Annotated in this window: 39 protein-coding genes, 1 tRNA gene and 1 pseudogene (2 of these 41 cut by a window edge); 28 read left to right on the top strand and 13 right to left on the bottom strand. The window is 39.1% G+C overall.

Annotated elements, in window-relative coordinates; genetic code table 11:
• The 4 genes from HMPREF9096_RS0108765 to infB all read left to right on the top strand — a co-directional run.
• Window positions 1–33: transfer RNA gene (locus HMPREF9096_RS0108765), tRNA-OTHER, on the top strand; it begins 42 nt to the left of the window's first position.
• 186 nt (window positions 34–219) lie between these two features.
• Window positions 220–675: a ribosome maturation factor RimP gene (rimP, locus tag HMPREF9096_RS04030; RefSeq protein ID WP_005628605.1), complete on the top strand. Its 456-nt coding sequence runs from the start codon at window positions 220–222 to the stop codon at window positions 673–675.
• 16 nt (window positions 676–691) lie between these two features.
• Window positions 692–2,179, top strand: coding sequence for a transcription termination factor NusA (gene nusA, locus HMPREF9096_RS04035; RefSeq protein ID WP_005645077.1), 1,488 nt, complete (start codon window positions 692–694; stop codon window positions 2,177–2,179).
• Window positions 2,180–2,190: 11 nt separating this feature from the next.
• Window positions 2,191–4,725, top strand: coding sequence for a translation initiation factor IF-2 (gene infB / locus HMPREF9096_RS04040; RefSeq protein ID WP_009500546.1), 2,535 nt, complete (start codon window positions 2,191–2,193; stop codon window positions 4,723–4,725).
• Between the two features lie 78 nt (window positions 4,726–4,803).
• Here infB and HMPREF9096_RS04045 read toward each other — a convergent pair whose 3' ends face one another.
• The 4 genes from HMPREF9096_RS04045 to HMPREF9096_RS04060 form a co-directional block, all read right to left on the bottom strand.
• Complete coding sequence (locus tag HMPREF9096_RS04045) at window positions 4,804–7,968, bottom strand: type I restriction endonuclease subunit R (protein WP_009500545.1); 3,165 nt, start codon at window positions 7,966–7,968, stop codon at window positions 4,804–4,806.
• A 193-nt stretch (window positions 7,969–8,161) separates the two neighbouring features.
• Window positions 8,162–8,728 (bottom strand): hypothetical protein, encoded by a 567-nt coding sequence (locus tag HMPREF9096_RS04050; RefSeq protein WP_156791781.1) that lies wholly within the window; start codon window positions 8,726–8,728, stop codon window positions 8,162–8,164.
• A gap of 76 nt (window positions 8,729–8,804) precedes the next feature.
• The gene (locus tag HMPREF9096_RS04055; RefSeq protein ID WP_009500543.1) at window positions 8,805–10,121 is read right to left on the bottom strand and encodes a restriction endonuclease subunit S; all 1,317 of its coding nucleotides are present in this window, start codon (window positions 10,119–10,121) and stop codon (window positions 8,805–8,807) included.
• Window positions 10,114–11,859 (bottom strand): type I restriction-modification system subunit M, encoded by a 1,746-nt coding sequence (locus HMPREF9096_RS04060; protein WP_009500542.1) that lies wholly within the window; start codon window positions 11,857–11,859, stop codon window positions 10,114–10,116. The genes HMPREF9096_RS04055 and HMPREF9096_RS04060 overlap by 8 nt, the downstream gene beginning before the upstream one ends.
• A 115-nt stretch (window positions 11,860–11,974) precedes the next feature.
• On the opposite strand from HMPREF9096_RS04060, the gene rbfA reads away from it, so the two are divergent.
• The 3 genes from rbfA to tyrA all read left to right on the top strand — a co-directional run bounded on the left by rbfA (window position 11,975) and on the right by tyrA (window position 14,495).
• Window positions 11,975–12,361 carry a 30S ribosome-binding factor RbfA gene (gene rbfA, locus HMPREF9096_RS04065; RefSeq protein WP_005628626.1) on the top strand — a complete coding sequence of 129 codons (387 nt, stop codon included), beginning with the start codon at window positions 11,975–11,977 and terminating at the stop codon, window positions 12,359–12,361.
• The gene (truB, locus tag HMPREF9096_RS04070; protein WP_009500540.1) at window positions 12,361–13,281 is read left to right on the top strand and encodes a tRNA pseudouridine(55) synthase TruB; all 921 of its coding nucleotides are present in this window, start codon (window positions 12,361–12,363) and stop codon (window positions 13,279–13,281) included. The genes rbfA and truB overlap by 1 nt, the downstream gene beginning before the upstream one ends.
• A gap of 89 nt (window positions 13,282–13,370) precedes the next feature.
• On the top strand, window positions 13,371–14,495 hold the full coding sequence (tyrA, locus tag HMPREF9096_RS04075; RefSeq protein WP_009500539.1) for a bifunctional chorismate mutase/prephenate dehydrogenase: 1,125 nt from the start codon (window positions 13,371–13,373) through the stop codon (window positions 14,493–14,495).
• Between the two features lie 35 nt (window positions 14,496–14,530).
• On the opposite strand, the gene queF is transcribed toward tyrA, so the two are convergent.
• Genes queF through HMPREF9096_RS04100 form a run of 5 tightly spaced genes read right to left on the bottom strand, consistent with a single transcriptional unit; the run spans window position 14,531 to window position 18,264 of the window.
• Complete coding sequence (gene queF / locus HMPREF9096_RS04080) at window positions 14,531–15,370, bottom strand: NADPH-dependent 7-cyano-7-deazaguanine reductase QueF (protein ID WP_032803427.1); 840 nt, start codon at window positions 15,368–15,370, stop codon at window positions 14,531–14,533.
• A 54-nt stretch (window positions 15,371–15,424) separates the two neighbouring features.
• Window positions 15,425–16,210: a Zn-ribbon-containing protein gene (locus tag HMPREF9096_RS04085; RefSeq protein ID WP_009500537.1), complete on the bottom strand. Its 786-nt coding sequence runs from the start codon at window positions 16,208–16,210 to the stop codon at window positions 15,425–15,427.
• Window positions 16,201–16,581 (bottom strand): SufE family protein, encoded by a 381-nt coding sequence (locus tag HMPREF9096_RS04090; protein WP_032803482.1) that lies wholly within the window; start codon window positions 16,579–16,581, stop codon window positions 16,201–16,203. The genes HMPREF9096_RS04085 and HMPREF9096_RS04090 overlap by 10 nt, the downstream gene beginning before the upstream one ends.
• On the bottom strand, window positions 16,581–17,780 hold the full coding sequence (locus HMPREF9096_RS04095) for a cysteine desulfurase (RefSeq protein ID WP_009500535.1): 1,200 nt from the start codon (window positions 17,778–17,780) through the stop codon (window positions 16,581–16,583). The genes HMPREF9096_RS04090 and HMPREF9096_RS04095 overlap by 1 nt, the downstream gene beginning before the upstream one ends.
• Complete coding sequence (locus HMPREF9096_RS04100) at window positions 17,770–18,264, bottom strand: thermonuclease family protein (RefSeq protein ID WP_009500534.1); 495 nt, start codon at window positions 18,262–18,264, stop codon at window positions 17,770–17,772. The genes HMPREF9096_RS04095 and HMPREF9096_RS04100 overlap by 11 nt, the downstream gene beginning before the upstream one ends.
• 118 nt (window positions 18,265–18,382) lie before the next feature.
• Here HMPREF9096_RS04100 and HMPREF9096_RS04105 point away from each other — a divergent pair, with 118 nt between their 5' ends.
• The 4 genes from HMPREF9096_RS04105 (at window position 18,383) to HMPREF9096_RS04120 (ending at window position 23,028) form a co-directional block, all read left to right on the top strand.
• On the top strand, window positions 18,383–18,814 hold the full coding sequence (locus HMPREF9096_RS04105; protein ID WP_005628643.1) for a CidA/LrgA family protein: 432 nt from the start codon (window positions 18,383–18,385) through the stop codon (window positions 18,812–18,814).
• A 19-nt stretch (window positions 18,815–18,833) separates the two neighbouring features.
• Window positions 18,834–19,529 carry a CidB/LrgB family autolysis modulator gene (locus tag HMPREF9096_RS04110; protein ID WP_005631777.1) on the top strand — a complete coding sequence of 232 codons (696 nt, stop codon included), beginning with the start codon at window positions 18,834–18,836 and terminating at the stop codon, window positions 19,527–19,529.
• A gap of 106 nt (window positions 19,530–19,635) precedes the next feature.
• Window positions 19,636–20,991 carry an anti-phage deoxyguanosine triphosphatase gene (locus HMPREF9096_RS04115; protein WP_009500531.1) on the top strand — a complete coding sequence of 452 codons (1,356 nt, stop codon included), beginning with the start codon at window positions 19,636–19,638 and terminating at the stop codon, window positions 20,989–20,991.
• 93 nt (window positions 20,992–21,084) lie between these two features.
• Window positions 21,085–23,028: an ABC transporter ATP-binding protein gene (locus HMPREF9096_RS04120; protein ID WP_009500530.1), complete on the top strand. Its 1,944-nt coding sequence runs from the start codon at window positions 21,085–21,087 to the stop codon at window positions 23,026–23,028.
• 27 nt (window positions 23,029–23,055) lie between these two features.
• On the opposite strand, the gene can is transcribed toward HMPREF9096_RS04120, so the two are convergent.
• Together can and asnS are read right to left on the bottom strand one after the other, a co-directional pair.
• Window positions 23,056–23,745: a carbonate dehydratase gene (gene can, locus HMPREF9096_RS04125; RefSeq protein ID WP_032803425.1), complete on the bottom strand. Its 690-nt coding sequence runs from the start codon at window positions 23,743–23,745 to the stop codon at window positions 23,056–23,058.
• Window positions 23,746–23,820: 75 nt separating this feature from the next.
• Window positions 23,821–25,224, bottom strand: a complete 1,404-nt coding sequence (gene asnS, locus HMPREF9096_RS04130) for an asparagine--tRNA ligase (RefSeq protein ID WP_009500528.1) — start codon at window positions 25,222–25,224, stop codon at window positions 23,821–23,823.
• Window positions 25,225–25,450: 226 nt separating this feature from the next.
• On the opposite strand from asnS, the gene ribE reads away from it, so the two are divergent.
• From ribE to dapB, 6 genes are all read left to right on the top strand, one after another.
• The gene (ribE, locus tag HMPREF9096_RS04135; RefSeq protein ID WP_005628657.1) at window positions 25,451–25,924 is read left to right on the top strand and encodes a 6,7-dimethyl-8-ribityllumazine synthase; all 474 of its coding nucleotides are present in this window, start codon (window positions 25,451–25,453) and stop codon (window positions 25,922–25,924) included.
• A gap of 3 nt (window positions 25,925–25,927) precedes the next feature.
• Window positions 25,928–26,362, top strand: coding sequence for a transcription antitermination factor NusB (gene nusB, locus HMPREF9096_RS04140; RefSeq protein WP_005628659.1), 435 nt, complete (start codon window positions 25,928–25,930; stop codon window positions 26,360–26,362).
• A 66-nt stretch (window positions 26,363–26,428) separates the two neighbouring features.
• Window positions 26,429–27,415, top strand: a complete 987-nt coding sequence (thiL, locus tag HMPREF9096_RS04145) for a thiamine-phosphate kinase (protein WP_009500527.1) — start codon at window positions 26,429–26,431, stop codon at window positions 27,413–27,415.
• Window positions 27,412–27,903, top strand: coding sequence for a phosphatidylglycerophosphatase A (locus HMPREF9096_RS04150; protein ID WP_009500526.1), 492 nt, complete (start codon window positions 27,412–27,414; stop codon window positions 27,901–27,903). Before thiL ends, HMPREF9096_RS04150 begins: the two co-directional genes overlap by 4 nt.
• Window positions 27,903–28,532: a LysE family transporter gene (locus HMPREF9096_RS04155; RefSeq protein ID WP_009500525.1), complete on the top strand. Its 630-nt coding sequence runs from the start codon at window positions 27,903–27,905 to the stop codon at window positions 28,530–28,532. The genes HMPREF9096_RS04150 and HMPREF9096_RS04155 overlap by 1 nt, the downstream gene beginning before the upstream one ends.
• A 16-nt stretch (window positions 28,533–28,548) precedes the next feature.
• Window positions 28,549–29,361: a 4-hydroxy-tetrahydrodipicolinate reductase gene (gene dapB, locus HMPREF9096_RS04160; protein ID WP_009500524.1), complete on the top strand. Its 813-nt coding sequence runs from the start codon at window positions 28,549–28,551 to the stop codon at window positions 29,359–29,361.
• Here dapB and yfaE read toward each other — a convergent pair.
• Window positions 29,356–29,604, bottom strand: coding sequence for a class I ribonucleotide reductase maintenance protein YfaE (gene yfaE / locus HMPREF9096_RS04165; RefSeq protein ID WP_032803479.1), 249 nt, complete (start codon window positions 29,602–29,604; stop codon window positions 29,356–29,358). The two genes, dapB and yfaE, sit on opposite strands and share 6 nt — an antisense overlap.
• A 48-nt stretch (window positions 29,605–29,652) precedes the next feature.
• Here yfaE and HMPREF9096_RS04170 point away from each other — a divergent pair, with 48 nt between their 5' ends.
• From HMPREF9096_RS04170 to HMPREF9096_RS04205, 8 genes are all read left to right on the top strand, one after another.
• A complete protein-coding gene (locus HMPREF9096_RS04170; protein ID WP_009500522.1) occupies window positions 29,653–30,330 on the top strand; it encodes a hypothetical protein in 678 nt (225 codons plus the stop codon).
• A 148-nt stretch (window positions 30,331–30,478) separates the two neighbouring features.
• Entirely contained in the window at window positions 30,479–31,468 is a 990-nt protein-coding gene (gene pheS / locus HMPREF9096_RS04175) for a phenylalanine--tRNA ligase subunit alpha (protein WP_009500521.1), read from the top strand.
• Window positions 31,469–31,501: 33 nt separating this feature from the next.
• On the top strand, window positions 31,502–33,889 hold the full coding sequence (pheT, locus tag HMPREF9096_RS04180) for a phenylalanine--tRNA ligase subunit beta (RefSeq protein ID WP_009500520.1): 2,388 nt from the start codon (window positions 31,502–31,504) through the stop codon (window positions 33,887–33,889).
• 1 nt (window position 33,890) lies between these two features.
• Window positions 33,891–34,181, top strand: a complete 291-nt coding sequence (locus HMPREF9096_RS04185; RefSeq protein ID WP_005628676.1) for an integration host factor subunit alpha — start codon at window positions 33,891–33,893, stop codon at window positions 34,179–34,181.
• A 52-nt stretch (window positions 34,182–34,233) separates the two neighbouring features.
• The gene (locus HMPREF9096_RS04190; RefSeq protein WP_009500519.1) at window positions 34,234–34,719 is read left to right on the top strand and encodes a C40 family peptidase; all 486 of its coding nucleotides are present in this window, start codon (window positions 34,234–34,236) and stop codon (window positions 34,717–34,719) included.
• A gap of 64 nt (window positions 34,720–34,783) precedes the next feature.
• Window positions 34,784–35,737, top strand: a complete 954-nt coding sequence (locus tag HMPREF9096_RS04195; RefSeq protein WP_009500518.1) for a YafY family protein — start codon at window positions 34,784–34,786, stop codon at window positions 35,735–35,737.
• A 58-nt stretch (window positions 35,738–35,795) separates the two neighbouring features.
• Complete coding sequence (locus HMPREF9096_RS04200) at window positions 35,796–36,686, top strand: hypothetical protein (protein WP_009500517.1); 891 nt, start codon at window positions 35,796–35,798, stop codon at window positions 36,684–36,686.
• Between the two features lie 3 nt (window positions 36,687–36,689).
• Window positions 36,690–37,400 (top strand): NAD-dependent deacylase, encoded by a 711-nt coding sequence (locus HMPREF9096_RS04205; protein ID WP_009500516.1) that lies wholly within the window; start codon window positions 36,690–36,692, stop codon window positions 37,398–37,400.
• Between the two features lie 48 nt (window positions 37,401–37,448).
• Here HMPREF9096_RS04205 and rhuM read toward each other — a convergent pair whose 3' ends face one another.
• Complete coding sequence (rhuM, locus tag HMPREF9096_RS04210) at window positions 37,449–38,447, bottom strand: RhuM family protein (RefSeq protein WP_032803422.1); 999 nt, start codon at window positions 38,445–38,447, stop codon at window positions 37,449–37,451.
• 220 nt (window positions 38,448–38,667) lie between these two features.
• On the opposite strand from rhuM, the gene HMPREF9096_RS04215 reads away from it, so the two are divergent.
• From HMPREF9096_RS04215 to HMPREF9096_RS08940, 3 genes and pseudogenes are all read left to right on the top strand, one after another.
• A complete protein-coding gene (locus HMPREF9096_RS04215) occupies window positions 38,668–38,868 on the top strand; it encodes a DNA translocase FtsK (RefSeq protein ID WP_009500514.1) in 201 nt (66 codons plus the stop codon).
• On the top strand, window positions 38,865–39,710 hold the full coding sequence (locus HMPREF9096_RS04220) for a Sir2 family NAD-dependent protein deacetylase (protein WP_009500513.1): 846 nt from the start codon (window positions 38,865–38,867) through the stop codon (window positions 39,708–39,710). Before HMPREF9096_RS04215 ends, HMPREF9096_RS04220 begins: the two co-directional genes overlap by 4 nt.
• Window positions 39,710–40,421, top strand: a pseudogene (locus HMPREF9096_RS08940) (PP2C family serine/threonine-protein phosphatase); it runs 28 nt beyond the window's last position. The gene HMPREF9096_RS04220 and the pseudogene HMPREF9096_RS08940 overlap by 1 nt, the downstream one beginning before the upstream one ends.

Genomic DNA, 40,421 nt, shown 5'->3' with positions numbered 1-40,421 from the left:
AGGCCGTCGGTTCAAATCCGGCCCCCGCAACCAATAATAAGTTCAGTAAAAGAACCCCAGTTTTGGGGTTTTTTTCTATAAGAAATTTAATAAAAACTGGGCTTAGGTTCCTGTGAACCTAACCCTTTTTTTATGCCTAAAATTTTTTGTAGAAGTTTTTAGATTAATCAAAAGAAGTTATTTTGACTAAAAACTGACACTACAGTATAGGAGTAGAAATTGGCTACATTAGAACAAAATTTACAAGAAATGCTACAAGGCGCAGTAGAGGATTTAGGCTGTGAACTTTGGGGTATTGAATGTCAACGCGCAGGCCGTTTTATGACTGTGCGTTTGTTTATTGATAAAGAAGGTGGCGTAACTGTTGATGATTGTGCTGATGTAAGTCGTCAAGTGAGCGCAATTTTAGACGTAGAAGATCCAATTGCGGATAAATACAATCTAGAAGTGTCGTCACCAGGTTTAGATCGTCCGCTATTTACCTTGCCACAATTTGAACGCTATATTGGGCAAGATATTGCTGTGCATTTGCGAATTCCAGTGATGGAACGCCGTAAATGGCAAGGTAAGTTAGAACGTATTGAAAACGATATGGTTACTTTAATCGTTGATGGACAGGAACAAGTTTTAGTCTTTGGTAACATTCAAAAAGCGAATGTTGTTGCAAAATTTTAAAAGGAGCAAAAGAAAAATGAGTAAAGAGATTTTACTGGCGGCAGAAGCCGTATCTAATGAGAAGTTATTACCACGTGAAAAAATTTTTGAAGCGTTAGAAAGTGCTATTGCGCTCTCTACTAAGAAAAAATACGAATACGAAACAGATATTCGTGTATCAATCAACCCAAAAACAGGTGATTTTGATACTTTCCGTCGTTGGTTAATTGTTGATGAAGTCAAAGTGCCAACGAAAGAAATCACTCTAGAAGCAGCACAATTTGAAGATCCAAATCTTCAACTAGGCGATTATGTAGAAGATCAAATCGAATCTATCGCATTTGACCGTATTGCAATGCAAACTGTACGCCAAGTAATTAGCACTAAAATCCGTGAGGCTGAGCGTGCAAAAGTCGTAGAACAGTTCCGTGCTGAAGAAGGTAAAATTGTCACCGGTACTGTGAAAAAAGTAAGTCGTGACAGTATCATTTTAGATCTTGGCAACAAAGCAGAAGCGATGATTGCTCGTGAAGACATGTTGCCACGTGAAAATTTCCGTCCAGGTGACCGTGTTCGTGGTGTACTTTATAAAGTAAATCCTGAAGGCAAAACTGCACAATTATTTGTGACACGTTCTAAGCCAGAAATGTTGATTGAATTATTCCGTATTGAAGTGCCTGAAATTGGTGAGGAAATGATTGAAATTCGTGGTGCGGCTCGTGATCCTGGTTCTCGCGCTAAAATTGCGGTGAAATCAAACGATAAACGTATTGACCCTGTTGGCGCTTGTGTGGGTATGCGTGGTGCGCGTGTTCAAGCCATTACCAATGAACTTGGCGGTGAGCGCGTAGATATCGTGCTTTGGGATGATAATCCAGCTCAATTTGTGATTAATGCAATGGCACCAGCTGATGTGTCTTCTATCATTGTTGATGAAGATAATCATTCTATGGATATTGCAGTTGAAGCAGCTAATCTTGCGCAAGCAATTGGTCGTAATGGTCAAAACGTGCGTTTAGCAACACAATTAACAGGTTGGACACTAAACGTAATGACGACTGATGATTTAAATGCAAAACATCAAGCAGAAGATAACAAAGTTTTAAACTTATTTATGAACGCATTAGAACTTGATGAAGAATTTGCACAAATCCTTGTAGAAGAAGGCTTCACAAGTTTAGAAGAAATTGCTTATGTGCCAATGAATGAATTGACAGCAATTGATGGTTTAGAAGATGAAGATCTTGTCGAAGAGCTTCAAACTCGAGCTAAAAATGCGATTACAGCTGCAGCAGTTGCTGAAGAAGAAGCATTGAAAAAAGCGAATATTGAAGATCGCTTATTGAATTTAGATGGTATGAATCGCCATGTGGCATTCAAATTAGCTGAAAAACAAATTACTACTCTCGAAGAACTCGCCGAACAGGGTGTAGATGATTTAGCAGATATTGAAGAATTAACAGCAGAACAGGCAGCAGATTTAATTATGGCTGCTCGTAATATCTGTTGGTTTGGCGAAGAATAAGGAGAGTAGTAATGACTGAAGATGTTAAGGCTGATGCGCCAAAAAAATTAAGCATTCAACGCAGAACAAAAACAACAGTGAGCAGCACCACAACTGGTGGAAAAAGCAAAGAAGTACAAGTAGAAGTACGTAAAAAACGCACAGTAAAAACTGATATTGCTCAACAAGAAGAAGCAAAATTAAAAGCACAGCAAGAAGCGGAAGCGAAAAAAATTGCTGAACAAAAAGCGGCAGAAGAAAAAGTTCGTTTAGAAGCTGAAAAAGCAGCAGCTAAGAAAGAAGCTGATGAAAAAGCAAAAGCTGAAAAAGCGAAAGCAGAAACAGCTAAGCCAGCAAAAAGTGCGGTAGATTCTAAAGCTAAATCTATTGATCCTGAAAAAGAGAAACGTAAAGCAGAAGAAGCAGAACTTCGTCGTAAAGCTGAAGAATTAGCTCGTCAAAAAGCAGAAGAACAAGCTCGCCGTGCAGCAGAAGAAGCGAAACGTTATGCTGAAGCAGATGATTCAGACAATGAATCTTCTTCTGAAGACTATTCTGATTACAACTTAAGTTCAAGATATGCACTTGAAGCAGAAGATGAAGAAGATCGTCGTAACGAAAACCGTGGCCGTGGCAAAAATAAAGTAGCGAAAGCGAAAAAAGGTGGTCGCGACGATGAAAATAGCAAAAACTCGAAAAACGAGCGCGAATCTAATCGTAAAAATCAAAAAGATGCTAAGTTTGGTAAAGGTAAAAACGGCAAAAAAGGTGCCGCACTTCAACAAGCCTTTACTAAACCAGTTCAAGCTGTAAAAGCGGATGTTGTCATTGGTGAAACCATCACCGTTGCTGAATTAGCGAACAAGATGGCTGTAAAAGCGACTGAAATCATCAAAACGATGATGAAGATGGGCGAAATGGTTACTATTAACCAAGTTATCGATCAAGAAACCGCTCAATTAGTAGCGGAAGAACTTGGTCATAAAGTGATTCTTCGCAATGAAAATGAGCTTGAAGAAGCGGTATTAGGCGATCGCGATGTAAACGCAGAAAAAGTAACGCGTGCACCAGTTGTAACCATCATGGGTCACGTTGACCATGGTAAAACCTCTTTACTTGACTATATTCGTAAAGCGAAAGTGGCTGCAGGTGAAGCGGGTGGTATTACCCAACATATCGGTGCGTATCACGTAGAAATGGATGATGGCAAAATGATCACCTTCTTGGATACTCCGGGGCACGCCGCGTTTACTTCTATGCGTGCACGCGGTGCAAAAGCAACAGATATCGTTGTTCTTGTTGTGGCTGCCGATGATGGTGTGATGCCTCAAACTATCGAAGCAATTCAACACGCAAAAGCAGCGGGTGCACCTTTAGTGGTTGCAGTAAATAAAATCGATAAACCAGAAGCAAACCCAGACCGTGTTGAGCAAGAATTATTACAACATGATGTAATTTCTGAAAAATTCGGTGGTGATGTGCAATTCGTTCCAGTATCAGCGAAGAAAGGTACAGGGGTTGATGAGTTATTAGATGCAATCTTACTTCAATCTGAAGTACTTGAATTGACCGCTGTAAAAGACGGCATGGCAAGTGGTGTAGTCATTGAATCTTACTTGGATAAAGGTCGTGGCCCTGTGGCAACTATCTTGGTTCAATCAGGTACATTACATAAAGGTGACATCGTACTTTGTGGTTTTGAATACGGCCGTGTGCGCGCAATGCGTGATGAAAACGGAAAAGAAGTGGATGAAGCAGGTCCTTCAATTCCAGTTGAATTATTAGGTCTTTCAGGTGTACCAGCAGCGGGTGATGAAGCAACCGTTGTACGTGATGAGAAAAAAGCACGTGAAGTGGCGTTATATCGTCAAGGTAAATTCCGTGAAGTGAAATTAGCTCGTCAGCAAAAAGCGAAACTTGAAAATATGTTTAGCAATATGTCTGAAGGCGATGTGGCTGAATTGAACGTCATTGTGAAAGCGGACGTACAAGGCTCTGTAGAAGCGATTGTTCAAGCGTTAAATGAGCTTTCTACCAATGAAGTAAAAGTTAAAGTTGTTGGTTCTGGTGTAGGTGGTATTACTGAAACTGATGCAACTTTAGCTGCAGCATCTAATGCCATTATTGTTGGCTTTAACGTTCGTGCTGATGCGTCTGCGCGTCGTGTCATTGAAGCGGAAAACATTGATTTACGTTACTACTCAATCATCTATGAATTGTTGAATGAAATTAAAGCAGCAATGAGCGGTATGTTAGAGCCTGAATTTAAACAAGAAATTATTGGCTTAGCTGAAGTTCGTGATGTATTCCGTCATCCGAAATTTGGTGCAATTGCAGGTTGTATGGTGACCGAAGGTGTAGTGAAACGTAACAACCCAATCCGTGTATTACGTGACAACGTCGTTATCTTTGAAGGGGAATTAGAATCTCTTCGCCGTTTCAAAGACGATGTATCTGAAGTTCGTAACGGTATGGAATGTGGTATCGGCGTGAAAAACTACAACGATGTAAAAGTCGGCGATCAAATCGAGGTGTTTGAAGTGGTTGAAGTTAAACGTTCAATCTAACTTTTAACAAAATAAAGGGCGGTTAAAAATCATCTGGTTTTTAACCGCCCTTTTGTTATTAAATAAACCGCATCAAAATTATAAACCAGTTAAATCCTCTGCAATTTCTTCAGCTTGTTTAATCACATAAGTTACCGCTTCTTCCTGTTTATCGGGTGGATATTTGTAGCGTTGTAGGGCGCGTTTAACGAGAATACGCATTTTTGCTCGTACCGCCTCTTTGTATTGCCAGTCGATTGTGACCGATTTTCTAAGTGTTTCCGTGATTTCTTTCGCCAGTTTAGAAAGCACTTCATCACCCATCAAATCTTTTGCACTTTGATTTTGAGATAGAGCTTCATAGAAGGCTAGTTCTTCCTTGGTTAATCCTAGTTTTTTCCCTAATGCTAAACGTTCTTGGAAATCTTGGCTCATTTTAAAGAGTTCGTCCAAAATCTCTACCACAGTCAAATTGTGATTGTGGTATTGATTCAATGCTTCCTTCAAACGCTGTTCAAAATCTTTTTGCAATGTTAAGTTTGTGCCTGATTTAACTTTAATTTCACTTGCTAAATAACGTTCCATTGCCGTAACCCATAAATTTTTAGTTGGGCTATTTTTAACAGTTTGTAAAAATTCCTCGGAAAGCAAGCTAATTTGTGGTTGTGGTTTTTCTAGCAGATCAAATAAATCAATCACGCCTTCAGAATACACAGTTTGATTAACCAGTTTTTTTAATAAAATCTGTCTTTCATTTGTGCCTGTGCCTTTTTGTTCACGTTTAGTTAAAATTGCCCGTACGGCATCATAAAAGGCTATTTCTTGGTTATATGGCTCAACTTCAGCCAATGCGCCACATAGCATATAGCCTTTTTTTACCAAGCCTGCCGCTTTCAAAAAGGCTTTTTTGCGTGGTTCGCTTTCTTTTTTATTAAACCAATGTTGCTCGTGTGCTTTGCCATCAAACGGTAATTGATCAAGGCTTAAAATATGGTTGGCGGCAAACCGAATAGCCATCAAAAGATCATTCGGATTATCTTTTTCTAAGGCAATCTGAACATCAAAAGTTTTTCCTTCAACTGGCGTTGCAAACAGGCTGCGGATAACTTCTAAATGCTCTTTCATTTTAAAGAATACATCAATTACGCTATCAGCCAGTTTGCCCTTGCCTTGTGAATTCGTGTATTGCTGGGTGGCTTCTTTGAGCTTGTCAGCAATGCCTACATAATCCACAATCAAGCCACCATTTTCTCGGCTTTTATTGCGGAATACACGGTTAACCCGCGCAATCGCCTGCATCAGGTTGTGCCCTTGCATCGGCTTGTCGATATACATCGTATTACAGCAAGGCGCATCAAAACCCGTCAGCCACATATCGCGCACAATCACGACTTTCAGCGGATCGTTCGGGTCTTTAAAGCGGCGTTCTAGCGTTTGTTTTTCCTGTTTACTGTAAACGTGTTTCTGCATTTCCGGCGCATCGGAAGCAGAACCCGTCATCACAATTTTAATTGCCCCTTCGTTAATATTGTCCGAATGCCATTCAGGGCGCAGTTTGATGATTTCATTGTATAAGTCCACGCAAATTTGACGGCTGGAAACCACCATCATCGCTTTGCTGTCGACGACTTCATTGCGTTTGGCGAAATGCTGCACAAAATCCGCGGCTAAATCAGCCAGGCGGGCTTGCGACCCTAGCAATTTTTCCTGCAACCGCAGGGCAGGGGATCGCTCCTCTTCCAGAAGCTCATCAATTTCTTTGAATAGCTCATCGTGTTCTTTTTCGTTTAAGCGGATTTGGCGTGCTTCATACACAATCGGCACGGTTGCACCATCTTCCACCGCATCTTGCAAGTCATAAATCGACACATACCGCCCGAACACATCTTGCGTGTCCTTATCTTCTAGGCTAATCGGCGTACCGGTAAAACCGATAAACGAAGCATTGGGCAGCGCATCGCGCAAATGGCGAGCATAACCTGCTTGGAATTTGCCGTTATGCAATTTTTGCGTAAAGCCATATTGGCTGCGGTGTGCCTCATCGCTGATTACAATAATATTGCTGCGCTCATTTAAAACAGGGAAGCGGCTTTCTTCCTCATTTAAGGCGAATTTCTGAATCGTAGTAAAAAACACGCCGCCGACTTCATTTTGTGCGAGCAGTTGGCGCAGTTGATCGCGGTCTTCCATTTGTTGCGGTGTTTGTTTGATTAAATCTTTGCCTGAAGAAAAGGTTTGGAAAAGCTGACCGTCCAAATCGTTGCGGTCGGTAACCACCACAATGGTGGGATTTTTCAATTCAGGCTGCGTAAGCAGTTTGCCGGCATAAAACAACATGGAAATCGATTTCCCCGAACCCTGCGTATGCCACATCACGCCAATGCGACGGTCGCCTTTTTCAGAAGTCGCAAAAATCGTGGATTCTACTGCTTCATTCACGCCGTAATACTGATGATATGCCGCAATTTTCTTGATTAACGCTCCGTTAGAACCGCGTTCAAACAGCACAAAATAACGCACATAATCGAGCAATTTTTGCGGCGTAAGCAAGCCATTGAGCAGGCTTTGCAACTCATCGTCAAAATATAACCGCGCGCTTTTATTTTTTTCATCGACCACTTTCCACGGCGTAAAGCGTTGGAAATCTGCCGAAAGCGAGCCCAAACGTGCAGCAATGCCGTCTGAAATAATCAGGGTTTGGTTGTAAACAAACAGAGCGGCAATTTCATCTTTATAGGTTTCAAACTGATTAAACGCCTGCAACAAATCCGCCGATTCACGCAGCGGATTTTTCAGTTCAAATACCACCAAGGGCAGGCCATTTACAAAGCCGATAATATCAGGAATCCGCTTTCTCCCTTTACGGCTGCGGATTTCCAGCTGATTGACGGCAACAAAGCGGTTGTTCTTCACATGCTCAAAATCCACCAAGCGCGCCATCTCGATTTTCTGCTCACCGTCAGCTTGATATTCCACCCGAAAGCCATCGCGCAACAGTTTATAAAACGCCTGATTACGCACCACCAAGTCACCAATATCGCTTTTCGTTGTTGATTTCACCACAGAATCCACCGCACTTTCAGGCAGCTGCGGATTAAGCTTACGCACCGCCTCACGCAGTTGCTCAACAAAGACTACGCCGCTCAAATCGCCACGGGCAAACTCGCCTTCATGAACAGGCAAGTCTTTACCGTAGCGATATTCCCAACCGAGGGATTGCAGACGTTGAAGGGTAAGTTGTTCGATGTCATTTTCGTTGAGCATGATGCGCTCCTTAGTGTATTGGGTTTAAATATCCCCTTTAGGAAAGAGGAAAATAGTATCGGGCTTAATTTGAATTTATATGTTTTTCATTGGTAAATTTTTCTGCAAATCCGACCGCTTATAATCAACAAATCTCCAAAATAGTCCCCCTCTTTAGCAAAGAGGGGATAGGGGAGATTTGGCAGAGGTGAAATCAGCCTTTTAATTCATACTTCAAATTAAGAGAATCATAGAAATCTAAGAATTCTTGATTTAGATTTGAGTATTCATCTTTGAATACAGGGGCATTATTTCCTTGGGTATCATCAGAAATAACATTACCTAATATTTCTGATAAATTCTTTTTAAGAATAAATTGATCAACGATTTCTCCCCAAGAGGGATTTTGATGAATTAATTCATAATTATTTAGATCACCAATTAAATCCGATTCTTCGAATTTTTGTCTTTTTATTTCCCGTTTCTTAGGTATTAAAATATAAGAACAAGCTTGAGAAAATTTCGCTTTTTCAGAAGGTGGATTAAATTTGCTTGTAGAAAAATCATCAGCTACTCCATTAGATTCAATATAAATGCAAGATGTAGAGTAATTAGGTGATTTTTGAACAAAGAATTTACAGTTATCAATATCATGTGTTGATAGGATTCTTTCTACATCAGAATAAAAATCTTCTAAAAAATCCTTTAAATCTGCAATGTATTCAGGATTTTCGATATAGCATTTCCCATTAGAAGCATGAGAATTTCTGATTTCTTCCATTCGTTGAAGAAATGCAGTTTTAGTTGGGTATGTAATGTTGCGTCTTTTTAAGTAGCAAGGTTTGCCTCTAGGCATTTTAAATTTCTCCATTTAATAATTTAGGTAATAACAAATCTCTTGTTTTTACTAGATTTTTGTTTTCCATAGTTAAGTTTTTAATTTGTGCAAATATATTACTAATTTTCATCTGAAAAGCTTTTATCAATTCTTCATTTGGTATAAGTATTTCAATTCCTTTAATTGTTTTTGAGTTAACAGCTGTTGCAATTGATGATGTACTTCCAAGGCTATTGAAATCAAATTGTTGAAAGAATAGATATAAATATTCGGTTGTTAAGAATGATTTATCAGTTATTTTAAAATGAGCTATGGCTTCATTCGTTGTAGTCTCACTCGTTGTGATTGATACACGTCCAATTGTTAATTTAAAACTGAGTAAAACAGTATTCTCTGGAATTTTACGAATATTAAATTTATCCACGGCTTGATTTGTTAAGAATTCACTACTCTCAGTAATAAATACTCCGGAATTTCCCATATCCTTAATAGAAATCCATTGCATATCATCGGGATTTGTAGAAAACCATTCAGTTTCTTTTCTTGGTGGTGTTTTACCTATGCCAATATCAAATAATTCATCAGCTGGCTTAACCTCCCATCCCTTCGGCACTTCAACCCCATCAACCTCCACCATCTCACACGGAAACGCTTTGGCGGTTTCGGTTAATTCGGCGTAGCGGTCAGGCTGTGTTTGTGAAAGTGCGGTAAGTTCTTCGGCTGTTTTTCCACTGATTGCCTGCATGACTGCCAGCTCCGCTTGTTCAAGGCTAAGGCCGTCTGAAAGGGCTTGGACTTTGGCACGCACGGGATCAAAATCGACAAACCAGCTTTTAAACAGGGCTTGGGCGATTTGTTCCAAGGTTTTGTTGATTTGGGTGTTGAGTTGAATTTTTTTATCTAATCCATCCAAAACGGTTACAATATTTTTTTGTTTTATAATATTAGGAATAATTTGTATAGGAAATTTTTCTAGACTATTAATTGTTATTTGTGGCTGTGCACTACCTGTTCTTAATGAATAAGTATCTGAATTCTTGAGGACCCAATAAATATATTTCTTATCAAATTTAGTTTCATCAATATCAATAATTATTGCAAGATTTGTAATTGAACATTGATGTGGAGACATTTTTATATCTCCAGTACCACCAGCTCCACGACAAACTATAATTAATTGCTCTTGCTCAAATTCATAAGAATTTAAATAACCAACAATTTGATAACCACTAAACACGGGATGCTTTCCATGTTCAAGAATTTCGCTTTTTTTGAGAATTTTTCCATATTTAAATTTTGCAATATCTCCTAAAAATATTCTATTCAAATCATTCATACCCCAATCCTCCTAAATTCTTTTTAATCTCTGCTTCCAACTCCGCACTTTTTGCAAATTGTTCCTTTAAAAGAGCGGTCAGATTTTGCATTTTTTCTGCAAATGGCACGCCGTCGTCTTCTTGTTCTGCGGTGCCGACGTAGCGTCCCGGTGTGAGGACGAAATCGTTACCCGCAATGTCTTCTAAAGTCGCGGATTTGCAGAAAGCGGCTTGGTCTTCATAGCCGTCTGATGTTTGCCAAGCGTGGAGGGTGTTGGCAATTTTGGCGATATCGTCAGCGGTGAAATCGCGCAAGACGCGGTCTTTCATATAGCCGATTTGGCGGGCATCGATAAACAATACTTCGCCTTTGCGCTTTTTGTTGCGGTTTAAGAACCAAATACAGGCGGGGATTTGGGTGTTGGTGAAGAGCTGACCGGGCAGGGCAACCATACATTCAACCAAGTCGGCATTGATGATGGCTTTGCGGATTTCGCCTTCGTTGTTGGTTTGGCTGCTCATGGAGCCGTTGGCCAGTAATAATGCCATTTTGCCGTTGGGCGAGAGGTGGTAAATCATGTGTTGCAGCCAAGCAAAGTTGGCGTTGCCTTTCGGCGGTGTGCCGTATGCCCAGCGTGGATCATCGGCAAGGGATTCGCTCCACCAATCGCTAATGTTGAATGGCGGGTTTGCCATGATGAAATCCATCTTTTTGTCGATGTGTTGCGGCTGCGTGAAGCTGTCGGCGTTGTGTTTGCCGAAGTCGTAATCAATGCCGCGAATCGCCATATTCATGGCGGCAAGTTTCCAAGTGGTCGGGTTGAATTCTTGCCCATAGATGGAAACGTTGTTGATGTTGCCTTGATGGGCGGTAATAAAGCGTTCGGTTTGCACGAAAAAGCCGCCGCTGCCCATGGCCGGGTCATATACGCGGCCTGAGTAGGGCTCGAGCATTTCGACAATCAGGGAAACAATGGATTTGGGCGTGAAATATTGTCCGCCGCGTTTGCCTTCGGCTTGGGCAAAGCGACCAAGGAAGTATTCGTAAACGTGGCCGAGTATGTCTTTTGCGCCTAAATGTACGGGCTCGCCGTTGTAAGTCGGACGGGTAAAGTGGGTATCGGAGAAGAGGATAATCAGTCCGCGCAGGGTGTCTTCGTTTACCGCATAGCCGCTGATGCGTTGGAGTACGCCTTTGAGTTTTTCGTTATTTTTTTCAATAGCATCGAAGGCATCGTCAATGAGCTTTGACACGCCGGAAAATTTTCCACCCCAAGGCAATTCTGCCCCAGTGTTGAGAATAGAGACTTCTTGTAAGGCTTGCCAACGCGCAGAGACTGGCACCCAAAATACGTTATCTGCGGTGTAATAATCACGGTTTTCCAGTTCAGCGGTTAAGGCTTCTTGATACTCTTCTTCAGTATCAAAAAAAGTGCGGTCAAGATAGAGGGGATTTTCAGGTGTGGAGAGTTCTGCCTGAATTTTTTCCTGTTGATGGGTGAAACTATCAGAAATGTATTTTAAGAAGATAAGACCAAGAACGATATGTTTATAGTTAGCGGCATCAAGTTGTTGGCGGAGTTTATCAGCAGATATCCAAAATTTTTCATCTAATTCATTTAAAAATGCTTGTTGTAATGTGTGATTTTCATCGACAATCTTGGTCGTCTCGTCTCGTCTCGTCTCGTCTCGTCTCGTCTCGCTTGCATAAATTATGCCCTCTGTAAAGTGATTTTTATCGGAAGTTTGAAAATTCAAACAAATTATCAGGTGCCATTTTATCGAAAAACAGTATCGGGTTGAAAGGGATTTTTGCGTGCTAAATTCAATGATTTCCAGTAGAATGAGGCGCTTTTATAAATAAGGAATAACTATGGCAAGAGAATTTAAACGTAGCGATCGCGTCGCTCAAGAAATACAAAAAGAAATAGCAGTCATTTTACAACGCGAAGTGAAAGATCCCCGTATTGGGATGGTGACGGTTTCTGATGTGGAAGTGTCGAGCGATTTATCTTACGCAAAAATCTTCGTGACTTTTTTATTCGATCACGATGAAACGGCAATTGAGCAAGGCATGAAAGGCTTAGAAAAAGCATCGCCTTATATTCGTTCATTACTAGGCAAAGCGATGCGTTTACGTATCGTGCCAGAGATTCGCTTTATTTACGATCAATCCTTAGTGGAAGGGATGCGTATGTCAAATCTTGTGACCAATGTTGTGCGTGAAGATGAGAAAAAACACGTTGAGGAAAGCAACTAATGTCTAGACCTCGTAAACGCTGGCGTGATGTTGATGGTGTATTTTTGTTGGATAAACCACAAGGTATGTCATCAAATGACATCATGCAAAAGGTGAAGCGTTTATTTCAAGCAAACAAAGCCGGGCATACTGGCGCGCTCGATCCGTTGGCAACGGGGATGTTGCCGATTTGCTTGGGTGAAGCAACTAAGTTTTCACAATTTTTGCTTGATGCAGATAAGCGTTATCTTGTTACGGCAAAATTAGGCGAACGTACCGATACTTCCGATTCGGAAGGGCAAGTCGTGGAAACTCGAGAGGTTCATATTGAAACTCAGCAAATTTTGACCGCACTTGAACAATTTCGTGGCGATATTTTGCAAGTGCCAACCATGTTTTCTGCACTAAAACATAACGGTAAACCGCTTTATGAATATGCGCGACAAGGTATTACGGTTGAGCGTGAGGCTCGCCCAATTACGATTTTTGAACTCAATTTTATTGAATATCATGCACCTTATTTAACCTTAGAAGTGCATTGTTCAAAAGGTACTTATATTCGCACCTTAGTCGATGATTTGGGTGAAGTGCTAGGTTGTGGCGCGCATGTGACAATGTTACGCCGTACAGCCGTAGCGGATTACCCCGTAGCAGAAATGATGCCAATTGATGAGTTACAACTGCTCGCTGAAAGTTTTCCATTAAGTGAATTGGATCGACTATTACTTCCAACCGATACCGCAGTAAGTAAATTGCCCGCTTTTCATTTGAATGCAGAGCAGAGTAAAGCCATTGGTTTTGGTCAACGAGTGAAATTTGCTAACGACCAGCAATTAAGCGGTCAAGTGCGGTTATTTTCAGCGGAGAATTTATTTTTAGGCGTAGCCTTAATCGATGGAAATATTATTCGCCCACAACGCTTAATCACGCAATCCGCATAACTTAATTGCCTTTCCTATAAAATTCTAGTAATCTCATCTGTAATTAATTTTTTACAATATGTGTAAACTAAATTTTGCAGGTGAGTTTTATGGAAGCCCTTAAGGATTTACGTTCTGAAATTGATTCGCTTGATCGCGAACTTATCCAACTTTTTGCTAAACGTCTTGAGTTGGTTTCTCAAGTCGGTAAAGTTAAACATCAACATGGATTACCTATTTATGCGCCTGAGCGTGAAATAGCAATGCTCCAAGCGCGTCGTTTAGAGGCTGAAAAAGCAGGCATTTCAGCAGATCTGATTGAAGATGTTCTACGCCGTTTTATGCGCGAATCCTATGCCAATGAAAACCAATTTGGCTTTAAAACCATCAATCCTGATATTCACAAAATTGTTATCGTGGGCGGTTATGGTAAATTGGGTGGCTTATTTGCCCGTTACTTACGTGCATCTGGTTATCCAATTTCTATCTTAGATCGCGAAGATTGGGCGGTGGCTGAAAGTATTTTAACAAATGCGGATGTCGTGATCGTTTCCGTCCCCATTAATATTACTTTGGAAACAATTGAACGCTTAAAACCTTATTTAACGGAAAACATGCTACTTGCAGATTTAACCTCTGTTAAGCGTGAACCGCTGGCGAAAATGCTTGAAATCCATTCTGGTGCTGTTTTAGGTTTACATCCAATGTTTGGGCCAGATATTGCAAGTATGGCAAAACAAGTGGTTGTGCGTTGTGATGGACGTTTTCCTGAACGTTACGAATGGTTACTTGAGCAAGTTCAAATTTGGGGTGCAAAAATTTATCAAACCGATGCGACAGAACACGATCACAATATGACTTATATACAAGCCTTGCGCCATTTTTCAACTTTCGCGAATGGTTTACATCTTTCTAAACAGCCTGTTCATCTTGCTAATTTATTGGCGCTTTCTTCTCCTATTTATCGCTTAGAACTTGCGATGATCGGTCGTTTATTTGCGCAAGATGCAGAGCTTTATGCAGATATTATTATGGATAAACCAGAAAATTTAGCGGTAATCGAAACACTAAAACAAACTTACGAAGAAGCTTTAACTTTCTTTGAAAATAATGATCGTCAAGGTTTTATTGATGCTTTCCATAAGGTGCGTGACTGGTTTGGCGACTATTCCGAACAATTCTTAAAAGAAAGCCGTCAGCTATTGCAGCAGGCAAATGATTTGAAACAAGGGTAGGGAAAAGTGCGGTGAAATTTCACCGCATTTTTCTTTTACTGTCTCGCTAATCTTAAATTTTCAGGTAAATTCTCAAAATTAGAGCGGAATGGATTAATGTCTAATCCGCCACGTCGAGTATAGCGTGCGTAAACGGTGAGTTTTTCTGGTTTTGCGTAGTGCATTAAATCGCAAAAAATACGTTCGACACATTGTTCGTGGAATTCATTATGCTGACGGAACGATACAACGTAACGCAATAATTTTTCGTGATTGATTTTTTTACCAACATAATGAATATGCAAGGTGCCCCAGTCTGGTTGATTGGTAATCAGGCAGTTAGATTTCAATAAATGACTGACTAATTTTTCTTCGACAATTTCATCAGATACACAATCTTTCAGCCAATCAGCGTTAAATTGGTAGCTGGTAATTTCAATATCTTGTTCATCAATGCAATCGCCTTGTAAATGATCAATTTTTTGAAAATCATAAACTGCCACTGGATTTAATCGCACTTTTACATCGCCTTGCGCACATTCGCTTAAATCGCGTTGCATAGTTTGTTGAACGGCGTTGAAGTCGGCAAATTTGCTTTGGTTGAAGCTATTTAAATAAAGTTTAAAACTTTTTGACTCAATCAAATTTTGGCTTTGATAATCCAGATAAATATCTGCGATAGCCACTTGTGGCAAGCCTTTTTCGTTGAGCCACGAGATTTCATAAGCCGTCCAAATATCGGCGCCGATAGTAAATGGTTGGTTTTGGGTAATGCCTAACCCATCACGATTTAACGCGCGTGGCACAGGCTGTAATAAAGTGCGGTCATATTGAGAGGCATATTCTGTTTTTTGACCGAGTTTTAAGGATTTTAAGCTGTTGTCTTGGTAATTCATCTTTTCTCCGATTAGGTGTCCGACTTTTGCAAATTTCGACACTTTATAAATTAATTACAAAAAATTCCACGATAGATTCGAAACTAATCGACAGGTATCGCATTTAAAATTAAAGGTATCAAAAATCGCGTCTTTTAACGCCCAATTTGCACCACAAGAAGGGCAGCAACGGGATTTTTCAGATTCTAAAGATTGCCCACCTACACGATATAAATAATAGTAAGTCGCTATGCCTGTTTCTTTTTCTATTTCTTGGGCTAAATAGCGTCCGTGTTTTGAAAGCGTGCTTTGATACTCAGAAATTTCAGCCAAAGATTGTTGTTCTAATACCGCTCCATTCATTTGCAGTTGATCACAGGCTTGCCAATTTTCTTGCCATTTAATCAGATCTTGGCTTAAGTGCGGTTGATTTTTCAACTGTTTATACAAAGGGATTGGTGCGAAATTTTCTCCGCTATGAATCGGCGAGCAGCTTTGTAAATAAGTCGTGTAAAGCACCTGCCAAGCTGGCGAGGCATTTTCTGCCGTTTGATCTGAATTGAAATCATCGCCCACAAGTTGAAAACCATCAAAAATTACGCCGCACTTTTCGGCTTCTTGTAATGCGCGATTCACTTCTGCGTTATTATTTTGCGGGAAAAGACTATCTTGCTCAGGGCAAATGACACGCATAGCAAAGCCTTGTGCCCCATCTTCTTCCGCTAAATATAAAGGAATTTCACGTCCGATAATCTGCCCGTTATACCGCCATTGATCGATCACGGCATTAAGTAAACGACTTTGTGATTCAATATTATTTTCAAGGGCAGTCAGGCGAAAATAGGTTTCGATTAAATACATAAATTTTTTAATTGCTGTCCGATTTGGTTTAATCCGTTTAAACGTGTTTCGCTTAAACGTTGTGAAATGCCGAGTTCGCTAAAAAATACAGTAATATCAAATGTATTCAATTCATCCGCTGTTTTACCATTGATTTTATTGAATAAAATCCAAAGCAAGCCATTCATAATTCTGGCTTCGCTAAATCCGTTGAATTGAAAAGTGCGGTCATTTTTAGGCATAATTTGAAACCACATTTGTGCTTCGCAGCCAGTAATGGGTTGCATTTGAGCAAGTTCATCATCGTTTGGGCGAGGTAAATTTTTGCCAGCTTGAATAATCAGGCGATAGCGTTCTTCCCAATTTTTAGCTTGTTTTAATTGTTCTATTATCATTGTAATAAATCCAGTGCTTTGTCTAAGGCGGTAAAAAATGCCTCTACATCTTCCTGCGTATTATAAGGGGCAAAAGAAAGACGCAATATGGTGCGTTCGCCTAAGCGTGCTAAATAAGGTTGGGCACAATGTTCGCCCACACGAAGCGCAATATTTTGTTCGCTCAAAAGTGTAGAAAGATCGGAACAGTCAATGCCGTCAAATATAAAGCAAACGACAGTGCTTGGTTGAGGGGAATTGAATAATCGGCAATTCTTGTAAGATTTTAACCGCACTTTGACGGATTCAGACAAGGATATGGCGTGCTGTTCTGCTGCCGTAAAATCCCATTTTTGTAACCAATCCAGTATGGCATTAAAGCCAATAACTCCAGCAATATTGGGTGTGCCCGCTTCTAAACGATAAGGCAATTCGGCAAAAGTAATACGATCATTTGATACACGATCAACCATTTTTCCACCGAAAAAGAGCGGTTGAAGTTGAGAAAGTGCGGTTAATTTTCCTGTTAAAACGCCAAGCCCATTTGGGCCATAAATTTTATGGGCAGAAAATGCGAGGAAATCTGCATCTAAATCTTGTAAATCGATTTTAATATGACTAATCGCTTGTGCAGCATCCACTAAAACCAACGCATGACTATGTTTTCTAATAAGTTGAATCAGGCGTTTAATCGGCTGTTCTGTGCCCGTAACATTTGAAACAAAATTCAGCGCAACGAGTTTAGTTTTTTCAGAAATGGCAGAAATAAGGGCATTTTCATCAATTAGCCAATTATCTAAAATCGGTAAAACTCGAATTTTTGCACCGCACTTTTTCGCCGTTTCGTGCCAAGTGACAAAATTAGCATGATGATCTGCTTGGCTAATCAGAATTTCATCTTCTGCGTTTAATTGCGGTAGTAATCCATTCGCCACTAAGTTTATTGCGTGAGTTGTACCCGACGTCCAAATAACAGCGCGTTTATCTTCTGCATTAACCCATTCTTTAACCTGTGTGCGAGCCTGTTCATATTGCGCAGTTTGGGCAGCATCATATTGGCTGCGATGTACTGAACCGGCAGAAGCATAAAATTCGGCGGTACGATCAATTAACACTTGAGGTTTCAACGCGGTGGCGGCGTTATCTAAATAAACAACCGCGTCTTCATGTTGAAAATAGGGAAATTCTTGACGGAAAGTTTGATAATCAAAAGCCATATTGATTTTTCTCTTGTCTGCGCCATTGACTTGGTTCAATTGGATTATTGTCCTCCCAGAGACCAATTCGTTTGGCTTGTGCATTTTCTTGTGCTTGAAGATAAATCGGATCATGGGAATATTGCTTATAGGCCCATGCCATACCTTGTTTAACCATTTCTAAATTAATATTTTTATCTTGATAATAAACAATCGCCAATGTGCGTTGATAGCGATCTTGACCTTTTAAAGAAAGACGTACATCACGAAGATAGACCATATCAGACAACGCTTTTTTAGATTTTTGTCCAAAAGCTTGTTTTTTCTCTGGCGCATCAATTTCAGCTAGCCGTACTTTGATTTGTCGATTATTTTTAGCAAGGCAGGTAAGTGTATCGCCGTCACTAATGCCAACGACACGGCAAGTATTTTCTTCACTAGAGCACGCCGAAAGTGCGGTAAAAATTAGTAATAGAATAGCAAATAGCGATTTTCGATTTATCATTTTGCAAGGTTCTTGATCTAAGTCTAGTTATTTTACCGAAAAAAACTGGTCAATTCAGAAAAAAAAAGCGTAAAATAATTTTGAAACATTATGAGAAAAGTTGAAAAAAAGGTTGTATATGATTCAAAAATCATTTTTATTGGCCCGTTCGTTGGTCATTTTGTACATTATGTTATATCTCGGAAATCTTATTGCTCATTATGTGCCAGCCGGTGTACCAGGGAGTATTTGGGGATTGTTATTGCTCTTTTTAGGTTTAACGACACGATTAATTCATTTAGATTGGATTTATTTAGGCGCGAGCTTATTGATTCGTTTTATGGCGGTGCTTTTTGTGCCGGTAAGTGTTGGAATCATTAAATATTCAGATTTATTAATAGAACAAGTGAATATTTTATTGATTCCTAATGTTGTCAGCACTTGCGTAACTTTGGTCGTCATGGGGTTGTTAGGGAATCATTTATTCCATTTACAATCTTTTACACACAAGCGTAAAAAAGTTATTAAACGCCGTGAAAACCAAGCTAAACAAATGAATGAATCAGCTTAATATAGTGGGAAAGTTTTATATGCAGCAGTACATTATTTATCTTTATACATTTTTGACTATTTTCGGATTTTGGCTCGCACTACAAATTAGCAAACGCTGGAAATCAATGATTTTTAATACTTTTATTTTAACGGTATTAATTTTGGTTGTGATTTTAGTGATAGGTAAGATTCCTTATGATGATTATATGGCAGGAAATGCGCCTATTAATAATTTACTTGGCTTGAGTATTGTTGCTCTTGCATTACCTCTTTATGAACAACTTCGCCAAATTGCTAAACAATGGAAGATTATTTTATCTATTGTGGTGATCGCATCTTTTTTCTCGATGCTAAGCGGGGCGGTATTAGCACTCATACTTGGTGCATCACCTGAAATGGTGGCGACGGTATTACCAAAATCAATCACGACACCAATCGCGATGGAAGTTTCGCATAATCTAGGGGGAATCCCTGCTGTCACTGCAGTTGGGGTTGTTGTTGCTGGCTTGCAAGGCTCTGTATTTGGTTATTTAGTGTTGAAAAAATTACGTGTTAAACATCAAGAAGCGATTGGATTATCTGTCGGGGCGGTATCTCATGCACTTGGCACAGTCAGCTGTATGGAAACCAATCCAACTGCAGGCAGTTACAGTTCTATTTCTCTCGTGCTTTGTGGGATTATTAGCTCTATTCTCGCGCCATTTGTGTTTAAGCTCATTTATTTCTTTGTTTAAATATCAATAAAAATTCAGCCGTACTTTATTCATTCTAGATAAAGTGCGGTTGTTTTTTACGCTGAATGATTAGATAATGCAGAAAAACTAAATAAAACAAAGCGATATGAAATTACTTACTGTTAATTCTTCTTGGACAGAACGTTTTCTACCCGATCCTCCACGCGAAAAAGATAATCGTCCACCATTTCGTCGCGATCGTGGGCGAATTTTACATTCTGCCGCCTTTCGTTGCTTACAAGCGAAAACCCAAATACACGCAATTGGCGAAAATGATTTTTATCGCACTCGCTTAACCCATTCTTTGGAAGTGGCTCAGATTGGCAGTAGTCTTGTTGCTCAGTTGAAATTTGTAGAAACCTTTGAAAGCCTTTCGCAAACATTAAATATTGATAAAAACGAGTTGCAAAAACAATTAAAACCTTTATTGCCAAGTAACGATCTTATTGAGAGTTTGTGTTTTGCGCATGATATTGGACATCCACCTTTTGGGCATGGTGGCGAAACGGCATTGAATTATATGATGGCAGAGCAGGGCGGTTTTGAAGGCAATGCACAAACCTTTAGAATTTTAACGAAACTTGAGCCTTACACTGAAAATGCAGGGATGAATTTAACGCGCCGAACACTATTGGGTATAGTGAAATATCCTGCGTTGTTAGATGTGGCCTCGCCTCAGTATTCAGAACTTAATTTTTCTCGCAATATTGATCCGCGTTTTGTGCGTATTCATGATTGGATTCCAGGAAAAGGCATTTTCCGCGATGATTTAAAAATGTTTAATTGGTTGCTGGAGAATCTTTCTGAAAATGACCGCTCTTTATTCTGTCAATTTAAAAAAGTGCGGGAAAATCCAGCTGAATCTTTACATACTCGTTTTAAATCTCTGGATTGCAGCATTATGGAATTGGCGGATGATATTGCCTATGGCGTACATGATTTAGAGGATGCGATTGTAACTGGCGTGGTAAATCCTCATCAATGGCAAGTGGCACATTCCGAATTAAAACAAATTCCGTCAGCTTGGTTGCATGAAAAGATTGATTCAATTAGCCAACGACTTTTCTCTGATAAACATTTTGAGCGCAAACAAGCGATTGGCGCATTGGTGAACTTTTTTATTACTAATGTGCGGTGGAAATTAACGACAAATTTTGATGAACCTTTGTTACGTTATAACGCAGAGTTGCCACCTGAAGTGATTGCTGCACTTGGTGTATTTAAAAAATTCGTTTGGGATTATGTTATTCGCAATGTGGATACTCAACGAATCGAATATAAAGGGCAGAGAATGTTGACAGAAATGTTCCAGATTTTTGAATCTGATCCTGAGCGTTTATTACCAAGAAATACCGCCAATCGTTGGCGTCATGCACCAGAAGATGGGAAGAAGCGGATTATTTGCGATTATATTGCAGGCATGTCGGATGCACACGCATTGCGGGTATATCAACAACTTTGATTTAAGAGCGAATCCCATCGAATTGATGGGATTTTTTATGCAAACCGTATAGAATAGTGCGGTTAATTTTCACTGAATTTTTATGGGGCAGTTGTGGCATTAATTAGTTTAACCAATGGATATCTTTCCTTTAGTGATGCACCTTTGTTAGATCACGCAGAACTACATATCGAACCGAATGAACGCGTTTGTTTAGTTGGGCGTAACGGCGCAGGTAAATCAACTTTATTGAAAATCATCGCAGGCGATGTGCTCATGGATGATGGCAAAATCCAATACGAAAAAGATCTTGTGGTTTCTCGTTTAGAGCAAGACCCACCGCGTAATGCGCAAGGCAATATTTTTGATTATGTCGCGGAAGGTGTCGGGCATTTAACGGATTTATTGAAAGAATATCATCATATTTCTGTTCAATTGGAAGAAAATTATAGTGATCAAATTTTAAGTCAATTAGAGCAAGTTCAGGCTAAATTAGAACACGCTGATGGCTGGCGATTTGAAAATAAAATCAATGAAGTGTTGTTAAAACTGGGCTTAAATCCAAACATAAAATTATCCGCACTTTCGGGCGGTTGGTTGCGCAAAGCGGCACTAGCACGCGCATTGGTGTGCGATCCTGATGTGTTATTACTTGATGAACCAACCAACCACTTAGATGTGGAAGCTATTGAATGGTTGGAAAATTTCTTACTAGATTTTCAAGGTAGCATTGTATTTATTTCCCATGACCGTTCTTTTATTCGCAAAATGGCAACACGGATTGTGGATTTAGATCGCGGCCAATTAGTGTCTTATCCAGGCAATTACGATTTATATTTAAGCACGAAAGAAGAAAATCTACGCGTTGAAGCCTTGCAGAATGAATTATTTGATAAACGTCTTGCACAGGAAGAAGTGTGGATTCGCCAAGGTATCAAGGCTCGCCGTACAAGAAATGAAGGGCGAGTGCGTGCATTAAAAGCGATGCGTGAGGAACGCCGACAACGCCGTGAAGTAATGGGAACGGCCAAATTACAATTAGATACCTCAAGCCGTTCAGGCAAAATTGTCTTTGAAATGGAAGATGTGAGTTACGAAATCGCAGGAAAAACTTTGTTAAAAGATTTTTCAACAACGATTTTACGTGGAGACAAAATTGCGCTTGTTGGGCCAAATGGCTGTGGGAAAACCACGTTTATTAAATTATTGTTGGGTGAAATTCAGCCAACATCAGGAAAAATTCGTTGTGGTACCAAATTAGAGATTGCTTATTTTGACCAATATCGTGCTGATTTAGATCCTGAAAAAACCGTAATGGATAATGTGGCGGATGGCAAACAAGATATTGAAGTCAATGGTGTAAAACGCCATGTGCTAGGGTATTTGCAAGATTTCTTGTTCCCGCCAAAACGAGCAATGACGCCAGTTAAAGCCTTATCGGGGGGAGAACGCAATCGTTTATTGCTTGCAAAATTGTTACTCAAACCAAATAATTTATTGATTCTTGACGAACCAACCAATGACCTCGATGTAGAAACATTGGAGCTTTTAGAAGAAATTTTGACTGATTATCAGGGCACATTGTTAATTGTGAGTCATGACCGTCAATTTATCGATAATACTGCGACAGAATGTTATTTATTCGAAGGTGAAGGGCGTTTGAATAAGTATGTGGGTGGATTCTTTGATGCAAAACAGCAACAAGCCAATTTCTGGGCAAGCAAAGCAGTGGAAGAACAGGCTAAAGCGAAGAAAACTGAACCACTAAAAGAAGAAAGTTCGGTGAAAAATGACCGCACTTCTAAGCCGAAATCAGTGAAACTTTCTTATAAAGAACAACGTGAGTTAGAACAGCTGCCACAACTTTTGGAAGAATTAGAAACTAAAATTACCGCACTGCAAGCTGAAATAGCCGATCCAGCATTTTTCCAACAGACTCATGATATTACCGACGCTAAATTAAAAGCATTGGCGGATACTGAAGCCGAATTAGAAACAGCATTTTTACGCTGGGAAGAATTGGAAGAAAAGAAAAATTTGGCTGAAGGTAAAGCTTAAAAAATAACGCCCGAAAGGGCGTTTTCTTTATACATTTTCAAGATGATCTTTTTTCAAAATGCTTTCTTCATCAAGCGTTGATAAACGGGAGATAGCATTACGGTAAGAAATTTCAAGGGTTTCTCTACTGGTTGCCATTACGCCTTGATCCACTAAAAATCCATCATTTACATCATATACCCAGCCGTGTAATGAGAGTTTTTGTCCGCGTTCCCAAGCACTTTTGACAATTGAAGTGCGCCCAAGATTATAAACTTGTTCCGCCACGTTAATTTTAGTCAACATATCTGCACGTTTTTCTGGAGAAAGTTTACCGAGAAGATGACCGTGTTTAAACCAAATATCACGAATATGAAGAAGCCAGTTGTTGATAAGCCCTAAATCTTTATCTGTCATAGCAGCATGAATACCACCACAATTGGTGTGGCCACAGATAATAATATGTTCAATTTTAAGCACATCGACGGCATATTGCACAACAGAAAGGCAATTAAAATCTGTGTGAATTACTTGGTTAGCAACATTACGGTGAACAAATAATTCACCTGGTTCAAGATTCGTCAATTTCTCAGCGGGTACTCGGCTATCAGAGCAACCAATCCAAAGGTAATGTGGCGTTTGATGATCCGCTAGCTCTTTGAAGTAAGTTGAATTTTCTTCCTTCATTCTTTGTGCCCAACTGTAATTGTTGGCAAAGAGTTGTTTAATTTTATCCATTTTACTTTCCTTAAAATTCTGAAAAAATTGACCGCACTTTGGCGTAAGTGCGGTCAATATTAAAGTGAAATTGAATTAGAAATTCGCATTTCTTGGTGCGCGTGGGAATGGAATCACATCACGAATATTTTGTACGCCAGTCACATAGACGATTAAGCGTTCAAAACCAAGACCAAAACCAGAATGTGGAACGCTACCATATTTACGAAGATCGCGATACCACCAATAATCATCTGGATTTAATCCCATTTCTTCCATGCGTTTATCAAGCACGTCTAAACGTTCTTCACGTTGTGAACCACCGATAATTTCACCAATTCCAGGTGCTAACACGTCCATTGCGGCCACAGTTTTCCCATCATCATTTAAACGCATATAGAATGCTTTAATGTCTTTTGGATAGTTTTTCACAACAACTGGTGATTTAAAATATTCTTCCGCTAAGAAACGTTCGTGTTCAGAAGAAAGATCGATACCCCAAGAAACAGGGAATTCAAATTTCTTACCAGATTTTAATAACACATCAATGGCATCGGTATAGTCAATTTGCGCAAAATCTGAGTTTACAAAGTTTTCTAAACGCGTAATAACATCTTTATCTATGTGTTTTTCAAAGAATTGTAAGTCGTCTTTACGCTCAGCCAATACTGCACGGAATACGTATTTCAACATATCTTCTGCAAGTTTTGCATTATCCGCTAACGTTGCAAATGCAACTTCAGGTTCAACCATCCAGAATTCAGCTAAGTGACGGGTAGTATTCGAGTTTTCTGCACGGAATGTTGGACCGAAAGTATAAATTTTGCTTAATGCACAAGCATAGGTTTCACCGTTTAACTGACCTGAAACCGTTAAAAATGATTCTTTTCCGAAGAAATCTTGGCTGAAATCTACTTTTCCATTTTCATCACGTGGAAGATTTTCTAAATCAAGTGTAGAAACACGGAACATTTCACCCGCACCTTCAGTATCTGATGCAGTAATTAATGGGGTTGCTACCCAGTAGAAACCTTGCTCATGGAAGAAACGGTGAATTGCTTGAGATAAGCAATGGCGAACACGTGCGACTGCACCAATAATATTGGTACGAGGGCGTAAGTGAGCTACTTCGCGTAAATATTCAATAGAGTGGCGTTTTGCTGCCATTGGGTAAGTATCAGGATCTTCAACAAACCCTGTCACTTCTACTTTTTCTGCTTGTAATTCAACCGCTTGTCCTTCTGCAGGTGATTCAACAACTTTACCTGTTACAATCACAGAACAGCCAGTTGTTAAACGCAAAATTTCGCTTTCGTAATTTTCAATATCGTTATTAATAATCGCTTGAATTGGATCAAAGCAAGAACCGTCATAAACCGCTAAGAAAGATAAGCCAGCTTTAGAATCGCGACGGGTACGCACCCAACCACGCACAGTGACGGTTTCACCAATCGTCACTTTCCCTTGTAATACATCAACAATTGATGCCACTTTAGACATATTAAACCTCTGTAACTGAATGTAATTCACATAAAATTGCCGATAGTTTACCTTAATGAAGGAAATTTTCCATAAAAATATAGTGTTGGTGCGGGTTATGAACAATAAAATAGCCTTAAAAATGTGTCCCAAATAAAATAGGGTAAAGCCTTATTAATATTGAATATACGCGATTTTATGCTAAAATCTCGGGCCAAAATCATTATGGCTAATAATAGGAAAAAATATGAAAGTTTTAGAAGGCTCAGTCGCAGCACCTAATGCAAAAGTTGCAGTAGCAATTGCTCGTTTTAACAGTTTTATTAATGAAAGTTTATTAGAAGGCGCAATTGATGCATTAAAACGTATCGGCCAAGTGAAAGATGAAAATATCACTATCGTGCGTGCTCCGGGTGCGTATGAGTTGCCATTAGTTGCTCGTCGTTTAGCAGAAAGTAAAAAATTTGATGCGATTGTAGCATTAGGTACAGTTATCCGTGGTGGTACTGCGCACTTTGAATATGTAGCAGGGGAAGCAAGCAGCGGTTTAGGAAAAGTTGCAATGGACGCTGAGATCCCTGTCGCTTTTGGGGTATTAACCACAGAAAATATTGAACAAGCAATTGAACGTGCTGGTACTAAAGCGGGTAATAAAGGTGCAGAAGCAGCCTTAACCGCACTTGAAATGGTTAATCTTATTCAACAAATTGATGCGGCATAAATCATGACAGAACAAAAACAAGTGAAAAAGCCTTCTGCTCGTCGTCGTGCGCGTGAATGTACCGTTCAAGCCTTGTATTCTTGGGCAGTATCCGGCAATACTGCAGAACAAGTTGAATTAGCCTTTGTGTTAGATCAAGATATGGATGGGGTAGATAAACCTTACTTCCGTAAATTATTTCGTCAAACAGTAGAAAATATTGAAACCGTTGATTTTTCAATTTCGCCTTATATTGACCGCGCTTTTGATGAGCTTGATCCTATTGAAACTGCAATTTTACGTTTGGCTGTTTATGAATTACGCTTTGAATTAGATGTGCCATATAAAGTGGTTATCAATGAAGCGATTGAAGTAGCAAAAGTATTCGGTGCAGATGAAAGCCATAAATATATCAATGGCGTACTTGATAAAATTGCACCAGCATTAGGGCGTAAATAATCCTTTTAAACTGAAAATGGCGCGCGTTTTTAACGCGTGCCTTTTCTTTTATAAGATAGGTGAAAAATGGCAATGGGTGAATTTGATTTAATTAAACGATATTTTCAGCAACAAATATTAGTTGATGATTTCGTTCAATTATCTATTGGCGACGATTGTGCGCTGGTTTCCGTGCCAGAGAATTATCAGCTTGCCATTACGACCGATACAATGGTAGAAAATACGCATTTTTTACCAACCATTTCACCCGAAGATTTAGCTTACAAAGCCGTTGCAACAAATTTAAGTGATCTTGCTGCAATGGGGGCACAACCCAAATGGGTTTCTCTGGCATTAACTTTGCCAAACGTAGATGAAAATTGGCTTTCAACATTTAGCCAAAGTTTATTGCACACGTTAAAACAATACAACGTCACATTAATTGGTGGCGATACCACAAAAGGCAACTTATCTATTACGATTACGGCACAAGGTTTTGTCGAAAAAGGTAAGTCGATTTGTCGGCATAAGGCGCAAGTTGGCGATTTAATCTATGTTTCTGGCACATTAGGCGATAGCGCAGCAGGTTTAACACAAATTTTATCGGGCAAAAGTGCGGTTGATTCTGATGATGTTTTTCTGCAACAACGTCATCTTAGACCCACACCTAGAATTGAACTTGGACGGGCGTTAATTGATATTGCCCACGCAGCCATTGATCTTTCCGATGGGTTAATCTCTGATTTAGGCCATATTCTTGAACGAAGTCAATGTGGCGCAGAAGTTGAACTTACAGCTTTACCTCTTTCATCATCGATTTTAAATAAATATGATCGCACTCAAGCGGAACAATTTGCCTTAAGTGGTGGAGAAGATTATGAACTTTGTCTTACCATACCGCCCGAATATAAAAATGAATTAGAATTACGCTTAAAAAAATTGAATGTACCTTGCACTTGCATTGGTAAAATCATTGAAAAGTGCGGCGACTTTTCTCCTCGTTTTTTACGGGATGGAAAACCTGTGAATATAACTTTTTCAAGTGGTTTCGATCATTTTAAGGAATCAAAATGACAGAAAATAATCCTCTTAAAAAAATCTCTCTTTTAAACCCTATTCATTTGCTTGCCGTTGGGTTTGGCTCGGGCTTAATTCATCCTGCTCCGGGCACGTGGGGGAGTTTGGCCGGAACAATTTTAGGCGTGATTTTGCTTTCTTTGTTAGGTGTAAAAACCTTTTTAATTTTCACCGCACTTTGTTTTCTACTCGGTTGCTACCTTTGTCAAAAAACCACAGAAGATATGGGCGTACACGATCATGGTTCTATCGTCTGGGATGAATTTGTCGGTGTGTTTATTGTATTAGCGGCGCTCCCATCATTATCTTGGCAATGGATTTTGGCTGCTTTTGCTTTATTCCGCTTTTTCGATATTTTAAAACCGTTCCCAATTCGTTATTTTGACGAAAAACTCGAAAGTGGTTTTGGCATTATTGTCGATGATGTATTAGCGGCAATTTATGCCGTGATTGTCGTATTTGCTATTCAGTATTGGATGTTGTGATGCTGAATTTAATCATTGTACATTTATTTGGCTTAATGACGCCAGGGCCTGATTTTTTCTATGTAAGTCGGATGGCGGCAAGTAACTCTCGTCGTAATACAGTTTGTGGCATTTTAGGCATAACGCTTGGCATCGCCTTTTGGGCAATGCTTTCCATGTTGGGATTGGCGGTGTTGTTCGTTACTATTCCTGCATTACATGGCGTGATTATGTTGCTAGGCGGTAGTTACCTAGCATATCTCGGTTTTTTAATGGCTCGCAGTAAAAAACACGCTCAATTTGAACCGCACTCTACAACAGAATTCAATCAACAAACCACGATCAAAAAAGAAATTGTGAAAGGGCTTTTAGTGAATTTATCCAATGCAAAAGTCGTGGTGTATTTTAGTAGCGTGATGTCGCTTGTCTTGGTAAATATCACTGAAATGTGGCAAATTATCTTGGCTTTTATGGTGATTGTGGTAGAAACATTTTGTTATTTTTATGTGATTTCATTGATTTTTTCACGTAATATTGCCAAGCGTTTATACAGTCAATACAGCCGTTATATTGATAATATGGCGGGTATTGTATTTTTATTTTTTGGTTGTGTGCTGGTTTATAGCGGCATCAACGAAATCATTCATTAATAAAAAAGGAAGTAACATGACATTAAAAATTGCAATCGCTGGTTCTGGCGGAAGAATGGGGCGTCAATTAATTCAAGCGGTTCATTCTGCGGAAGGTGTAGAACTAGGTGCGGCGTTTGAACGCAAAGGATCATCTTTAGTCGGGACGGATGCGGGAGAATTGGCGGGAATTGGTCAACTTGGTGTAACAGTTTCAGACGATCTTGAAAGCCAAAAAGATAAATTCGATTTATTAATCGATTTTACTCGACCAGAAGGCACCCTTGAACATATTGCATTTTGCGTAGCGAATAATAAAAAAATGGTGATCGGTACAACAGGTTTTGATGAAAATGGTAAAGCGGCGATTAAAGCAGCTTCAGATAAAATTGCTATTGTGTTTGCATCAAATTTCAGTGTTGGCGTGAATTTAGTCTTCAAGCTTTTAGAAAAAGCAGCAAAAGTGATGGGCAATTATTGCGATATTGAAGTGATTGAAGCTCATCACCGTCATAAAGTTGATGCGCCATCTGGCACCGCACTTTCTATGGGCGAACATATCGCGAAAACCTTAGGTCGTGATTTAAAAACGCACGGCGTATTTTGTCGTGAAGGAATCACAGGCGAACGTAAACGTGATGAAATTGGTTTTTCTACTATTCGTGCTTCGGATGTAGTAGGGGAACATACTGTTTGGTTTGCTGATATTGGCGAGCGTGTAGAAATTTCCCATAAAGCATCAAGTCGTATGACTTTCGCTAATGGCGCAGTGCGAGCTGGTAAATGGTTAGAAAATAAGGCGAATGGCTTATTTGATATGACCGATGTATTAGATTTAAATAATTTATAAATCAATTTCAATGTCACTTTCTACGTGACAGCAGCATAATAAAATTTCATCAGGTTGAATAAAGGCAAGGGGCGTATCTTTATAAGATACCTTGCCTTTTTTTATCTTCACACGACAAGAACCACAATAGCCACTACGGCATTGATATTCATGGTGAATATTATTTTTCTCGAGATGATCAAGTAAACTTGTTTCATTATTGAATTCTAATGTGGTTTTACTGTAGATTAGACGAATTTTCATAATAACAATGAAGTGAAATTTGTTGGGCATTATATAAGGAAAATCCATATGTTAAAAATACTGTGTTTTATAACCGCACTTTTTATTACTGCTTGTAGTTCTATTAGCAAAGAACCCGTGAAGACAGTGGATGTTTATATCAAACCTTATTATTCTGCTGAAAATGGAAAAGCAGAAAATGTATTTGTACATAAAGAAATTGATCCGATGCTACGTGAAAATACGATAAAAGGTTATGAAAGTGCGGTGAAATTTGTAGAAGAAAATCCGGCTCGCATTTCACCCATGACGATGTTCACGTTAGCCGCGCGGGCATACGATTTTGGCTTAAGAGATGAAGCTGTTATTTGGTTTTATCGTGGACAAAACCGTTTGATCACTGCACTTTATGTGTTGGATTTACCAAAACAAACAGTGCAAGATAATACAGGGTTTAGCCACGTAGTAGGGCAGTTTGTTAATGCTTATGCGTTTTGCAATTTTGATAAACAAAGTCGTGCTGCAGAAAATGCGGTGAAATGGACAATTAAGCATCCTTATGAAGTTATTTTCTTACCAGCATTGTCCGCAAAATTTGCAGATCGTAGAAAAGCGTTAAAAGAAGCAGAAGAAAAATTAGTTCAACGTTTACAGGAACAAGCACATTTTTTTGCTAATCCAAACAATAAAGAAAAATGGCAAAAAGAGCGGTCAGAAAATTTTGTGAATGAACGATTTTGTTGGTAATAAGAAAAAATGGAATAGCGATAACGTTATTCCATTTTTATTTTTGATAAACCAATGATTTTTCGTATTATTCTTTTACTTTTTAAGTACTTGGTATTATCATTACTCGGTTTTTTATTTTATAGAGAAAAGAGAAGCAGGGGAAACTATGCAACATCTGAACGAGCTTGTCGAGAAAGCGAAATTAGCGATTGAATCCATTCAGGATAAAAGTTTAACGGCTTTGGATGAAATCCGTGTCGAATATTTTGGTAAGAAAGGGCATTTTACTCAATTAATGCAAGAATTGCGTAATGTGTCAGCAGAAGAACGTCCGACTATGGGCGCAAAAATTAACGAAGCAAAACAAGCTGCGTTAGAATTTTTAAATGCAAAAAAAGCGGAGTGGGAACAGGCAGAACTTAACGCAAAATTAGAAAAAGAACGTGTAGATGTCAGTTTACCTGGTCGCAAAGTTGAAACTGGTGGCTTACACCCAGTTACCATGACGATTAATCGCGTAACAAAGTTTTTCTCAGAACTTGGCTTTTCAGTTGAAAATGGCCCAGAAATTGAAAGTGATTATTACAACTTCGATGCTTTAAATATTCCTAAACATCACCCAGCACGTGCCGATCACGATACTTTTTGGTTTAATCCAGAATTATTACTTCGCACTCAAACTTCTGGCGTGCAAATTCGTACTATGGAAAAAATGCAGCCACCAATTCGCATTATGGCTCCAGGACGTGTATATCGTAATGACTACGATCAAACGCACACGCCAATGTTCCACCAAATTGAATTGCTTTATGTGGATAAAAAAGCAAATTTCACAGAATTGAAAGGTTTATTGCACGATTTCTTACGTGCTTTCTTTGAAGAAGATTTACAAGTGCGTTTCCGTCCATCTTATTTCCCGTTTACTGAACCTTCAGCAGAAGTGGATGTGATGGGTAAAAACGGTAAATGGTTAGAAGTGTTGGGCTGCGGGATGGTGCACCCAAATGTGTTACGTAACGTGGGTATTGATCCGAATGAATATTCTGGTTTTGCCGTGGGAATGGGCGTGGAGCGTTTAACAATGTTACGTTATAACGTAACAGATTTACGTGCGTTCTTTGAAAACGACTTACGTTTCTTAAAACAATTTAAGTAATTTCTCGGATTTGAATTAAAAGGATAACAACAAATGAAATTTAGTGAACAGTGGGTAAGAGAATGGGTGAACCCTGCGGTGTCCACCGAGCAATTATGCGAGCAAATTACCATGCTTGGCTTAGAAGTCGATGGCGTGGAAAGCGTTGCGGGTAAATTTAATGGTGTCGTTGTGGGTGAAGTGGTGGAATGTGCACAACATCCAGATGCGGATAAATTACGTGTAACTAAAGTGAACGTAGGCGGTGATCGTTTATTGGATATCGTGTGTGGCGCACCAAATTGTCGTCAAGGCTTAAAAGTGGCTTGCGCAACAGAAGGTGCGATATTACCGGGCGATTTCAAAATTAAGAAAACGAAATTACGCGGTCAACCATCAGAAGGAATGCTTTGTTCATTTTCTGAATTAGGTATTGATGTTGAAGCTGACGGTATTATTGAATTGCCAGCTGATGCGCCAATCGGTACAGATTTACGTGAATATTTAGGTTTAAACGATAATGCCATCGAAATTAGCTTAACGCCAAACCGAGCGGATTGTTTAAGCATTGCGGGTATTGCGCGTGAAATTGGCGTGGTAAATAAACAGCCGGTAAATCAACCGCACTTTGAAACAGTGCCAGCAACAATTTCTGATAAAGTTCAAATTGATTTACAAGCGCCAGAAGCGTGCCCGCGTTATTTATTACGTGTGGTGAAAAACGTTAATGTGAAGGCTGCATCGCCAATGTGGATGCAAGAAAAATTGCGTCGTTGTGGTATTCGTTCTATTGATCCTATTGTTGATATTACTAACTATATTTTGCTTGAGCTTGGTCAGCCAATGCACGCGTTTGATGCGGCTAAAGTTGCACAACCTGTTCAAGTTCGCTTCGCAAAAGAGAGCGAAGAATTAGTATTATTAGATGGCTCAACGGCAAAACTTCAATCAAATACTTTATTAATTGCCGACCAAAATGGTCCTTTAGCAATGGCAGGGATCTTTGGTGGTGCTGCAAGTGGCGTGAATAGCGAAACGAAAGATGTCATTTTAGAATCCGCATTTTTCGCTCCATTAGCTATTGCTGGCCGTGCAAGACAATATGGTTTACATACTGATGCATCACACCGTTTTGAGCGTGGTGTGGATTTTGAATTAGCCCGTAAAGCTATGGAACGCGCAACCACATTATTACTTGAAATCTGTGGTGGTGAAGCGGGTGAGATTTGTGAAGCAAGCAGTGAAGCTCATCTTCCTAAAATCAATAAAGTTCAACTTTGCCGTAGTAAATTAGATGCACTTTTAGGTCATCATATTGAAACAGAAAGCGTAACAGAAATTTTCCATCGTCTTGGTTTCGATGTTACTTATGCAAATGATATTTGGACGGTAACTTCTGCAAGCTGGCGTTTTGATATTGAAATCGAAGAAGATTTAATTGAGGAAGTGGCGCGTATTTATGGTTATAACAGTATTCCAAACAATGCGCCATTAGCGCACCTCCGCATGCGTGAGCACAAAGAATCTGATTTAGATTTAGCTCGAATTAAGACCGCACTTGTGGATGCAGATTATCAAGAAGCCATTACTTATAGCTTTGTAGATCCAAAAATTCAAAGTTTATTACATCCACATCAAGAAGCACTTGTATTGCCAAACCCAATTTCTGTTGAAATGTCAGCAATGCGAGTGTCTTTGATTAGTGGTTTATTAGGTGCAGTGCTTTATAACCAAAATCGCCAACAATCTCGTGTTCGTTTATTTGAAACTGGATTGCGCTTTGTGCCAGATGCCAATGCTGAATTTGGCGTGCGTCAAGAATTTGTTTTAAGTGCGGTAATTACTGGAACGGCAAAATCTGAACATTGGGCTGGTAAAGCAGAGTCTGTAGATTTCTTTGATCTTAAAGGCGATTTAGAATCGGTACTTTCTTTAACAGAAGGTGGTAATAGAGTTCGTTTTGTTGCAAAACAATTTGATGCATTACACCCTGGACAATCTGCTGCTATTGAATTAGATGGTCAAGAAATTGGCTTTATTGGCGCAATTCATCCATCTATTAGCCAAAAACTTGGCTTAAATGGCAAAACTTTTGTATTTGAAATTCTTTGGAATGCAATTGCGGCACGTAATGTGGTGCAAGCAAAAGAAATTTCTAAATTCCCAGCAAACCGTCGTGATTTAGCTTTAGTCGTAGCAGATAGCGTACCAGCAGGGGAATTGATCGCAGCATGTAAACAAGCAGGCGGCGAAAAATTGGTGCAAGTGAACTTGTTCGATGTATATCAAGGTGTGGGCGTCGCTGAAGGCTATAAAAGTTTAGCGATTAGCTTGACTGTCCAAGATAATGAAAAAACACTTGAAGATGAAGAAATTAATGCAGTGATTTCAGCAGTATTAGCGGAGGTAAAACAACGCTTTAATGCTGAATTAAGGGATTAATATGGCTACGATAACCAAAATTGATATTATTGAATATTTAAGTGATAAATATCAGTTATCTAAACACGATACAAAAAATGTGGTGGAGAACTTTTTAGAAGAGATTCGTTCATCGCTAGAATCTGGTCATGATGTGAAATTATCAGGATTTGGTAATTTTGAACTACGTGATAAGTCGTCTCGCCCAGGGCGTAACCCGAAAACTGGTGATGTTGTTCCGGTTTCTGCTCGCCGAGTGGTGACATTTAAACCAGGGCAAAAGTTACGTGCTCGTGTGGAAAAAACTAAATAGTAAGCAACAAAAAGTGCGGTGAATTTCTACCGCACTTTTCATATGAAAAGGTATGAAAGTATATAAATTATTTTTAATCGCTACTGCCTCGCTGTTTTTATTCGCTTGTTCCAGTTTTCAAAACGATGATTATGCGATGAACTATAAAGGTCAAATCGGCGATCCTATTATGGCTATAGCTATGTTAAGCGAACAACAACATGAATGGGCAGGAACGCCTTATGTGCTCGGCGGTGTTTCACGTCGTGGCGTAGATTGTTCCGGTTTTGTGCAGAAAACTTTCTTCGATCGTTTTAATCTTCGTTTGCCAAGAAGTACAACTGAACAAGCCAGTTATGGTAAACATGTGCGCAAAGAAGATATTCAAACGGGTGATTTAATTTTCTTTAAAACCGGCCGAGGCCCTAATGGCTATCATGTGGGAATTTATGTAAAAGAAGACAAATTCCTCCATGCTTCCACCAAAGGGGGAGTTGTCTATTCTTCAATGAATAACCCTTATTGGTCGAAAGCCTTCTGGCAAGTCAGACGGATTTAAAAAGTATAATGCTGGAATTTTCCAGCATTTTTTATAATGATTTTTTTCAAATTTGGGAGATAAAATGTCCTCAAACTTAACCGCACTTCAAATTCAACTTGAAATTTTACGCCTTATTCCGAAAACACGTTTTATTACTGCAGAAGAAATCTTACAAAAACTTGCTGATATTGGCGTTCAACGTGATATTCGTTCAATCCAACGCCAGCTAGAAAGCTTATCTCAACAGTTTGAAATTGAACGTGATATGCGTGATAAACCTTATGGATATCGATGGAAATCAAATGCTAAAGGCTTGGATTTACCGATTTTAAATGAACAGCAATCACTTGTGCTTATGCTTGCTAAACAATATCTCAATGGCATTTTGCCTTCTAGTATTATGAGCTCAATGGAAGCTTTCTTTCAACAGGCTGAATATAATTTGGTTTATGACAGCCATAAAAAATCAGGGGCTGAATGGCTTAATAAAGTTGCTATTGCGCCCACTAGTCAGCCGTTATTACCTGCCAAAATCAATCCAGAAATTTTTTCTCAAATTAGTACCGCACTTTATCAAAATCGATTTTTACAGGTGCATTATCGGAGTATTCACGGTAAAGAACATAAGGCACAGGTCAAGCCATTGGCTTTGGTACAACAAGGACCAAGTAGCTATTTAGTCGCACAATATGAGAATGGCGATATTTTACACTTGGCTTTGCATCGCTTGCTTAAGGTAACAGTGAGTACAATGATATTTGAACGCCCTGATTTCAATTTGAAATCTTATGTAGAAAGCCAAAAGTTTGGTTTTACCTATGGTCGAAAAATCCGGTTAATTTTCCGCATTAATAAAGATATTGGTGGCTTTTTAACAGAAACACCATTATCAACCGATCAAACAGTAAAAGATTCTGGAGATGATTATGAAATTTCAGCAACTGTGATCGAAAGTCAAATGCTGGAATGGTGGATAGCTCACTTTGGTGAAAATTATCAAGAAATTGAGCGTGTATATTTAGAAGAAACAGTATAACGACATAAATTGTCGCTTTGTGATTTATGATAAATCTATCTGAAGAGAGGACATTCAAATGAAACAGATTGTGTACATTGATATGGATAATGTGATGGTAGATTTTCCATCAGGTATTGCAAAACTAGATGATAAAACCAAGCGAGAATATGAAGGTCGATATGATGAAGTAGAGGGTATTTTTAGCTTAATAGAGCCGATGCCTAACGCGATTTCTGCGGTGCATAAATTGATGAAAAAATATCATATTTATGTGCTTTCTACTGCTCCTTGGCATAATCCTTCCGCTTGGAGTGATAAAGTAAAATGGATTCAACATTATTTCGGTGAAGAAAAAGGTTCAGCCTTATACAAACGATTGATTTTATCCCATCATAAAAATCTCAACCAAGGCGATTATTTAATTGATGATCGCACTAAAAATGGTGCTGGTAAATTTCAAGGCGAACATGTTCATTTTGGTACAGAACAATTTGCTAATTGGAATTGCGTCTTATCTTACTTAGGCTGCGGACCTTTTACACCAAGTGATATTTTGCAAGATTGCTTGAAAAAGCCAGCCGCCCTAGTGCAAGTTGAAACTGAGGAGCAAAGCCGAGTCATTGGTGCTTTTGCAGATCGCTATAAATGGCAAGTGTTTAATTTGGCATGTGTTTATGCGGATGAAACAGCAACCGAACAGAAAACGGTCTATTTAATTATCAGCCCTTATCTCAGTGATGAATTTAAAATGCGTATTGAAGCTATGTGTGCTCATATTCAAGCCGAATATGACGTGTTATTACGCTCAAAATCACAGCTAAAACAATATTTCCAACGCCTTTCAGAGAAGCCATTCTTGCACATTGAAACCTATACTTATCAACCGCTTTATAAAGCTGGGAATATTTTTGGCATGATGGCGAGAGATAGACAGATTGATGAAATTTTAGGACAAAAAGGAGCCTGAAAAATGACTTTGGAAAAGAAACCAATTTGCGTGGTATTAACGGGAGCTGGAATTAGTGCTGAAAGTGGTATTCCTACTTTTAGAGCAGAAGATGGATTGTGGGCTGGGTATAAAGTAGAAGAAGTTTGTACGCCAGAAGCATTAAAGAAAAACCGTGCAAAAGTATTGGCGTTTTATAATGAACGACGTCGTAATGCTCAAGCTGCAAAACCTAATGCCGCACACTTAGCTTTGGTTGAATTGGAAGAGTTTTATGAAATTCATATAATCACTCAAAACGTGGATGATTTACATGAGCGAGCGGGAAGTACTAACGTACTCCATTTACATGGTGAATTGAATAAAGCTCGCAGTAGTTTTAATACCGATTACATTGTTCCATGTTTGGGTGATCAACTGTTAGAGGATAAGGATAATCACGGTCATCCAATGCGTCCACATATAGTCTTTTTTGGGGAAAATGTACCCATGTTTCCTAAAGCAGAAAAGTTAGTGAAAAAGGCAGATATTGTGATTGTTATTGGCACTTCATTACAAGTTTATCCAGCTAATGGATTGGTAAATCTCGCTCCATATGGTTCACTTATCTATTTGATCGATCCTAATCCCAATACTGGATTTGTTCGCAAGAAAGTGATTGCAATAAAAGAAAAAGCGGGTGAGGGTGTTCCTAAAGTGGTCGCCGAGTTATTGGAGAAAATTAAAAAATCATAGAAAAACAACCGCACTTTTTAAATAAATAGCGACTTCGGTCGCTATTTATCATTTTTTCTCTTGCTTAAGCATATGCATAATAAGCCTAATAAGCGTTTCTTTTTGTTTCGGATCAGATTCTGCAACTAATAAAGTGAGCGCTGCAAGCCCAGTATCATTGATAACTGGATGCCCATTATGATCAAACAAACGCCCATTTCTATGTAAGAAATCTACAAATAAAAATGCACCGCTACGTTTATTACCATCTGAAAAAGGATGGTTCTTGACGACAAAATAAAGTAAATGTGCCGCTTTTGCTTCAATGCTTGGATAAGCGGGTTCACCAAATACACTTTGATCTAAATTGCCTAAAATCGCAGATAAGCCATTATCTCGTTCACGTCCAAAGAGATCACTTGCTTCACCTTTTGCCATCAGCTGTGATTTTAACTCTGCTAATGCAGAACAAGCCTCAGCATAAGTCGGTAATGTACCGCCTTGCTGTGTTTGTGGTTCGGCAAGTAAACCTTCATCATATTGTTGTAGCCATAAAAAGGTATGCGTATAACGGCTGACAATATCCACTAATCCACGACCGCTTTCTAGTGTTAATTCCGATGAATTTGCCGTTTTTTGAATAAGCGCAAGTGCTTGTTCTAATTCGTGAGCATTTTGCTGTAAACGTTTTTGGTTAATGGTATAGCCTTGAGTCAGATATTCTTTTAAACGTGCAGTTGCCCAAATTCTAAAATTTGTTGCAGATTTAGACTTCACTCGATAGCCTACAGAAATAATAGCATCCAGATTATAATGTTTAACCTTACGAGTAACTTGCCTTTTTCCCTCTTGTCGAACTACCGAGAAATCCTCGGTGGTTAAATTTTCATCAAGTTCTGCTTCATTAAAAATATTTTTTAAGTGTAGGCTTATGTTATCTGAGCTAGTATCAAAAATATTTGCCATCTGCGCTTGGGAAAGCCAAACGGTGTCATTTTCAAATCTCACTTCTACTTGACTTGTGCCATCTTGAGCTTGGTAAATTTCAATCGGGTTTTGGTTATTCATATTCTTTTCCTTAACAAAGTTACATGTGTATATAACCAGATAAATATACATATTGCAATAAGGATAATCTTATTTGTAAAAGATCTTTTAAAAATAACCGCTTTCAACATTCGCAAACGACACAAGTTGTCGCTTCCTTTCATATAATTTCTCCATAAAGAGAAATTCTTTACTTCTTACATATTTATAAAAGCCTTTAATTAAGAAAAAGGAGCAAATAATGGCAATGAAAGTAATTATGGCAAGAGATCCACTTTTTGAGGATGTAAAAAAATATGTGCAACAACAAAAATTTGCATCTTGTTCAATGATTCAACGCAGATTTATGTTAGGTTTTAATCGAGCTGGGCAAATTTTAGAACAGTTAGAACAAGCGGGTATTATTTCACCAATGAAAAATGGACAGAGAAAAGTATTATGAAAAATGATTTGAATTATGCAGTGGAGCTTATCCGCAAAGCGGATGGCATTTTAATTACAGCTGGTGCGGGCATGAGTATGGATTCTGGGCTGCCCGATTTCCGCAGCGTTGGTGGATTTTGGAATGCTTATCCTATGTTTAAAGAACATAATATATCTTTTGAAGACATCGCGACACCACTAGCTTATAAGCATAATCAGGAACTTGCCTATTGGTTTTATGGACATCGATTAGTTCAATACCGAAATACTATTCCTCACGAAGGGTATCAGATTTTAAAACGCTGGGCGGAAGCTAAATCTCACGGATATTTTGTTTTTACCAGTAATGTTGATGGGCATTTTCAAAAGGCTGGTTTTGATGATAGCCATGTTTATGAAGTACACGGTACTTTGGAGCGTCTTCAGTGTGTCAATAATTGTCGAGGATTAAGTTGGTCTGCATCAAGTTTTCAACCTGTCGTGGATAATGAAAACTTATGTTTAACCAGTGAAAAACCACATTGTCCTTATTGTGGGAGCTTTGCTCGTCAAAATGTATTAATGTTTAATGATTGGAGTTATGCAAGTCAATATCAGGATTTTAAACAAGTGCGGTTAGAATCGTGGTTAAAAAAAGTAGAAAATTTGGTCGTTATTGAGTTAGGTGCAGGAAAAGCCATTCCAACTGTGCGTCGATTTTCTGAACGTACGGCGAAAGCAAAAAAAGGCGGATTTATTCGTATTAACCCACAAGATGCAGGCGTGCCGAAAATGCATTTTTTAAGTCTCGAAATGAAGGCGTTAGATGCGCTAAAAGCGATTGATCGCCTGCTAAATCCTTCTCAACAAGCGGTTGAATAATGGAAAATTTTTGCGAAATTACCTTCTGTCAACAAATTGGAAGCAACAAGCGACACAACCAAGATGCCCTTTTTAATGGCGAGGCGGTCTCAAAACGGCTGAAAAACGTCTTGAAAACCGACCGCACTTTATTGTGGGTGTGGCAGATGGTATTTCCAATAGTAATCGATCTGAAAAAGCGAGCAAGTTGGCAATGCAATTATTAAGCCAAATGGAAAGTTTAAGCCGCCAAACTATCTATGAGTTGCGGTCTTGTTTATCCGCAGAGTTAGCAGAGGATTATTTCGGTTCGGCGACCACGTTTGTGGCTGCCGAAATTGATCAAATAACTCGTAAAACCAAAATTCTCAGCGTAGGCGATAGCCGTGCTTATTTAATTGATACCCAAGGAAAATGGCAACAAATCACCCAAGATCATTCTATTCTGTCTGAATTGTTGGCTGATTTTCCCGATAAACAAGAGGAGGATTTTGCTACGATTTATGGCGGCGTTTCTTCTTGTTTAGTCGCCGATTATTCCGAATTTCAAGATAAAATTTTTTACCAAGAAATTGAAATTCAGAAAGGGGGAAGTTTATTACTGTGTTCTGATGGATTAACAGATGGACTTTCTGCTGAAGTAAGAGAAAAAATTTGGAAACAATATGATAATGATAAATCAAGATTGACGGTGTGTCGTAAATTAGTTGCGAAACAGAAGTTTTATGATGA

The sequence above is a fragment of the Haemophilus sp. oral taxon 851 str. F0397 genome (genome assembly GCF_000242295.1).
In the GTDB taxonomy this organism is placed as follows: domain Bacteria; phylum Pseudomonadota; class Gammaproteobacteria; order Enterobacterales; family Pasteurellaceae; genus Haemophilus.
Note: the sequence above shows the minus strand (reverse complement) of the source record. Positions and strands in the feature narration are given on the sequence as shown.

What these genes read in the sequence shown, in the direction of transcription:
- nusA (WP_005645077.1), top strand. Translation starts at nt 692, where the DNA reads ATGAGTAAAGAGATTTTACTGGCGGCAGAAGCCGTATCTAATGAGAAG.
- infB (WP_009500546.1), top strand. Translation starts at nt 2,191, where the DNA reads ATGACTGAAGATGTTAAGGCTGATGCGCCAAAAAAATTAAGCATTCAA.
- HMPREF9096_RS04045 (WP_009500545.1), bottom strand. Translation starts at nt 7,968, where the DNA reads ATGCTCAACGAAAATGACATCGAACAACTTACCCTTCAACGTCTGCAA.
- HMPREF9096_RS04050 (WP_156791781.1), bottom strand. Translation starts at nt 8,728, where the DNA reads ATGGAAGAAATCAGAAATTCTCATGCTTCTAATGGGAAATGCTATATC.
- HMPREF9096_RS04055 (WP_009500543.1), bottom strand. Translation starts at nt 10,121, where the DNA reads ATGAATGATTTGAATAGAATATTTTTAGGAGATATTGCAAAATTTAAA.
- rbfA (WP_005628626.1), top strand. Translation starts at nt 11,975, where the DNA reads ATGGCAAGAGAATTTAAACGTAGCGATCGCGTCGCTCAAGAAATACAA.
- truB (WP_009500540.1), top strand. Translation starts at nt 12,361, where the DNA reads ATGTCTAGACCTCGTAAACGCTGGCGTGATGTTGATGGTGTATTTTTG.
- tyrA (WP_009500539.1), top strand. Translation starts at nt 13,371, where the DNA reads ATGGAAGCCCTTAAGGATTTACGTTCTGAAATTGATTCGCTTGATCGC.
- queF (WP_032803427.1), bottom strand. Translation starts at nt 15,370, where the DNA reads ATGAATTACCAAGACAACAGCTTAAAATCCTTAAAACTCGGTCAAAAA.
- HMPREF9096_RS04085 (WP_009500537.1), bottom strand. Translation starts at nt 16,210, where the DNA reads ATGTATTTAATCGAAACCTATTTTCGCCTGACTGCCCTTGAAAATAAT.
- HMPREF9096_RS04095 (WP_009500535.1), bottom strand. Translation starts at nt 17,780, where the DNA reads ATGGCTTTTGATTATCAAACTTTCCGTCAAGAATTTCCCTATTTTCAA.
- HMPREF9096_RS04100 (WP_009500534.1), bottom strand. Translation starts at nt 18,264, where the DNA reads ATGATAAATCGAAAATCGCTATTTGCTATTCTATTACTAATTTTTACC.
- HMPREF9096_RS04105 (WP_005628643.1), top strand. Translation starts at nt 18,383, where the DNA reads ATGATTCAAAAATCATTTTTATTGGCCCGTTCGTTGGTCATTTTGTAC.
- HMPREF9096_RS04110 (WP_005631777.1), top strand. Translation starts at nt 18,834, where the DNA reads ATGCAGCAGTACATTATTTATCTTTATACATTTTTGACTATTTTCGGA.
- HMPREF9096_RS04115 (WP_009500531.1), top strand. Translation starts at nt 19,636, where the DNA reads ATGAAATTACTTACTGTTAATTCTTCTTGGACAGAACGTTTTCTACCC.
- can (WP_032803425.1), bottom strand. Translation starts at nt 23,745, where the DNA reads ATGGATAAAATTAAACAACTCTTTGCCAACAATTACAGTTGGGCACAA.
- asnS (WP_009500528.1), bottom strand. Translation starts at nt 25,224, where the DNA reads ATGTCTAAAGTGGCATCAATTGTTGATGTATTACAAGGGAAAGTGACG.
- ribE (WP_005628657.1), top strand. Translation starts at nt 25,451, where the DNA reads ATGAAAGTTTTAGAAGGCTCAGTCGCAGCACCTAATGCAAAAGTTGCA.
- nusB (WP_005628659.1), top strand. Translation starts at nt 25,928, where the DNA reads ATGACAGAACAAAAACAAGTGAAAAAGCCTTCTGCTCGTCGTCGTGCG.
- thiL (WP_009500527.1), top strand. Translation starts at nt 26,429, where the DNA reads ATGGCAATGGGTGAATTTGATTTAATTAAACGATATTTTCAGCAACAA.
- HMPREF9096_RS04150 (WP_009500526.1), top strand. Translation starts at nt 27,412, where the DNA reads ATGACAGAAAATAATCCTCTTAAAAAAATCTCTCTTTTAAACCCTATT.
- HMPREF9096_RS04155 (WP_009500525.1), top strand. Translation starts at nt 27,903, where the DNA reads ATGCTGAATTTAATCATTGTACATTTATTTGGCTTAATGACGCCAGGG.
- dapB (WP_009500524.1), top strand. Translation starts at nt 28,549, where the DNA reads ATGACATTAAAAATTGCAATCGCTGGTTCTGGCGGAAGAATGGGGCGT.
- yfaE (WP_032803479.1), bottom strand. Translation starts at nt 29,604, where the DNA reads ATGAAAATTCGTCTAATCTACAGTAAAACCACATTAGAATTCAATAAT.
- HMPREF9096_RS04170 (WP_009500522.1), top strand. Translation starts at nt 29,653, where the DNA reads ATGTTAAAAATACTGTGTTTTATAACCGCACTTTTTATTACTGCTTGT.
- pheS (WP_009500521.1), top strand. Translation starts at nt 30,479, where the DNA reads ATGCAACATCTGAACGAGCTTGTCGAGAAAGCGAAATTAGCGATTGAA.
- pheT (WP_009500520.1), top strand. Translation starts at nt 31,502, where the DNA reads ATGAAATTTAGTGAACAGTGGGTAAGAGAATGGGTGAACCCTGCGGTG.
- HMPREF9096_RS04185 (WP_005628676.1), top strand. Translation starts at nt 33,891, where the DNA reads ATGGCTACGATAACCAAAATTGATATTATTGAATATTTAAGTGATAAA.
- HMPREF9096_RS04190 (WP_009500519.1), top strand. Translation starts at nt 34,234, where the DNA reads ATGAAAGTATATAAATTATTTTTAATCGCTACTGCCTCGCTGTTTTTA.
- HMPREF9096_RS04195 (WP_009500518.1), top strand. Translation starts at nt 34,784, where the DNA reads ATGTCCTCAAACTTAACCGCACTTCAAATTCAACTTGAAATTTTACGC.
- HMPREF9096_RS04200 (WP_009500517.1), top strand. Translation starts at nt 35,796, where the DNA reads ATGAAACAGATTGTGTACATTGATATGGATAATGTGATGGTAGATTTT.
- HMPREF9096_RS04205 (WP_009500516.1), top strand. Translation starts at nt 36,690, where the DNA reads ATGACTTTGGAAAAGAAACCAATTTGCGTGGTATTAACGGGAGCTGGA.
- rhuM (WP_032803422.1), bottom strand. Translation starts at nt 38,447, where the DNA reads ATGAATAACCAAAACCCGATTGAAATTTACCAAGCTCAAGATGGCACA.
- HMPREF9096_RS04215 (WP_009500514.1), top strand. Translation starts at nt 38,668, where the DNA reads ATGGCAATGAAAGTAATTATGGCAAGAGATCCACTTTTTGAGGATGTA.
- HMPREF9096_RS04220 (WP_009500513.1), top strand. Translation starts at nt 38,865, where the DNA reads ATGAAAAATGATTTGAATTATGCAGTGGAGCTTATCCGCAAAGCGGAT.